Genomic DNA, 55,809 nt, shown 5'->3' with positions numbered 1-55,809 from the left:
GAGCCGGTTGTTCTCGTCTCCCACGACCACCGGGTCGCCGCCGCTCGGCACCCTCACCACCTGCCAGCCTTCGGGGATCTCGGTCACGTGCCCCGTCTCGACGTCCACGACCGCGTTCGGCAGGCCGACGCCGTTCAGCCCGAGGTGACGGCCGTCAGGGGACAGCCGCAGCAAGCCACCGTGCTTCACCATCGTCTTCCTGTCCACCTTCTGCGGGGTCAGCCAGACCCGGCCGTCGGCCAGGTCGCGGACCGCGAACCGCTCGTCCTTCTCGCTGTAGTAGGCGACCCGCCGCCCGTCGGGGGTGATGACCAGGGGGGCCGCGGTGTTCATGTAGTTCTGCTCGGTCTGCTCGGTGTACACGCTCAGCGCCTCCGGCATCCGGTAGTTCCGGCCGTCGCGTGTCACCACCCGCCACTGCAGGCATTCCCTGCCGGTGAAGGCGCGGCCCTGGCCGGGAGACCACTTCTTCCCGCACCAGTCGTAGTAGGCGTGGCGCAGCGGGCCCACTCCTGACGCGGGCAGCGCGTCGCCGTGCACGGTGACGGCCACCTCGCCGCCGCCTCCGGCCTGGGCGATGCCGAACCAGGTCAGCGAGGCGACCAGCAACACCGACAACGCGCCCGCCGTGAGGGCGGCCCTGCGGCGCCTGCGGATGGCGCGTCCATCGGCGACGGCCCGCCCCACGTCCACCGTCGTGAGCGGCGCTCGCTGAGCGGCCAGCGTGTCGAACAGGTGCCTGGTGTCCATCAGCGCTCCTCCATGTGCGAGAGGTCCGTGTGCGAGAGAGGGGAGTACGGCGCGTCGAGCGTCGCGCGCAGGGCGGCCAGGCCCCGGGCGGTCTGGCTCTTGACGGTCCCCGTGGAGCAGCCGAGCGCGACCGCGGTCTGCTCGACGCTCAGGTCGCAGTGGAAGCGCAGCACCAGGGTGACGCGCTGGCGCGGCGGCACCGCGGCGAGCGCCCTGCTCAGGTCCACGGCGGTGTCGCGATCGTGGCCGCCCGGCGGCGGGTCGGGCGGCGCGGCCGTCAGCCGTACGCGGGAGAACCACGCCGTCCGCTGCTCGGCGAGAAAGACGCGGATCAGGATCACCCGGACGTAGGCATCGAGATCGTCGGCGACGCGCGCCTTGCGCCACTTGACGTACAGCCGCGTGATCGCCGTCTGGACCAGGTCGTCGGCCCGGTGCCAGTCCTGGCACAGCAGGTAGGCGATCCGCCGTAACCAGGACGACCGCCCGGTCACGTAGGTGGTGTACTCCTCATCGAGGCTCATCGGTCTCCCAGGGAATCGGTTTCACACCCCGGAAGATGCCTCCGACCCTCTCGCGGGTTGCACGCTAGGAGCCGAGCCGCTTCTCCAGGCCGTCGAGCACGCACAGCAGGCCGAAGTCGAAGTTCATCTCGCGCACGACCCGCTCGTCCCTGCCCTCGTAGTCGTCGGTGCGGGCCACGAAGTCGGGGTAGTCGGACGCGGCCTTCCTCACGACCTCCCGCATGCTCGCGGCGTCGTAGGCGCCCTCCTGCGACAGGCTGCGCCACGCGACCTCGGGAATGGTCGTGCCGATGACGAACGCGGTGATCGCCGATCCGGCGTAGTCCTGCTCCATCCCCCTGAACCCGGCCAGGATGAGCGCTCTGCGCAGGAGATCGCCCGCGCGCAGCGAGTTGGGGCCGATGGCGGGCATCCTGCCGATCAGGCCGGCGGCCCACGGATGGCTCAGGATCGTCCGCCGCATGCCGTGCGCGTAGGCGGAGGCGGTGTCCTTCCAGCCCACCGCGTCGGGGTCGGGCACCGGCATCTCGCCCCAGATCTCGTCGTAGGCGAGTTCGAGCAGCTCGTCCTTGTTGGCGACGTGCCAGTAGAGGCTGGTGGCGCCCGCGCCGAGCCTGGCGCCGAGCTTGCGCATGCTCAGCGCTTCGAGGCCCTCCGCGTCCAGCAGTTCGAGCGCGGCGCGCACGATCTGGTCGCGGGTGAGCCCGTGCCCCTGCGCCTTGCTCTGCCTGGGCTCGCGGACCCACACGGAGGTGAACTGCTTGCTGGTCACGCCTTCAGGATAAAACGACTCGCACACTGTGCGAGTCCCGTCGTACAGTGTGCGAGTGAACTCGAACGCTGTACGAGACCCGCGACGCTGGTGGTCTCTCGTCGTCCTGTGCCTCGCGCTCCTGCCGCTGGTCGTGGACAGCACCGTCCTCAACGTGGCGATCCCCACCCTGATGCAGGAGCTGGGAGCCAGCCCCTCGGAGATCCAGTGGATCCTCGACTCCTACGTGCTCGTCTTCGCGGGCCTGCTGCTCACGGCCGGAAGCCTCTCCGACCGGTACGGCAGGCGCCGCTTCCTCATTATCGGCCTGGCGATCTTCGGCGGCGCCTCGCTGATCGCCGTCCTCGCCGCCGAACCGTGGCAGCTCATCGCGGCCAGAGGGCTCATGGGCGTGGGTGGCGCGATCCTCATGCCCTCGACCCTGTCCATCCTCATCACGACCTTCGACGACGACGAACGGCGCAAGGCCATGGCCGCGTGGAGCGCCGTCGCCATGCTCGGCGTGATCGCGGGGCCGATCGTGGGCGGCCTCATCATCGAGAACTACTGGTGGGGCTCGGTCTTCCTGCTGAACGCGCCCATCGCGGCGATCGGCATCGTCGCCGCCGTCGTCCTGATGCCCGAGACGCGCGGGCCCTCCCGCAGGCTCGACCCGCTCGGCGTGGTGCTGTCGATCGTCGGGCTGTTCTCGCTCGTCTACGTGGTCATCGAGCGGACCTGGAACCCCGTGATGATCGCCGTGGCCGTGGTGTCCCTCGCCGGCTTCGTGCTGTGGGAGCGCAGGACGGCCGCTCCGATGCTGCCGCTCGGCCTGTTCGGGAACCGCAACTTCAGCGGGTCGTCGTTCTCGATCCTGCTGATGTCGTTCGGGTCCGGCGCGGTGATGCTGATGCTCACGCAGTACCTGCAGTTCGTGCTCGAGTACGGCGCGGCGCAGCTCGGAGTGGCGCTGCTGCCGTACGCGATCTCGGCGGCGGTCTTCAACGGCGTCGGCGCGGGACTCGGTCAGAAGGTCAGCAACAGGACGCTCATCGTCGTGGGCATCCTGGTCATGGGGCTGTCGTTCGTGGTGATGGCCATGAGCGGCGGCTACTGGTCGCTGTTCGCCGCCTTCGTGATCATGGGCGCGGGCGGCGGGATCGCGGGGCCCGCGGCCTACGCGACGCTCATGGGGGCGGTGCCGGTCGAGCACGCGGGCGTCGGGTCCGCGCTGAACGACACCATCCAGCAGGTCGGCATGGCCCTCAGCATCGCCGCTCTGGGCAGCGTGCTGGCGGGGGTGTACACCTCGTCGATGCCCGAGTCGGCGCCCGAGGCGGCCAGGGAGTCGATCGCCCAGGCGGTGCGGCTCGCCCCCGACGTGGCGGCGGCGGGAAGGGATGCCTTCAGCACGGCGATGGCCACGGGGGCGTGGATCGGTGCGGCGTCCTGCCTCGCGGCGGCCTGCCTGGCCCTGCTGGTCCTGCGCCCCTCCGCCCCCGTCTCCCCTGTCCCCGCCGAGGTCTGACCCTCGGGCGGGGACCCGTGAAACGTCATCGGGCGGGCGCGTAGCGCGGGTCCTTGACGTTCTCCAGGCTGTCCAGCTTGTGCACCCGCTCGTCGTGCCCGATCTGCCGCAGCAGGTCCGCCACCGACCGGTAGCGGCCGTACTCGTCCGCATACGTCCCGGGGTCGGGCATGAACTCAAGGTCGGGGTTCTCCGCCACGAACCTCATGTACTCGTGCTCGGCGTGGTCCTCGAACTCCGCGTTGAGCCGGTAGCTGGCCTCTGGCCTGAACAGGAACAACGCCCACGAGACGTGGTAGTAGAAGAACGAGATGAACCACGGCGCCACCTTGTGCAGCAGCCAGTTCTGTCTCATCCCGTGGCGCTCGATCAGATCCTGCATGATCAGCAGGTGCCACTGCTCGTTGTCCTGGTCGGAGCGGGCCTCGACGATCCGCTCGAAGACCCTCTTGGCCAGGTCGGACCTGCCCGCGTAGCGGTGCACGGCCCAGTAGCCCACCCGCTCCCACGCCTGGTACGGCACGCGGGCGATGATCTCCAGCATCGCGAACTTGGTGAACGACCCCTGCTTGCCGTACATGAGGTCGACGGGCTTGAACATCATCTTGGCCAGCAGGCTGTAGTCCATGCGGGGGGTGGCCAGGGTCTCCTGCTGCGCCCTGCGGAGCGCCTCGCGGTCGAGCTTGGGGGGTCCCGCGGGGGCCTCGGGGCGGTCGATCGTGATGGTCATCTCGGGTCTCCTCTGTCGTCGATGACCCGATGGTGCTCGATGCGGCCCTGCGGGGGCGTCCGCCGCGGGAGGGCTTTCGCCATGCCTCTCGCGATGTAGGGGGCGATAAGGGCGTACATCGCCAGGCGCACGGGACATCCCCTAGGGGGCCAGGGGCTCCTGGCTGACCTGGGCGATCACCGGCGGCCCCGGCGGCGCAAGGGGTTTCGGCCGCGCGCCCGGCCTTGTCGCCTTCAACGTCCTTATGTCCTGACACATTCTTCCTGCGCAGAGTGTAAGCGGATGTCGCGTCATGCCGACAGGTTGGAGGTGGGATGTGCGGTGAATAACCGCGATACTCGGAGCATGTCGGACCTTCTCGCGCGCCACAAGGCGGTAATCCCCAACTGGGTGGCCCTCTACTACAACGAGCCCATCGAGATCGTCAGCGGCAAGGGCAACCGTGTCGTCGACGCCTCGGGCAAGAGCTACCTCGACTTCTTCGCAGGGATCCTCACCAACATGATCGGGTACGACGTGCCCGAGGTCCGTGAGGCCGTCGAGCGCCAGTTGGCCACCGGCGTCGTGCACACCAGCACCGTCTACCTGCTGCGCGGCCAGATCGAGCTGGCCGAGAAGATCGCCAGGCTCTCCGGCATCCCCGACGCGAAGGTGTTCTTCACCAACTCGGGCACCGAGGCGAACGAGACGGCCCTGCTGCTGGCCACCTACGCGCGCAAGTCCGACCAGGTGCTCGCCATGCGGCAGAGCTACCACGGCCGTTCCTTCGGCGCGATCGGCGTCACCTCCAACCGCGCGTGGAAGAACAACTCCTACTCGCCGGTCAACGCGACGTTCCTGCACGGCGCCGACCGGCACCTGCCCCAGTTCGCGGGCCTGTCCGACGCCGACTACATCAAGGTCTGCGTCGAGGACCTGCGGCACGTGCTGGCGACCGGCGTCTCCAACGACGTGGCCGCGCTCATCGCCGAGCCGATCCAGGGCGTGGGCGGCTTCACCATGGCCCCCGACGGCCTGTTCGCCGCCTACAAGGAGGTGCTCGACGAGGAGGGGATCCTGTTCATCTCCGACGAGGTGCAGACCGGCTGGGGTCGCACCGGCTCGGCGTTCTTCGGGATCCAGAACCACGGCGTGACCCCCGACATGATGACGTTCGCCAAGGGCCTGGGCAACGGGTTCGCGGTCGGCGGCATCGTGGCCCGCGGCGACCTGCTCGACAACCTGCACGCGGTCGGCCTGGCCACCTTCGGCGGCAACCCGATCTCGATGGCCGCCGCCAACGCCACCCTCGACTACGTCCTCGACCACGACCTGCAGGCCAACGCCGCCAGGACGGGCGCGCTCATCATCGACGGGCTGCGCGAGGCCGCGAAGCGGCTGCCGATCGTCACCTCCGTCCGCGGCAAGGGCCTGATGTTCGCCGTGGAGCTGGCCAGTTCCGAGCTGGCGGGCCGGTTCATGGAGGAGTCCAAGAAGCTCGGCCTGCTCGCGGGCAAGGGCGGCCTGTACGGCACGGCGATCCGCATGGCGCCGCCGCTCACCCTGACGATGGACGAGGCGGCAGAGGGCCTCGGCATCATCGTCAACGCTTTGGAGACCATCAACGATGAAGTTCGTTAACCACTGGATCAACGGCTCTCGCGTGGACGGCGACAGCCGTACCGCCGAGATCTTCAATCCCGCCACGGGTGAGGTCAGCGGCAAGGTCGCGATGGCGTCGGTCGCCGACGTGGACGCCGCCGTCGCCGCCGCGGTCGCGGCCTTCCCCGCATGGCGTGACGCCTCGCTGGTCAAGCGGGCGCGGGTGCTGTTCCGCTTCCGTGAGCTGATGGACGCCCACTCCGACGAGCTCGCCGCGCTGATCTCCGCCGAGCACGGCAAGGTCCACTCCGACGCGCTCGGCGAGGTCGCCAGGGGCCTGGAGGTCGTGGAGTTCGCCTGCGGGATCCCGCACCTGCTCAAGGGTGGCTTCTCGGAGGGCGTCTCGACCAGGGTCGACTCCTACTCGATCCGCCAGCCGATCGGCGTGGTGGCCGGCATCACGCCGTTCAACTTCCCCGCCATGGTGCCGATGTGGATGTACCCCATCGCCATCGCCTGCGGCAACGCCTTCATCCTCAAGCCTTCGGAGAAGGACCCGTCGGCCTCGCTGCTCATGGCGCGGCTGTGGCAGGAGGCCGGGCTGCCCGACGGTGTCTTCAACGTCGTCCAGGGCGACAAGGTGGCGGTCGACCGCCTCCTGGAGCACGAGGACGTCAAGGCCGTCTCCTTCGTCGGCTCCACCCCGATCGCGCGCTACGTCTACGAGACCGGCACCTCGCACGGCAAGCGCGTGCAGGCGCTCGGCGGCGCGAAGAACCACATGCTGGTCCTGCCCGACGCCGACCTCGACCTGGTCGCCGACTCGGCCGTCTCGGCGGGCTTCGGCTCGGCGGGCGAGCGCTGCATGGCGATCTCGGTGGTCCTGGCCGTCGACCCGATCGGCGACGAGCTCGTGGACAAGATCGCCGAGCGGGTCTCCAGGCTGACCATCGGCCCCGGCGACGACGAGCGTTCCGAGATGGGCCCGCTGGTCACCGAGGTGCACCGCGACAAGGTGGCCTCCTACCTGGACCTCGGCCTGTCCGAGGGCGCCAAGCTCGTGGTGGACGGCCGCGAGGTCCAGGTGCTCGGCGGCGGCAAGGCGACCGACACCCCCGGCTTCTGGCTCGGCCCCACGGTCCTCGACCACGTGCCCGCGGGCTCGCGCGTGCACACCGAGGAGATCTTCGGCCCCGTCCTGTCGGTGGTACGGGTCTCCTCGTACGAGGAGGGCCTTGAGCTGATCAACGGCGGCGAGTACGGCAACGGCACCGCGATCTTCACCAACGACGGCGGCGCCGCCAGGCGCTTCCAGAACGAGGTGGAGGTCGGCATGGTCGGCATCAACGTGCCGATCCCCGTGCCGATGGCCTTCTACAGCTTCGGCGGATGGAAGGCGTCGCTGTTCGGCGACACCCACGTCCACGGCGCCGAGGGTGTGCACTTCTACACCCGCGGCAAGGTCGTCACCTCCCGCTGGCTCGACCCTTCGCACGGCGGCGTGAACCTCGGGTTCCCGACCAACAAGTAGCGCGCCCGACGCCCCGCGAGCCTTGTGCCCGTGGGGCGTTCGCGTGCCCGCGCCCCTTGACGCGGCAGGCGCGCCCCCGTCCTCGGCCACCGGTAAGCTCCAGGCTGGACAAGGGGGAACTTCGTGAGACATCGCATACCTGTCATGGCGATCGCCGGCGTGGCGTGCATGGCGATGACCGGGTGCGCGGCGAGTGCCGGCGCGGCCAGGACCACCACCTCGGTACGGGTCACCCCCACAGCCGGCCCGGCCTCCACGTCCGCGACACCGTCGCAGCGGTCCACGCCCACCTCTCCGCCGACCCCCAGCGCGAGCCCGGTGCAGAGCGACGGCACCCTGCAGATCCTCACCTACAAGGGCTACGCCGAGTCGGGCGGGGCGGGCACCAACTGGGTGACCGACTTCGAGGGCACGACCGGCTGCCGCATCGCCAGGCTCGACGTCGTGCAGACGGCGCAGGAGATGCAGGCCAAGGTGGGGGAGCGGGCCTACGACGTGATCTCGGCCGGCCCCGAGGTGGCCGCGGGCCTGATCGCCGCGAACCAGGTGCAGCCCATCGACACGGCCAAGGTCACCGGGTACGACGAGCTGACCGAGCACCTGCGCGAGCAGACGAAGACCGGCGGCAAGGTGTACGGCGTGCCGTACCTGTGGGGCGTCAACGAGATCATCTACGACGCCGCCAAGGTCAAGCCGCGCGACGCGCTCGACCTGTACGACAGCCAGCGGTCGGCGTTGCCCGACAGCCCGCTGGGCGTCGCCGACGCCGCGCTCGCCGGGAAGGTGGCCGACCCCTTCGAGTTGACCACCGCGCAGCTCGACGAGGCCGTGAAGCTGCTGAGCCGCAACAAGCACAGGCTCTACTGGAAGGAGCCGATCTCGCTGGTGCGGGCGTTCGCGACGGGCAAGGTCGACATCGCGCAGGCCACGCCGTACTTCAGGCTTCTGCTGCGGAAGGCGGGCAAGGATGTCAAGGCGCTCGACGTGCCCACCACCGGCTGGGTCGACTCGTGGATGCTCAGCACGAACACCGCCAGCCTCGACTGCGCCTACCGCTGGCTGAGCTGGACGGCCACGTCCAAGACCCAGCACGACGCGGCCGCGTGGGTGGGGCTCGCGCCCGCCAATCCCAAGGCCTGCAAGAAGGAGCTGAGGCGGATCTGCGACGCGTACGGCGTCGACGACGAGCAGAAGCTCGAAAAGGTCACCTTTGCGGTACGCCCACCGGGGGATTGCAAACCCCCGAAGGGGGAATGCACTGACTATGCCACCTGGATAGAGCGGTGGCGTGAACTGGTGAGTTGATCGGGGGCGCGTCGACCACCGCTTGACCATGCCGCGGGCGTGCCCGTCCCCCCGCTGGGCAACGCTCGCCAGGGGCGTCCCGGGCGTTTCCCCCGACCCCGGGGCGCCCTCTCTTTTGCCCTCCCTTTACCGTGCTTGATGGCGTGGAATATCCTGTGGGTCGTCACTGTTCTTGACGATTGAAACTTCAACGTAGGGAGCGGAGATCGCCATGCAGTTCGGTATCTTCACGGTCAGCGACGTCACCCCCGACCCGACCACCGGCACGACGCCGACCGAGGCCGAGCGGATCAAGGCGATGGTCGCCATCGCGCTCAAGGCCGAAGAGGTCGGCCTCGACGTCTTCGCGACCGGCGAGCACCACAACCCGCCGTTCGTCGCCTCGTCGCCGACGACCATGCTCGGCTACATCGCGGCCAAGACCGAGCGGCTCGTCCTGTCGACGTCCACGACGCTGATCACCACCAACGACCCGGTGAAGATCGCGGAGGACTTCGCGATGCTGCAGCACCTCGCCGACGGGCGGGTCGACCTCATGATGGGCCGCGGCAACACCGGCCCTGTCTACCCCTGGTTCGGCAAGGACATCCGCGACGGCATCCCGCTGGCCATCGAGAACTACGCGCTGCTGCACCGGCTGTGGCGCGAGCCGGTCGTCGACTGGGAAGGCCGCTTCCGCACCCCGCTGCAGGGCTACACCTCGACGCCCGCGCCCCTCGACGGCGTGCCGCCGTTCGTCTGGCACGGCTCGATCCGCAGCCCCGAGATCGCCGAGCAGGCCGCCTACTACGGCGACGGGTTCTTCGCCAACAACATCTTCTGGCCGAAGGAGCACTACCAGCGGCTGATCGACCTGTACAGGAGGCGTTACGCGCACTACGGCCACGGCCTCCCCGAGCAGGCCATCGTCGGTCTCGGCGGCCAGGTGTTCATGCGGAAGAACTCCCAGGACGCGATCCGCGAGTTCCGTCCGTACTTCGACAACGCCCCCGTGTACGGCCACGGCCCCTCACTGGAGGAGTTCATGACGGAGACCCCGCTCACGGTCGGCAGCCCCGACCAGGTCATCGAGCGGACTCTCAAGTTCAGGGAGTACTTCGGCGACTACCAGCGCCAGCTGTTCCTGATGGACCACGCGGGCCTGCCGCTGAAGACCGTGCTCGAACAGCTCGACATCCTCGGCGAGGAGGTCGTGCCCGTGCTCCGCAAGGAGTTCGCCGTCGGCCGTCCGGCCAACGTGCCCGACGCCCCCACCCACCAGTCGCTGCTGGCCAAGGCCACTGCCGTAGGAGTGTGACCCATGAAGCTCGCCGTCGTCTCGGCCGGTCTCAGCCAGCCGTCCTCGACCCGCCTGCTGGCCGACCGCCTGGCGTCGGCGAGCGGCGCCAGGCTGCCGGAGGTGGAGATCGAGGTCATCGAGCTGCGCGACCTGGCCGTCGACATCGCCAATAACCTGGTGACCGGATTCCCCGGCGCCAAGCTGCGCCGCGCCATCGACGCGGTGACCTCGGCCGACGGCCTGATCGCCGTCACGCCGATCTTCACCGCGTCGTACAGCGGCCTGTTCAAGTCGTTCTTCGACGTGATCGAGAACGACGCCCTCGCGGGCAAGCCGGTGCTGATCGCCGCCACCGGCGGCACGGCCAGGCACTCCCTGGCACTGGAGCACGCGCTGCGCCCGATGTTCGCCTACCTGCGGGCGATCGTCGTCCCGACGGCGGTCTACGCGGCCTCGGAGGACTGGGGCGCCGAGGGACTGCCCGACCGCATCGAGCGCGCGGCCTCCGAGCTGGCCGCGCTGATGGGCAAGGAGCAGCCGGTCGCTCGCGAGGTCGACGAGGTCGTCCCGTTCGAGCAGCAGCTGGCGGCTCTGCGGCCCTAGCGCCGGAGCCCGGGCGGGGAACAGGCGTCGGCCCTCCCCGCCCGGGGCCCGATCAGAGCGACAGGCCCGTGAGGACCATGACCTTCTCGTAGGTGAGGTCCTCCATCGCCGAGTGGACGCCCTCGCGGCCGACGCCGGACTCCTTGACGCCGCCGTAGGGCATCTGGTCGGCGCGGTAGGAAGGCACGTCACCGATGATCACGCCGCCCACCTCCAGCTCCCGGTTGGCCCGGAAGGCCACGTCGAGCGAGCGGGTGAACACCCCGGCCTGCAGGCCGAACTTGGAGGAGTTGACCTCGGCGAACGCCTCGTCGACCGACGCGACCGACTTGAGGATCATGACGGGCCCGAAGACCTCCTCGCAGGAGACCTTCGAGTCCTCGGCGACGTCGGTGAGGACCGTGGGCGCGATGGTGGCGCCGTCGCGGGTGCCGCCGGCCAGCACGCGGGCACCCGAGGTCACGGCCTCGTCCACCCACGCCGCGACGCGCTCGGCCGCGGCCAGCGAGACCAGCGGCCCCACCTGGGTCTTCTCGTCAAGGGGGTCGCCGGTGACCAGGCCGGAGACCGCGGTGAGCAGCTTCTCCTCGAAGGCCTCGCGCACCGACTCCTCGACGATGACCCGCTGGACGGCGATGCAGCTCTGGCCCGCCTGGTAGTTGGAGAACAGCGCCACGCGGGAGGCGGCCCAGTCGAGGTCGGCGTCGGCGAGCACGACGGCGGCGGCGTTGCCGCCCAGCTCCAGCGTCACGTGCTTGCGAGGCACCTGGTCCATGATCGCGTAGCCGACCGGGCCGGAGCCGGTGAAGGACACCACGGGCAGGCGTGGGTCCTGCACCAGGGCGGCGGCCCGCTCGTTCTCGATGGGCAGCACGGAGAACATGCCCGCCGGCAGGTCCGTCTCGGCCAGGATCTCGCCGAGCACCAGCGACGACAGCGGCGTGGCGGGGGCGGGCTTGACGATCACAGGGGCGCCCACCGCGATCGCGGGAGCGACCTTGTGCGCCACGAGGTTCAGCGGGAAGTTGAAGGGCGTGATCGCCAGCACGGGTCCGCGCGGCTGCCGGGTGACGTAGCCGAGGCGGCCCTTGGCCGCGGGCTCGGTGTCGAGCCGCTGCACCCCGCCCGACCAGCGCCTGGCCTCCTCGGCGGCGAAGCGGAAGGTCGAGATCGCGCGGTTGACCTCGCCGCGCGCCCAGAAGATCGGCTTGCCGTTCTCGCCGGTGATCAGCTGAGCGATCTCCTCGGCCCGCTCGGCCAGCCGCTTGGCCACGTGGGCCAGCGCCTCGGCACGCACGTGCACGGGCAGCGCGGCGGCCTCCTTCTGTACGGCGTCCGCCGCGGCGATCGCCTCCTCGACCTGCGCGTCGGTGGGCACCGAGTAGGTGCCGACCACGCGACCGTCGTGGGAGTTGGTAACGGTGAGCTCGGTGTCCCCCTTGGCGGGGCTTCCAGCGAGCCAGAAGGTGCGCACGTCCATACCCCGACGCTATGCCAGAACCCGGGGCGGGTAAGTTCTCCACGTTGCACAACAGCGCGGGGGCGTCAGGCCGTTACGAACAAAGGCTCTTTCCTGACTGTGTAACGGAAGTAGTGCTATTTCGGGATGTTTAGGTTGTCGAGTGGTTTGAGCGATCTCCGTACTGGCTAAGTCCTCTTGGTGCGGTTCCTCCGAGCGTGAAAGGCCAAGCCCCATGACCTCCACTGCGCCGCTGGGGCTTCAGGGTGCCTACCTGCTGGGCGAGAGGACATCTCACGATCAGCTCCGCGGCCGTCTCCTTGAGGTCGCCGCGACCCTGCTGACCACCGAGGGCGCGGACGGTCTGTCGATGCGCAGGATCGCCACCGAGGCGGGCTGCTCGACGACGGTCATCTACACGATGTTCGGCAGCAGGGAGGGCCTGGCCGAGGCGCTCTACCTGGAGGGCTTCGAGCGGTTCCGCCGCTTCCTCGAAGGCGTGCCCGCGCGGAAGGACCCCTTCGAGTACCTCACCGCGCTCGGCCCCGCCTACCGCGAGGCGTGCATGGCCGAGCCGGGCTTCTACACGCTGATGTTCGAGAAGGCGATCCCCGGGTTCGAGCCGAGCGAGCGCGCGAGAACCCTGGCCCGCGCCGCCCTCAACATCCTCGACAGGGTGATCTCCGACTGCATCTCGGCCGGATACCTCGTCCCCACCCAACCCCGCAAGATCGCCGACGCGCTGTGGGCCGCCGCGCAGGGCGCGATCAGCCTCGAACGCGCGGGTCACCTGCGCGACGGCCGCACCTACGAGGCCGTCACGACCGCGACGATCTGCGGCTACCTGGCCCCGAAGAGTTGAGCGCGATCCACAGTTCGGCGCGCACCCCCGGGTCGTCGAGGTCACGGCCGAGCAGCTCCGACACGCGCTTCATCCGGTAGCGCAGCGTGTGCCTGTGCACGCCGAGCCGCTGCGCCGCCGCGTCCCAGTGGCCGTTGGCCGTCAGATACGCGCGCAACGACTCGATGAGGTCGGCCCGCGAGCCGTACTCGTGGAGCGGGGCGAGCATCGCGGAGGCGAACGCGCTCGCCGCCGCGGGGTCGAGCAGCGCCAGCAGGCCCTGCCCCGCCAGTTCGGCGAAGCTGACCGTCCCCGCGCCCGCCTTGCGCGCCGACTCCAGCGCGCGGGCCGCCTGGTCGATGCCGCTTCCCAGCTCGCCGTACAGCACCGGCGAGCTCGCCCCGACGGGGCCGTCGAGCAGCGCGGGGACCTCCCCGACCAGCGCGATCCCTCCGCTGGTGAACGTGTGCGGCTCCAGCGGCTCCAGCGTCTCGACGTCGGCCGCCAGGACGGTGAAGGGCTCGTCGGGCAGCCGCCCGCCCAGCGGGGCCAGCGCCGCGCGCGCCTGCTCGATCTCGCCCGCCAGCAGCAGGGCCAGAACGGCCGAGCGGACGCCGCGCTCGGCCGCCACCAGCGTCCTGCCCTGCTCCAGCGCGAGGGTGAGCAGGGAGCCTGCGGCGTTGATGACGGTGTGCGCCACGGGGGAGAAGGGGTGCGGGGCGCCGACCGCGAAGAAGCCGCGGATGCGTCTGGACACGCCCCCGATCGGCTGCACGATCACGTGCTCGCCGGGAGACGACAGCGCCACGCTGGACAGCGGCCGCTCGGCGGGATGGCCGTCCCTTGACGCGCGGCGCAGCCGGTCGAGGACGGGAACGACGGTGTCGAGGCGGGCGTCGGGCGTCGCGTGCTCGACCTCGCCCGACTCGCCGAGCAGCGCGGCCCAGCCCTCGACCTCCCTGGCCAGCCTGTCGATCAGCGCGTGTGTGCCCTCGGGGCGCAGCGCCGCCCGCGTCAGCCTGCCCTGCGCGGCGAACGCCCGGCTGAGCTCCTCGTACCGCTCGGCCGCCAGCAGCTCGCTGACCGTCTTGCCGATCGCGATGAACGGCGTCTCGCGCGGCACCTCCAACAGCGGGAGCCCCGCCGCGGCCGCCGCCTCGACCAGCTCCTCGGGCACCTTCTCGTGGGTCAGCCCCACGGCGAAGCCGAGCCCCGCCACCCCACGTTCGACCAGCCTGCCGACGTAGGGGCGGAAGTCGGCCGTCAGGCGCATCCCCGTGGTGAGGACCAGTTCGCCGCCCTCCAGGAACGGCGTCGGATCTTCCAACTCGCTGACCGCGACCCACCGCACAGGGCGGTCGAGCGAACCGGCCAGCGGAAGCAGCCGCATGCGGCGCACCACTGTCTGCAGAGAAGGCGCCATCGAGTGTTTGTCCATTCCGGCAAAGCGAGCTAGGCCCATTGTGCCATCACGACACATCGAGACATGGCGCCGCCCGCCGTACCGTCGCAGCATGAGCAACAAGCAGGGAGGCCCCGCGCTTCCGCAGGAGCGCCGCCTCGTCACCGAGATCCCAGGACCGAAGTCGCGGGAGCTGCTCGCACGCAAGCAGGCGGCGGTACCGCCAGGCATCGGCACGACGCTGCCGGTCTTCGTGACCCAGGCCGGTGGCGGTGTCGTCGTCGACATCGACGGCAACTCCCTGATCGACTTCGGCTCCGGCATCGCCGTGACCAGCGTGGGCAACGCCGCTCCTCGCGTGGTCGAGCGGGTCACCAAGCAGGTCGCCGACTTCACGCACACCTGCTTCATGGTCACGCCCTACGAGTCGTACGTCGAGGTGTGCGAGAAGCTCAACAGCCTCACGCCCGGCGACCACGAGAAGCGCACGTTCCTCGTGAACAGCGGCGCCGAGGCCGTCGAGAACGCGGTCAAGGTCGCGCGCCTGGCCACCGGCAGGCAGGCCGTCGTCGTGTTCGACCACGGCTACCACGGGCGCACGCTGCTGACGATGACGCTCACCGCCAAGAACATGCCCTACAAGCAGGGCTTCGGTCCGTTCGCGCCCGAGGTCTACCGGGTGCCGCTCGCCTACCCGTTCCGCTGGCCGACCGGCCCCGAGAACTGCGCGGAGGAGGCCGCCGCCCAGGCCATCGACGCGATCACCAAGCAGATCGGCGCCACCAACGTGGCCGCGGTCGTGATCGAGCCGATCGCCGGTGAGGGTGGCTTCATCGAGCCCGCCAAGGGCTTCCTGCCGCGCATCGCCGAGTTCTGCCGGGAGAACGGCATCGTCTTCATCGCCGATGAGGTGCAGACCGGCTTCGCGCGCACGGGCCGGCTGTTCGCCTGCGAGGACGAGGGTGTCGTGCCCGACATCATCGCCACCGCCAAGGGCATCGCGGGCGGCCTGCCGCTGGCCGCGGTCACCGGCCGCGCCGACCTGCTCGACAAGGTGCACGCGGGCGGCCTCGGCGGCACCTACGGCGGCAACCCGCTCGCGTGCGAGGCCGCGCTCGGCGTCCTGGAGACGATCGAGTCGGAGGATCTGGTCGGCAAGGCGCGCCGCATCGGCGAGATCATGCTGCCGAGGCTGAAGGCCATGCAGGAGCGCTTCGACATCATCGGCGACGTCCGCGGGCGTGGCGCGATGATCGCGATCGAGCTGGTCAAGCCCGGTACCAAGGAGCCCAACCCCGAGGCCGTGGCCGAGATCGTCCGCAGGTGTCACGCCGAGGGCCTGCTCGTGCTGACGGCGGGGACCTACGGCAACGTGCTGCGCTTCCTGCCGCCGCTCGTCATGCCTCAGCACCTGCTCGAAGAGGGTCTCGGCATCCTCGAAAAGGCGCTGTCCGCATAACTACGTGAAAATCGGGCATCCGGCTTGCGCTGGATGCCCGTTTTTGCGTGTCGCCATCGCCGAGTTTTCACCGTCGCTTGGCACCGCGCTAAACGATCACCGGGCTATAACGGTTCGGGTATGACCCCCAGCGGCTAGCGCGAGGAGTGTGATGGACTGGCCCGGCCTGGTGAGCTTCGACGCCGACGGTATGAGCGCGGCGCAACGTGAGGGCGACGCGTGCGTCGTCTGTCACAAGCGCTGGCCGCGCCCCAGGGTGCACGTCGGCCGTCTTTCCGACGACTCACGCGTGATGGCGTGCGTCGACTGCGCGGAGGCGCTGTTCCCGATCTTTCCCGCCGGTGTGGTGGCCTTCCCCGGTCTCTAGGCCGCCCGCGTCCTCGACTGCTCCCGCATCCCCCACGGCGAGCCGTACTCGTTGAGCAGTTCGAGGAACGGCACCGCGTCGAACGCCTCGGGGCCCAGCACGCCCTCGCCCTTCCACGCGCCGCGCGCCAGGAGCTCCAGCGCGACCACGGGGTGGATGGCGGTCTGCCACACCACGGCCTGCGCGCCGTACTCCTTCATCGACCAGGCGTTGTCGACCACGTGGTACAGGTACACCTCGCGCGGCAGGCCGTCCTTGCCGGTGCCCTTCACCCACGTGCCCGCGCAGGTCTTGCCGCGCATCCTGTCGCCGAGCGTCGCAGGGTCGGGCAGCCTGGCGGCGACCACGTCACGCGGCGCCACCTCCTCCTTGCCCACCCTGACCTTGTCGGTGCCGTCGAGGCCCAGCTTGCGGAGGGTCTTCAGCACGCCGATGAACTCCTCGCCCAGGCCGTACTTGAACGTCACCCTCTTGGCGTCGATCCACCTCGGGACCAGCAGCACTTCCTCGTGCTCGACGTTCACGCACTCCACGGGGCCGATGCCCTCGGGGAAGTCGAACACCTCCGGCTCGCTGAACGGTTCGGTCGTGCGCCACCCGCCGTCCTCCCACACCACGGGAGGGTTCAGACACTCCTCGATCGTGGTCCAGATGGAGAAGGTCGGCGCGAAGTCGTAGCCCTCGACGACCAGGTTGGAGCCGTCCCTGATGCCCACCTCGTCGATCGTCTCGAACAGGTGGTCGGCGGCGTACCTGGCGAACACGTCCGCCAGCCCCGGCTCCACACCCATCCCGACCAGCGCGAGCCTGCCGTTCGCGCGCCAGTCGCGGTCGCGGGCGAACTGCTCGTCGCCGAGCTTCACGCCCGTCAGCTCGTACGGCCTGCGCGGGTGCGGCCTGGACAGGGACATGGCCATGTCCAGGTAGTGGGCGCCCGCCTCGAGCGCGGCGTCGAACAGGGACATGGTGAAGCGAGGATCCACGGCGTTGAACAGCACGTCGCAGCGGTGCTCGCGCAGGGCGGCCGTGACCTGGGCCCGGTCGGAGGCGTCCAGCTCGACGGCGCTGAACCTGGGGTCGTTCACCTTGGCGACGGCCTCGGCCGCCCGGTTCTGTTTGGAGTCGGCCACCACGATGTGTTCGAAGAAATCTCGGCGGGCGGCGATGGACACGACGGCGGAGCCGACGCCGCCGGCTCCCACAAGCAGGATTCTCATGCTGCGAACCATACCCACTGACTGGTCATTCAGCCAAATATTTTGCGAAATGCCTGCTAGGAGGCGGTGTTTGAGCAGGCGTCCGGCTAGAGGTGCTTCTCGAAGCAGACGCTCTCCGCGCACTCCGCGTAGGGGCCGAAACGGGGGATCGGACGATAGCCGGAGGAGGCGTAGAGGCCGGCAGGAGGTCCCGGTCGCGTGTTGCGCCCGTATTTCAGCGTTGTGACAGCGCGCCGGCCGGATCGGCACGTGTCCGAGTACGCGGCCGGCCGTCCGTCCTGGTCACTCCCTTGCCGTCCGGTCAGGCCCTTTCGGCGGTGGCGAACAGGGCCTTGGCGGAGTCGCCGAAGTAGGGGCCGTACATGGTGCCGCGGTCGTCGCTGTACTTGAAGCTGCTCACCGATGTCAGCGTGCCGCGCCCGGTCACCGCGTCGAAGGAGGACAGCCAGGGGCCGCCGCTCGAACCGGCGGTCATGTCGCAGCGCAGGCCCTGGTCGCGGGTCTGGCCGTGGGGGTCGTCGCCGACCCTGCCCGCGCAATAGATGAGCCGCTCGCCGTCGAACGGAGGGTCGGCGGGGAAGCCGAAGCCGTAGGTCTGCCCGCCGCGGCCGGGGTTGAAGGCGATGTCCTGGACGCCGACCGTGTCGGCGACGTGCCTGCCGCCCGAGGTGTTGAGCGCGACCATGCCGACGTCGTAGCTGTCGTCGCCGGAACGCGACCACGGGCCGGCAACGAACATGCGGCGAGCGGTGAAGGTGCCGTACGGCCTGCCGCCCCCGGCCTCGTAGCCCGGCACGAACGTCCAGTTGGCCGCCCAGGCGCCCTTGCCGTCCTTGACGCAGTGACCCGCGGTGACCACGACGTCCTTGTTGGCGCTCTTGACCGTGCTGGCCGAGCAGACGAAGTCGACGCCGTCCATCGTCAGGAACACCCGCCCCGTCGTGCGGGTGACCGCTCCGCCCGTCATCCAGTGGGAGCCGCTGGTCGTGGCCGCGGGTCTGGCCGTCTGTCTGCGCGGCGTGCCGACCCTGCCCGTGGCGCCCGCCAGTTCGGGCGCGGTGACCAGGCCCATCCGGCTGCTGAGACCGCTGAGCAGGCCGCCGTCCTTGGCCGGCCCGCCCTTGGTCACGGTGTCGAGCAGCGTGATGGGCAGGGCCTGCGACATCCGCCGCGGTGTCCAGTAGTCGAGCACGCGGCGCTGCTCGTGAGAGCTGCGTGCGGCCACGTGCTCGACGACGTCCGCCGGCCGCGCAGGAGCGGCGACGTCCTGCTTCGGAGCGTGGTGAACGGGCGTGGCGCCGATGAGTGCCGCGCCCATCATGCCTGCGACGAGAGGTGCGGACGCAAGCAGGGGGAGGCTCGAGGTCATGAGCCCCGAGTCTGCACTACTAGGTGTGTTCTTGTGACTACTTTCGGTAAATCAGCTCAGAGCGCGTTCGTATTCTGCGCCGCGTTGTAGACGGCCTGCGCCTCGGTGCCGAAATACGGGCCGAACATCCAGTTGGGCGCGAAGTTGTACTTGAAACTGTTCACCGAGTTCTGCGTGCCGAGCCCCGTCTTCTCGTCGAAGCTCACGAACCATGGCCCGCCGCTCGAACCGCCGGTCATGTTGCAGGTCAGCCCGTGGTCCTTCGACATCAGGAAGTCGTCGAAGGCCTTGCCGCTGCAGTAGATCAGCTTCGACCCGTCGTACGGCGCGGCGGCCGGGTAGCCGAAGGAGTGCATCTGCTGGCGCCTGCCCTGGTTGAAGGCCACGCCCTGCCCGCCCACGGCGTCCGTCAGGGTCCTGCCCTGCAGCGGCGCCACCACCACGGCGGCGACGTCGTAGTTGATGTCCTCGCGGGAGTCCCACTGCGGCGTGGTCAGCAACTTGGTGGCCACCCACGTGCCGTGCGGCCGCGCGCCCTTGTCGTAGCCGGGCACGAACACCCAGTTGGTGTGGAAGGCGCCGCCCATCTTCACGCAGTGACCCGCGGTCATCACCACGCTCTTGTTCGCGCTGGTCACCGCGTTGCCCGAGCAGGAGGCGCTGCGGCCCTGGTAGGTGAAGAACACCCGTCCCGCGGTCTTGGTGATCGCACCGCCGCCGGTCCAGGCGGTGCCGGAGCTCGCCTTGGCGGCCTGGGGGTCGGTGGGGGTCGAGCTCGTGGGCGGGGCCTCCCACGGGACGCCCGTGGTCGGCTCGCCCGGCGCGCCGAGCTTGGCGCCGGACTTGGGGGCGGGCGGGTTGAGCGGCTGGGCGTCCTCCATCTTCTCCGGAGTCCAGTACTGCGTGACCGCCTTCTGCTCGGTCTTGGTCTCGGCGGCCTCCTCGGTAACCGGCTTCGGTTCCGCTCCCGCCTGTGCCGCCGCCGCCGGCAGTGTCGCCGTGCCGGCGGCGATGGTGAGGATGGAAAGCAGAGCGAGTCTGCGGTGCATGCGTACCTCCATTGACCGGAACTGAGGTTGGAAGTTAGCGGCACCAATATCCAGATTTCTCAAGATTTGCGTAGACGGATATAGCGTTATTCGGACATTTATTTACATGAATTCACCTGGTTAACAGGAGTTGCGGCGCATGCGGAACAATGGGCCCGTGGACTCAGACCTCTCCCGCTCCGTGACCGTGCTCGGATCGACAGGATCCATCGGCACCCAGGCCCTCGACGTCATCGACCGCAACCCCGGGCGGTTCCGCGTCACCGCGCTCGCCGCGGGAGGAGGGCGGCTCGACCTGCTCGCCAGTCAGGCCGTCGCCACGGGCGCCAAGGTCGTCGCGGTCGCCGACGCGGCGGCCGTACCCGCTCTCAGGCGGGAACTGCCGGGGGTCGCCGTTCTCGGCGGGCCCGAAGGGGTCGCCGAGGTGGCGGCCATGGAGTCCGACATCGTGCTCAACGGGATCACCGGCGCGCTGGGCCTGACGTCCACGCTGGCCGCCCTGGAGGCGGGGCGCACGCTCGCCCTGGCCAACAAGGAGTCGCTGATCATCGGAGGGCCGCTGGTGAAGCGGCTGGCCAAGCCAGGGCAGATCATCCCCGTCGACTCCGAGCACTCGGCGCTGCAGCAGAGCCTGTGGGCCGCGGCGCCGCCGGGCAGCGGCTACGACCCCGAGATGGTCAGCAGGCTCGTCGTCACGGCCAGCGGAGGTCCGTTCCGCGGGCGCAGGCGCTCGGAGCTCGCCGACGTCACGCCCGAGATGGCGATGGCGCATCCCACCTGGTCGATGGGGCCCGTCATCACCATCAACTCGGCCACCCTGGTCAACAAGGGCCTGGAGGTGATCGAGGCGCACCTGCTCTTCGACATCGGCTTCGACAGGATCGAGGTCGTCGTCCACCCGCAGTCGATCATCCACTCCATGGTGGAGTTCGTCGACGGCTCCACGATCGCCCAGGCCAGCCCGCCCGACATGCGGCTGCCGATCGCGCTCGCGCTGGGCCACCCAGGACGCGTCGCGGGGGCCGCCTCCGCCGTCGACTGGACGAGGGCGCACACCTGGACCTTCGAGCCGCTCGACGACGAGGCCTTCCCCTCGGTCGCGCTCGCCAGGCACGTCGGCACCGAAGGCGGCACCGCCCCCGCCGTCTACAACGCCGCCAACGAGGTGTGCGTCGAGGCTTTCCAGCAAGGCAGACTTCCCTTCCTGGGGATCGTCGACACTGTGGCGAAGGTCGTCGAACAGCACGTCACAACTCCGGCCGAATCGATCGAAGAGGTTCTCGCCGCTGACGCATGGGCGCGTCATGCCGCCAAAGGGATGTTCTCAACCACGTAACCGGACGGTCCCTATCGCTGCCTAGACTGGGGGACGTGACTTCCGTAGCACTGGGCATCCCTTCGGTCCGTCCCAAGCCGCTGGCCGAGCGGCGCCACTCCCGCCAGATCATGGTCGGCACCGTGCCGGTAGGAGGCGACGCGCCGGTCTCGGTCCAGTCGATGACCACCACGGTCACGGCCGACATCAACGCGACGCTGCAGCAGATCGCCGAGCTGACAGCCTCCGGCTGCCAGATCGTCCGCGTCGCCGTGCCGTCGCAGGACGACGCCGACGCTCTGCCGATCATCGCCAAGAAGTCGCAGATCCCCGTCATCGCCGACATCCACTTCCAGCCGAAGTACGTCTTCGCCGCCATCGAGGCGGGCTGCGCGGCCGTCCGCGTCAACCCCGGCAACATCAAGAAGTTCGACGACAAGGTGGGCGAGATCGCGCGGGCCGCCAAGGACCACGGCGTGCCGATCCGCATCGGCGTCAACGCGGGCTCCCTCGACCCCCGGCTGCTGCAGAAGTACGGCAAGGCCACGCCCGAGGCGCTGGTGGAGTCGGCGCTGTGGGAGTGCTCGCTGTTCGAGGAGCACGACTTCCGCGACATCAAGATCTCGGTCAAGCACAACGACCCCGTCGTGATGATCAACGCCTACCGGCAGCTCGCCATGCAGTGCGACTACCCGCTGCACCTCGGCGTCACCGAGGCGGGCCCCGCCTTCCAGGGCACGATCAAGTCCGCCGTGGCGTTCGGCGCTCTGCTGGCCGAGGGCATCGGCGACACCATCCGCGTCTCGCTGTCCGCTCCTCCCGTCGAGGAGGTCAAGGTCGGCGCCCAGATCCTGGAGTCGCTCGGGCTGCGCGAGCGAGGCCTGGAGATCGTCTCCTGCCCGTCGTGCGGGCGCGCCCAGGTCGACGTCTACACCCTCGCCGAGCAGGTCCAGGCCGGGCTCGAGGGCATGAAGGTGCCGCTGCGCGTCGCGGTCATGGGCTGCGTCGTCAACGGGCCTGGCGAGGCGCGCGAGGCGGACCTCGGGGTCGCCTCCGGCAACGGCAAGGGGCAGATCTTCGTGAAGGGCGAGGTCATCAAGACCGTCCCCGAGTCCCAGATCGTCGAGACGCTGATCGAGGAGGCGCTGCGCATCGCCGACAAGATGGGCGTGGACGTCGATCTCGACGACGAGGACGCCGGCGTCCAGGTCACCGTCGGCTGATCTCCCTAGCGAGAAGCGAGAGGCCACGAGACCTTGACCGGCGACCGCCCGCATGCCCCGCGGGCGGTCCGGTCGCACGGCTCGGCAGGACCGCGACCGCCCGCGTCGGCCCGTGGGGTTCTCAGGGGACCCGCGAACGCCAGTCCGTGACGCCGGCACGGCCCGGCGGGCTCCCGGCATCCCCTGCGCCACGGTCCTCGACCGTTGAAGTCGGGGGCGTGCTCCCATCCGCCGGGCGGGCCGGCCGGGCGCGTGGTTCGGGTCGGCCGAAAGGGTTTTGACGATCGCCCGCCTGTACCGATAGAGATAGACCGTGCCCATCTCGGACAGAGTCCGCCGCCTCTAGCGGCGGCGCCCTCCCTTTCCTGAGCCGCCGCATCAGCATGTCAGTTCGCCGGTGCGGCCATCACCGCTGCCCGGCTCCATGATCGACCTGCGGAGCGCGCGGTGCGCAAAACTCTTCTCATCGTTCTTCTGTCCTTCCTCACCATCCCCTTGACGATCACCGGCGCGTCGGTCGCGCTGCCGGGGATCAGGGCCGAGCTGGGCGCGAGCCTGGCCGCGACCCAATGGGTGGTCAACGGCTACAACGCCTGCTTCGCCGCCTTCCTGGTGTTCGCGGGCTCGCTGACGGACGTCCTCGGCCGGCGGCGCGTCTTCGCCTGCGGCGTCGCGCTGTTCTGCGCGAGCAGCCTGGCCGGCGCCCTTGCCGGTGACATCCTCGTCCTCAACGTCGTGCGCGCCCTCGGCGGCATCGGCGCCGCCGCGGCGACGACGGGCGGCTCGTCGATACTGGCCGCCGCCTTCGACGGCCAGGCGAGGAGCCGCGCCTTCGGCCTGCTCGGCGCGGTGCTCGGCGCCGGGCTCGCCTTCGGCCCCACCGCAGGCGGCCTGCTGGTGGACTGGCTCGGCTGGCGGGCGGTGTTCGCCGTGCCCGCGGTGATCTCCGCCGTCGTCCTGTCGCTGGTCGGCGCGCTGCCCAGGCTCAGGGGCGGCGAGGGCCGTACCGTCGACTGGCGAGGAGCGGTGCTCTTCACCACGTCGCTGCTGCTGTTGATCTTCGCGCTGGACGAGGGGCCCGCCCTGGGGTTCGGCAGCCCGCTCGTCCTCGGTGCCCTCGTGGCGGCTGTGGCGTTCGGCTTCGTGTTCGTCGTCGTGGAACGGCGCTCCGCCGACCCGATGGTCGAGCTCGACCTGCTGGCCGACCGGCGTTTCGTGGCGTTCGCCGTGGCCGCGGGCGCGCTCATGGGCATCCTGGTGCCGCTGGTGGTCTACCTGCCGTCGTACCTGATCTCCGTCGTCGGCATGGGACCAGGGCAGGCGGGACTGTGGCTGCTCATGCTCACCGTGCCCGCCGTGGTGCTGCCCCCGGCCGGCGCGGCGCTTGCGAGGGTGCGACCCGTGGCGACCGCAGCGGGTTCGGTGGCGATCAGCGGCGTGGGGGCGCTGCTGATGGTCACCGTGGGACCGGGCAGCGCCCCGCTGGGGATGCTGGCACCGTTCGCCCTGGTAGGGGTCGGCGTCGGGCTGTCGAACGGCGTGCTGGACGGCCTGGCGATCGCCGGCGTGCCGCAGGAACGGGTCGGCGCGGCGGCCGGCCTGTTCAACACCGCGCGGCTGGTGACGGAGACCGTCGTGCTCGCGGGCGTCGGCGCGATGCTGGCGGCGCTCAGCGGAGGACGGCTGGACGGCCCGAGCTTCACCGTCGCGCTCCACGCGGCATGCGTCGCGCTCGCCTGCCTCGCCGCCGTGGCGACGCTGTCCGTGATCACCCTGGCCGGCACGAGGAGAGCGGACGGCGGGAACGGCCCCGTGCCCGGCAGGGATCCGGACCGTACGGAGAGCAAGGAGAGCGTTACAGATTGGTAATCAATTCCGGATACGCTGCGTGTGCCCGCTGTCGCTCACGGCATCATCGGCTCGTCCTATGGAGCAGAGGGAGTGCAGCCGGGTGAAGCGGGTTGTCGGGATTGGTGTGGTATTGGCGCTGCTGACCGCCGGAGTCGGTGGCGCCGCGGACGCCCAGACGAGGGTAATCGGCGGCGAGGTGGTCTGGGGGCCGTGCGGGAAGCAGCCCTCGGTCGCCGACCAGGTGCTCGGCGGCCTGGGGCTCATCGAACAGGTGGCCGACACACCCGAGCAGCCGGGCGTCGAGTGCGGCGAGGTCAGGGTGCCGCTCGACTACCACGATCCGTACGGCCAGCACATCACGGTGGCGCTCAACAGGATCAAGGGCACGGTCTCCCGCGACGCCAACCACCTCGGCGTGCTGCTGGTCAACCCGGGAGGGCCCGGCGCGTCGGGGCAGGAGATGGCCAAGTACGTCGCCGCGGCGCTGCCTCCGCAGCTGGCCTCCCGCTACGACGTCATCGGCTTCGACCCGCGGGGGGTCGGCAAGAGCGAGCCTGCGCTGCGCTGCGTGGACCCGGCCCGCTTCTACGCCGCGCCCCGCCCCGACCAGGTGCCGAGCGGACCGGCCGCCGAGCAGGTGCTGATCGGCAGGGCCCAGGAGTACGCCGCCCGCTGCGGCAACCTGTGGGCCTGGATGCTGCCGCACCTGACCACCGAGAACGCCGCCCGCGACCTCGACCGCATCAGGGCCGCGCTGGGCGAGCAGCGCATCAGCTACCTCGGCTACTCCTACGGCACCTACCTCGGCGCCGTGTACGCCACGCTGTTCCCCGGCAGGGTCAAGCGCATGGTCTTCGACAGCTCGGTCGACCCCACCGGCATCTGGTACCAGGCCAACCTCGCCCAGAACAGGTCCTTCGAGCGCCGCCATCGCGACTTCCTCGCCTGGACGGCCAAGAACAACGCCGTCTACGGGCTCGGCCGCACACCGAAGCAGACCGCCTTCGCCTACGCCTCCATGCGCCAGCGGCTGGGCGCCAGGCCGGCGGGTGGCCTGGTCGGGCCGAGCGAGCTGGACGACCTGTTCACCGTCGGCGGCTACTCCAACGCGATCTGGCCCCAACTGGCCGGGGTCTGGTCGCGTTACGTCCAGCGGGGAGACGTGCAGGGCCTGGTCGACGCCTGGCGCCAGCACGCCGCGAACGACGCCGAGCAGGAGAACAGCTACGCGGTCTACCTCGGCGTGCAGTGTCGCGACGCCGCATGGCCGCGCGACTGGTCCACGTGGCACGCCGACATGACCAGTTCGCACCGCGTCGCCCCCTTCCTGACCTGGCCGAACGCTTGGTACAACGCGCCGTGCGCGTTCTGGTCCGAGCCGGGGGGCACCCCGGTCACCGTCAAGGCGGATCCGTCGCTGCCGCCGATCCTGATGCTCCAGTCGCGGCGTGACGCCGCCACGCCGTACGAGGGAGCGTTGAACCTGCGGCAGCGCTTCCCCAGCGCCCGCATGGTCGTCGAGCCCGGAGGCAACCACGGGACGTCGCTGGTCGGCAACCCTTGCGTCGACCGGCACCTGGTCCGCTACCTGAATGACGGGACGGTGCCGCCGGCCGACACCCTCTGCGAGGGCACGCCGCCGCCGGTCGCCGCTCCGCGGATGGCCGCGCCGGAGGGCCCGCGCGACCCTCGCCGAATGCCGGAGCTGCTCGGCGCCCGATAGATGGCGTGGTTCCTGTCAAAAGGGGGCAGGTCGCGTAGGCTGGCCGGTGTGATGCTGCGTACATCGGCGTCGCGCGTGCTCGACGACAGCGACAGGGACGAAGTGCTCGCACTTCTTGACACCGATCCTGTCGCCAACGTCTTCGTCGCCTCCAGGGTCAGGAGCGTCGGGTTGCACCCGACGCGCCTGGGCGGGCAGATGTGGGGATTCGGGCCGCGTGGCGCGCTCACCTCGCTCTGCTACGCGGGAGCCAACCTGGTGCCGGTCAACGCCGGTCCCGAGGCCGTGCATGCCTTCGCCGACCGCGCGCGCAAGCAGGGGCGCAGGTGCTCGTCGATCGTCGGGCCCGCGACCGCTGTCGAGCTGCTGTGGGAGCGGCTCGAGCCGTACTGGGGGCGGGCAAGGGCGATCCGCTGGTCGCAGCCGGTGATGGCGACCTCGCAGAAGTCGCCGGTGCCCGCCGACCCGCTGGTACGGCGGGTACGCCCGGACGAGTTCGACATCCTGCTGCCCGCCTGCGTCGCGATGTTCACCGAGGAGGTGGGCGTCTCGCCGAACGGCGGAGACGGCGGCGCGCTCTACCGCACGCGGGTCGCCGAGCTGATCCGCATCGGCCGTTCCTACGCCCGCATCGAGGACGGCAAGGTCGTCTTCAAGGCCGAGATCGGCGCGGTCACCCCGCAGGCGTGCCAGGTCCAGGGCGTGTGGGTCGATCCCGCGCTGCGCGGTCACGGCCACGCGGTGGCGGGGATGGCGGCGGTGGTGGAGGCGGCGCTGTCCTGCTTCGCGCCGGTGGTCTCGCTGTACGTCAACGACTTCAACCACCCCGCGCGGGCCGTCTACCGGAAGGTCGGTTTCCGCGAGGTCGACACCTTCATGTCCGTCCTGTTCTAGGAGAAGCGTCCGCCTCTAGTAGAAAGGACGTCATGATCCTTGTCACTGGAGCCACGGGAAACGCGGGCGGCGCGGTCGTCAGGGCGCTCGCCGAGGCGGGAACGCCGGTCCGCGCGCTGGTCAGACGCGAGGCAGACCTGCCGGCCGAACTGGCGATGGGCGACCTCAACGACCCCGCTTCGGTGGCGGCGGCGCTCGGCGGCGTGCGCGGGGTGTTCCTGCTCAGCGGTTACGACCGCATGGAAGAGACGCTGGAGGAGATCCGCAAGGCGGGCGTCCCACGCGTGGTGCTGCTGTCGGCCAGCGCGGCGGAGACCGGCAACCGTGACAACGCCGTCTCCCGCTACCACATCGAGTCTGAGGAACTGGTCCGCGCCTCGGGCGTGGCGTGGACGATCCTGCGGCCGCGCACCTTCTTCGCCAACACCCTGCGCTGGCTCGACCAGCTCAAGGCGGGAGACGTGGTCAGGGACGCCTTCCCCGACGTACGCGTGGCGGCCGTCGACCCGCTCGACATCGGCGCCGTCGCCGCCACGGCCCTCGTCGCCGACGGGCACGAGGGCCAGGTGTACCCGATCACGGGGCCCGAGTCGCTGCTCCCGGCCGACCGGCTGCGCATGCTCGGGCAGGCGCTCGGACGCGACCTGACCTTCGTTGGCCTGTCCGACGAGGAGGCGCGCGCTCAGATGAGCGCGGCGATGCCGGAGATGTACGTCGACGCGTTCTTCGACTTCTTCGCCGCGGGCAACCTGGACGAGTCGGCCGTTCTGCCGACGGTCGAGCAGGTGACGGGCCGCCCGCCGCGCCCGTTCGCCGAGTGGGCCGCCGCCAACGCCCACCTGTTCCGCTAGCCGGCGCCTCCCGCGTCGGAGCGCCGGAGGCGAGGACGGCGGGAGCTAGGAAGCGGTGACCTCGAGGTCGCCCGAGTCGCTGGACATGTCGATCACGCGAGAGGCCGAGGTGTCGGCCTTCGCGCCGATCTTCTTGCTCCCCGAGTCCGTCTCGGTCGTGATGTTGTACGGCCCCTGCGGCACACGCACCTCGGTCTGGCCGGAGTCCGTCCTCGTCTTGACCCTGTCGGGCTGCCCGGCGAACACGAGCGTCAGGTCGCCCGAGTCGCTCTCGGCCGTCACCCGCTTGGCCGTCAGGTCCCTGGCCTCGATCCTGCCCGAGTCGCTCTCCGCCTCGACCTCGCCGGACAGCGCGCGCAGCGTCACCTCGCCGGAGTCGGATCCGGCCCTGATCCTCAGCCCCCGCGGCACCTCGACCTCGTAGCCGACGTCGCAGCTGGCCAGCCCCACCGAGGGCGGGCAGGTGAAGGTCAGCACCAGCGTGTCGCCCTGCACCACGTGAGTGGGCTTGGGCTTGTTCTTCCGCCATGTCAGGGTCTCCGTCACGTGGATGCCCTGACGGTCGGACTCGGTGACCACGATGGCACCCGAGTCCCCCTCGATCTTGACGCCCGCCACCTTGTCGGTGACCTCGTAGGAGGCCGTGTCGCGCTCCTCGGCGCCCGCGACGCCACAGCCCGTCAGCAGCACTCCGAGCCCCAGCAGGCCCGCCATCACGATCGTCTTCTTCGTCTTCACGGTGCTTACACTCCTACACGCCCGGGGGAGCGCCTTCAGGGACGTCCCTGAAACCACCCCTGAGAGCGAAGGCATGATCCCGGAGGGGTGTTCCCGTCCTGACCCCCAGCCGACCCCCAGCGGACCGCCAGCCGATCGTGCGCGCCCTGCCGCACTGTGGTGCCCATCCACGAACGAGGAGAGACACCGTGATCGCAAACCGTGAGATCCGCCTGGCCGCCCGCCCCGTCGGCGAGCCGGCGCTCTCGAACTTCTCCCTGGCGGCCACCGAGGTCCCCGACCTGGCCGAGGGACAGATCCTGGTCCGCAACACCTGGATGTCGGTGGACCCGTACATGCGCGGGCGGATGGACGACGTCGAGTCCTACATCCCGCCCTTCGAGCTCGACGCCCCCATGGACGGCTCAGCGGTGGGCGAGGTGGTCGCCTCCCGCTCCGCCGGCATCGCCGTGGGCGCGACGGTCGCGCACTTCGCGGGCTGGAGGGAGTACGCGGTGGTGGAGGCCGCGGCCGCGACCGTGGTCGACACCGCTCTGGCGCCCGCCGAAGCCTACCTGGGCGCGCTCGGCACCACAGGCCTGACCGCGTATGCGGCGCTGACCGAGGTGGCACCCGTACGGCAGGGCGACGTCGTCTTCGTCTCGGCAGCGGCCGGAGCCGTCGGCAGCGTCGCGGGCCAGCTCGCCCGCAAGCTGGGCGCCGCCAAGGTGATCGGCTCGGCCGGCGGGCCGTTGAAGGCCAAGAGAGTGGTGGAGGAGTTCGGCTTCGACGCCGCCATCGACTACAGGGAGGGCTCGCTGGCGGCGCGGCTGGCAGAGGCCGCGCCCGACGGCGTCGACGTGTACGTCGACAACGTCGGCGGCGACCACCTGGTGGCCGCCATCGACGCCCTGCGCCACGGCGGCAGGATCGCCATGGTGGGCGCGATCAGCGCCGCCAACGCCACCGCGCCCATCCCAGGGCCGGCCAACCTGTTCTCGCTCGCGCACAAGGACGCGACGTTGCGCGGCATGCTGGTCAACTCCTACTTCCACCTGTTCCCCGAGTGGATCGGCAAGGCGGCGGGATGGCTGGCCGACGGCTCCCTGCACACCAAGCTGACCGTGGTCGACGGCATCGAGCACGCCCCCGCCGCCTTCCTCGACCTCATGCGCGGCGGCAACGTGGGCAAGATGCTGGTCCGGCTCTGAGCGGGCCGACGCGTGATCGCCCCGGCCCCGTCGTTCGTCGTACGGCACGCCGCCCGCTCGTCCCTCGGCGCGCCGCCCGCTGGGCGCCGGTACGGCGGGCGATCACCTGCCGGGCCTCCTGAAGGGGAGGTAGGGGCCCGGATGGCGCATCGTCAGAACGGTGCCCCTGGTGATGAACTCCTTGAAGAGCGCCGAGGCCCTGCCGGTGAGGACGGCGTCGCCGAGCGGACTGTCATCGGCCCGCGTGAACTGGGTGACGCCGTCTCGGCGGCCCAGGCTGATGTTCGTCCAGACGTAACGAATCCTGGCGGTCGCCGGATCCCGGCCCGCGACCAGGTCCGCGATCCCGTTCCCCGCGGACAGGCCCATCGGGATCCCGGTCTGGCACGACATCCGCGCCAGGCCGCCCGTGGCCGCGGCGGCCGCCGCGTCCCCCACGCCGAACACCTCGGGGTGCGACACCGACCGCAGCGTGTCGTCGACGATCATCCGCCCGCGCGCGTCGGTGGCCAGTCCCGCCTGCGCGGCCAGCCCGGGCACCGCGAAGCCCGCCGCCCACACCACGGCGTCGGCGGGAAGGCCCCTGCCGTCGTCGAGGACCAGCCCCTCGCCGGTGACCTCGCCGATCACGACCTGCTCGCGCACCTTGACGCCGAGCCGGTGGAAGGACCTGAACAGATGCAGACGGGCCCGTCCCGACAGGTTCGCGGCCACCCTGTCTCCCGTGACCAGCTCCACCTTCAGATTCCTGTGGGTCTCGGCCAGCTCGGCGGCCGCTTCGATCCCCGTCAGCCCGCCGCCCACCACGACGACCGTCGGTCCGCCCTCCGCCGCCGCCCGCAGCCTGTCACCGCCGTGCGCGAGCGCCGGGCTCGCCTCCCGCGGCAGCCCCACACCGCCGGACGCCACCGCCGGGTTCCCCGCTCGCGGTCGCGCGTCTCCGGCGACCGCCGGGCCACCCGTTTGCGGTCGCGCGTCTCCGGCGACCGCCGGGCCACCCGTTTGCGGTCGCGCGTCTCCGGCGGGCGCCGGGCTTCCCGTCAGTGCCGCCCGCAGGCGCAACGCCTCATCGGCGGTGGCGACGTTGAAGGCGTGCTCGCGGACGCCCGGGACGCCGTCCAGGTCCGCGCCGCTGCCGAGCGCGTAGACGAGCGTGTCGTAGCTCAGCTCGTACGGCGCCGCGTCGAGCCGTACGCGCCTGGTCGGCAGGTCGATGCCGGTCGCCCTGGCGATGACGAGCTCGACGCCCGTTCCCTCCAGCAGGGTGGCGAGGGGGAGGTTGGCCAAGGCCTGCCCGGCGGCGAGCTGGTGCAGGCGCACCCGTTCGACGAACCTGTCGGCCGCGTTGACCAGGGTCATTCGGGCGTCGGTGCCGCGCAACCGCCCGGCGGCTCGTTTGGCCGCGGCCAGGCCCGCGTAGCCGGCTCCCAGCACCACGATGCGGTGTGTCATGGTTCCTCCTTCTGAGTCACCATCTGAACCGGGCAGCGGCCCGATCCCTGACACCCGCCGCCCGTGACCCTGATCACACCTGCGCGGGGGCCACCTGCGCGGGGCGCCCACCTGCGCGGATGCGGGGCCCACCGATGACGCCCGCGCGAGGCGGTCCCATGGGGCGGGACGTCACCTCCTCCCGTCGGCGAGGCGGCGGCTCACGGTCAGGCGAACCCGGAGCGCGAGGGTGGCAGGTGTGCGGGTGCGGCGGCGCGTGGTCGGGTGCGCGGGGTGACGCAGGTGGATCGGTGGGTGAGGGCGGCGGGTCGTGGTCGTCACAGGCCAGCGGGCGGAGGCGGCGGGTCGTGGTCGTCACAGGTCGGTGGGTCGGTGGGTCGGTGGGTCGGTGGGTCGGTGGGTGGCGGTGGTGGGTCGTGGTCATGACAGGCCGGTGGATTCGAGGTGGTGGCGGAGGTGGCGAGCCGTGTGCGTGCTGGAGGTGGCGATCAGTTGCCGCGGGGTGCCTTCGAAGACGACGCGGCCGCCGTCGTGCCCCGCCTCGGGCCCGAGATCGATGATCCAGTCGGCGGCGCGGATGACGTCGAGGTCGTGTTCGATGACGACCACCGTGGCCCCGGAGTTCACCAGCCGGTCGAGGAGGCCGACGAGCCGCTCGATGTCCGCGATGTGCAGCCCGGTCGTGGGCTCGTCCAGGATGATCGTACGGCCCGGCGCGGCCAGCTCGGCGGCGAGCTTGAGCCGCTGCCGCTCGCCACCGGACAGGGAGCTGAGCGGCTGCCCCAGGGTGAGGTACCCGAGACCCACGTCGTCCAGGCGGTCGAGGGGTTCGAGGACGGGCTTCTGGGTGAAGAAGGCCCGCGCGTCGTCGACGCTCATCTCGAAGACGTCGGCGATCGAGCGGCCGTCGACCGTGTGCCGCCGGGCCTCGGGGGTGAAGCGCCTGCCCTCGCAGGTCTCGCAACGGGTGGTGACGCCCTCCATGAACGCCAGATCGGTGTAGATCAGGCCGGTCCCCTCACAGGCGGGGCAGCCGCCGGTCGAGTTCGGGGTGAACAGGCCGACGGGCTGACCGGTCGCCTTCGCGAAGATCCGGCGGACGGAGTCCAGCACGCCGGTGAAGGTCGCCGCGTTGGACCTGCGCGAGCCGCGGATCGGCCGCTGGTCGATGACGACCGCGCCGGGCTCGACGGCGGGCAGGTGCCCCAGGATGAGGCTGCTCTTGCCCGACCCCGCCACGCCGGTCACCACGGTCATGACGTGGCGTGGGACGCGCACGGTGACGTCGCGAAGATTGTGGGTGGAGGCGTGCTCGATGAGCATCCACTCGGTGATGGGGCGCGGATCTCCCCGCTCGGTCCTGTCCGCCCTGAGCCCGGCCCCCGTAGGGGTGTCGGCCCGGCGGAGGGCTGCGTAGGTGCCCTCGAAGACGACGTGGCCGCCCGACGTTCCCGCGCCGGGTCCCATGTCGATGCAGTGGTCGGCGATGGCCATGACCGCGGGCGCGTGCTCGACCACGATCACCGTGTTGCCACGGTCGCGGAGGGCGAGCAGCATCTCGCCGAGGGTGTGCACGTCGCGCGGGTGCAGGCCGACCGTGGGTTCGTCGAAGACGTAGAGCATGTCGGTGAGGGCGCTGCCGAGGTGACGCACCATCTTGACACGCTGCGACTCGCCGCCTGAGAGCGTCGAGGTCGCGCGGTCGAGACTCAGGTAGCCCAGTCCGAGCGTGACCATGCGCCGCAGGTGCTCGCGGAGCACGCCGGCCAGCGGCGCGACCTCGGGGCGGTCGAAGGAGTCGATCGTCGCGAGAAGGTCGTCGACCTGCATCGCGTTGCAGTCGGCGATGGAGCGCCCGTCGATGAGGCTGGCGCGTGCTGGGTCCGCCAGCCGCGAGCCCGCGCAGTCGGGACAGCGCCGCCTGGCGACGATGCGCTCGAACGCCTCCCGCTGGGCGCCCTTGAACGACTCAGGCTCGCGCTGTAGGTAGACGCGGGTGAACCGGGGGAGCAGACCCTCGTAGGCGGAGCCGGCGGCGTCCATGCCCGCGGGCGGCTTCAGGGTGCCGGCGGGAGCGTGCAGGAGGATGTCGCGCTCTTCGGCGGTGTAGTCGCGGATCTTCTTGTCGGCGTCGAAGAAGCCCGAGCGCGCGTAGGCCCTCCACATCCACTGTCCCGGTGCGAAGGGCGGGAACGTGATCGCGCCCTCGGCGAGCGAACGGTCCTCGTCGACGAGTTCGGTCACGACGACCGTGGCGGCCACGCCCAGTCCCTGGCAGTTCGGGCACATGCCCGCCGGGTCGTTGAAGCTGTAGGCGTTGGAGTACCCGGCAGAGGGCTTGCCGAGTCTGGAGAACAGCAGTCGCAGGCGCGCTCCGATGTCGGTCGCGGTGCCGACGGTGGAGCGCGGGCCGCCCGAGAGACGCTTCTGGTCGACGATGATCACCGCGGACAGGTTCTCCAGGTGATCGACGTCCGGCTGCCCGTAGCTGGGCAGCCGGCCCTGCGCGAAGGCCGAGAACGTCTCGTTGAGCTGCCGCCCCGACTCCGCCGCGAGCGTGTCGAAGACCAGGGACGACTTGCCCGAGCCCGAAACCCCGGTGACGACGCTCAACTTGCGCTTGGGGATGTCGACGTCGACGTTCTGAAGGGAGTTCTCACGCGCGCCGCGGATGCGGATCACCTGGTCGAGGCCGGTCATCGGCCCAGGCCCTTGAATGCCAGGATCGCCAGGGGCGCGAAGACCAGGGTGAGCAACAGCGGACCGGCAGCCGCGGTGAGGAGCGCGTGCTCCGCGGCCCAGGTCAGCCCTCCCTGGTGGACGCCGGCAAAGAGCTCCCTGACGGCGGTGGCGGTCGCCGAGAGCGGGTTCCATTCGGCGATCGCGCCGAGCCAGCCCGGCATCGTGGACGGCTTGACGAACACGGTCGACAGGAACCCGATCGGCCAGGCCAGGAGCTGGGCGGCGCTCACGGCCTCGGGGGAGCCGGCCGTCAGGCCCGCCCAGACGCCGAACCACAGGAGCCCGAAGCGCAGCCAGAGCAGCAGGCCGTACGCCGCGAGAGCGGGCAGGAGCCCGTTCTCCCACCGCCAGCCGAGGGCCAGGCCCGCGAGGGTGACCACGACGAGCTCCACGACCGAGGTCAGCAGGTCGGCGAGGACGCGGCCGAGCAGCACCGATCCAGGCGAGATGGGCAGCGAGCGGAACCGGTCGGTGACCGTCCTCGCCGCGTCGGTCGTGACCGCGGTCATGGTCGTCTCGACGCCGAACAGCATCGTGAACGCGAGGACGCCGGGGATGACGTAGAGGATGTAGTCGCCCGAGCTTCCCGCGATCGCGCCGCCGAGCAGGCCGCCCATCATGAGAATGACGAGCACGGGGAACAGCAACTGGATCGCGAACGTCACGGGCCTGGCCCGCCAGTGCCGTACGGTGCGCCCGGTGAGGATGGCCGCCTCCCGCCACAGCCGCGTCCGCCCGGTCGCTCGTGTGGGTTCCGCAAGGGAGATGGTGGTCATGAGGCGGGGGCTCCTGCCGGTCGGGTGGCGTGCAGATGGAGGTAGACGTCCTCGAGGGTCGGCCGGCGCAGCTCCCAGCGCGGCTCGCCCACGAGGCTCTTGAGGTCTTCCTGCGTTCCCTGCGCGATGACCGCGCCCTCCCGGAGGATCACCACGTCGTCGGCCAGCTCGTCGGCCTCCTCGAGGTACTGGGTGGTCAGCAGGACGGTGGTGCCCGCGTCGGCGAGGACGCGTACCGAGGCCCAGAGGTCGTGCCGCGCCTGCGGGTCGAGCCCCGTGGTCGGCTCGTCGATGAACAGGACCGCCGGCGTGGTGATGAGGGACGTCGCCAGGTCGAGCCGCCGGCGCATCCCACCGGAGAACGTGCCCACGGCTCGCCTTCCCACCTCGGTCAGCCCCGCCGTCTCGAGCAGCTCGCTCGCGCGGACGCGGGCGCGGTGGCGGTTCAGGCCCGCCAGCCTGCCGAACAGCTCGAGGTTCTCCCTTGCGCTCAGGAGCTCGTCGAGCGCCGCGTACTGGCCCACGAGCCCGATCGACGCGCGCACCTGCGTCGCCTGGCCGACCACGTCCCACCCGGCGACGCGGACCGTGCCCTCGTCCGCCCTGGTCAGCGTGGTCAGGATCCTGACCATCGTGGTCTTGCCCGCGCCGTTGCCGCCGAGCAGCGCGCAGACCCTGCCTGCCTGCACCGTGAGGTCCACGCCGTCCAGCGCGGGGCGCGCGTTGCCCGCGAAGCGCTTGCGGACCCCTCGGGCGACGATCGGCGCCTGTTGCGCCGGTCCGGTGTCCATGTCCATTGCACCCTCCCATCTGCTCAACCGTGTGGCGGACAATGTATAGTACAACGTAAACTAAGGGAGTTGAGGATGGCGAAGCGGGCGGAGCGGCCGGGAGACCCGGTCAAGCTGGTCGGGCTGCTGTGGAAGCCCACCGAGATGGTGAGCCGATCGGGGCTCACGCTGAGGCGGATCACGGACGCGGCGGTCGCCCTGGCCGACAGGGAGGGGCTCGACGCGCTCACCCTGCGCAGGGTGGCCGGTGACCTCGGCGTCAGCGCGATGGCGCTCTACCCGTACATCGCCGGGCGGTCCGAGCTCATCGAGGTCATGCTCGACGCCGTCGCCGCCGAGGTCCACAGCTCGCCGCCGGCGGGGCCATGGCGTGCCAGGGCCGAGCGGATCGCCCAGGCCAACTGGGACCACCACATGGCCCACCCGTGGACGGTGGAGGTCGCGCCCGGCCGCCCTGTTCCGGGACCGGGCGTGTCGGGCAAGTACGAGGTGGAGCTCGCCGCGCTCGACGGCGTGGGCCTGAGCGACCTCGACATGGACAGGGTGCTCACGGCGATCCTCGGACTGGTCTCCAGCGCCGCGCGCGGGACGCTCTCGCTCCGGCGGATCAGGGAGGAGAGCTCGCTGACCGACCTCCAGTGGTGGGAGACCGTCGGGCCGTCCCTGGGTGCCGCGATGGCGGGCACCTCCTACCCCGTCGCGCAACGGGTCTCGACGAGTCTCGGCGAGGCGACGGGGCTGGCGACCGACCCGGAGGGCGCGTTCCGCTTCGGCCTCGAGATGCTTCTCGACGGCCTGTCCCGCCGTATCGACTCCGGTGCCTAGATCCCTCGACATGACGCCGGGCCGCCTCCACCCGCCCTGCTCCCGCCCTCGCCCCCCGCCCGCCCTGCTCCCGCCCTCGCCTCCACCCGCTCCTGCCCTCGCCTCCACCTCCGCCCTCGCCTTTACCTCCGCCCTCGCCTTTACCTCCGCCCTCGCCTCCACCTCCACCTGCGCCTTGGCCCGCCTTCGTCCCCTCCCTCGCCTCCGCCTCCGCCGGGAGCCGGGGGCGAGCCAGGCGACCAGGTCGAGGCGGCGGGATGCTCGCGGGGCCGGACCGGGCCGGATCGGGCGGGTGGTCGCAAGACCGTGGCGGGAGGGGGCGGTCACGGTGACCGGGCGGGGCCGGGTGGGCGGTCATGGCGACCGGGCGGGGCAGGTGGCCATAGGGCTCGGGTAGCGGAAGGCGGTCAGGCCCCTGGATGACGTGCTTCTAGGAGAATCAATGCGATCTCGCCTGCAAAGGAGTCGCCGATGACCATTCGTCGTGTCGTGCCCAACATCAGCTCCGAGGCCGTCCAGGAGAGCAGGGACTTCTACACCCTCCTGGGTTTCGAGGAGGTGATGAACCACGGCTGGATCATCACCCTCGCCTCGCCCACCCAGCCCACGGCGCAGATCAGTGTCATGACCGCCGATCGGACCGCCCCCGTCAACCCCGACCTGAGCGTCGAGGTGGACGACGTGGACGCGGCCTACGAGGCGGTGCTCAAGAGCGGCGCGGAGATCGTGCACCCGCTGCGGGACGAGGACTGGGGCGTGCGCAGGTTCTTCGTCCGCGACCCCAACGGGCGCGTGATCAACGTCCTGGGACACCGCTAGAGCCCGCAGACGCCCGGTTCCCGATCATGCGCGGGTACGGCGCGGGGGCTACGCTCGCCGGGTGAACTCAACCTGGGATCCCACGATGACCGGCGTGCTACGGCTGCCCTCGGGCAGGCTCGTTCGCGGCAGGGGACTGCGCCGTCCCCTCCCGGAAGGGCCGGAGCCCGGCTTCGCGCTCTACCTGCTGGGTCACGAACCGCCCCCTACCGCATGGGAGGCACGCTGGCTGCGCTGGCCGGACTTCTGGCTGCCCTCCGACCGCGTCTCCGCCGGTGACGCGCTGCGCGAGGCATGGGCGCGTGCCGAGACCGAGCGGGTCGAGGTCGCCTGCGGCGGCGGGCAAGGACGAACGGGTACCGCGCTGGCCTGCCTCGCCGTCCTCGACGGGGTGCCCAACCGGGAGGCGGTCGCCTACGTCAGGGAGCACTATTCGGCCCGCGCCGTGGAGACACCCTGGCAGCGCCGCTTCGTCGCCCGCTTCCAGTAGGGCCGCCTCAAACAGGGCCGCCTCAAGCAGGGCCACTTCAAGCAGGGCCACTTCAAGCAGGGCCACTTCAAGCAGGGCCACCTCCAGCAGGGCCGCCTCAAGCAGAGCCATCTCCAGCAGGATCGCCACCGCGTCGGCGGCCGCCCCGACCGGCCACCGACGACGTCGGGATCGCCCGACGACGGGCTCCCGCGCCCGAGGCCGCTACCTCGGATGCCCGGGGCCCCGGCGGCCGGGCTCCGGCGATGCCCGGGGCCGCTCCACGACGACCGGGCCTCCCACGGGTGCGTCCGACGACCCACGGATGCGTCCGACGACCCACGGATGCGTCCGACGACCCACGGGTGCGCCCGAGGATGGCCCGGGGTCGCTTGGCAGGTGGCGGGTTCTTCAGAGGCGGACGAGGCGGTCAAAGAGGCGGGTGAGTTCGGCGTCGGGGTCCGTGGTCAGGCCCGCGTGGACGGCGGAGGTCTGCACGACCGTGCTGCGCGGGGCGGTCAGCCAGCGGAACCGGCTGCCCAGGGACTCCCGCACCATCGCCCCCGCGGAGTCGCCGCACGCCAGCTCGTAGCCCGCCAGCGCCTGCCGTACCTCGGAGGGGTCGGCGCCGGGGTCGAGGGCGCGCAGGCGGATCTCGTCGAGTTCGACGCGCGCGCGCAGGTAGGTGCGGGACTGGCAGTAGAGCAGGATCCCGACGTTGATCTGCTCGCCGCGCTCCACCTGCGGGATGACGCGGATGACGGCGTACTCGTAGACGTCGCGTTCCATCACTTGTCTCCCTGCTTCCAGAAGGCGCCGACCGAGCTGGGGCCGCCCTTCTGCTCGGCCTTCGCGGAGGCCTGCAACCAGTCGCGCGGGCCGTGGGCGCGGGCCAGCAGGTGTTCGACGTAGGCGTCCCGTACGGCCTGTGCCGAGTCGAACCCCGGTTCCTCCTCCAGCCACTCGTCGGGGACGAGCGCGGTGACCTCGGTGAGGAGCTCCCTGGTGATCCGCGCGGCCATGCGCTCGCCCGTCTTGGGGACGTCGGCGGCGAAGGGGGCCAGGACGTGGCTGCCGGCGTCGAAGGCGCGCTGCGGGTCGGCGTTCTTCCAGCTGTAGTGGAACCACAGCGCGGCGCCGTGGTCGATGAGCCAGGTGTCGTGGTGCCAGACCAGGAGGTTGGGGTTGCGCCACGTCCTGTCGACGTTGTGGATGAGGCCGTCGAACCACACGACCTCGGCTGCGAAGCCGGGGTCGGGCTGCCACGACAGGGGGTCGAAGCCGAGCGCTCCTGGCAGGAAGTCGATCGCGATGTTGCGTCCCTCGCTGGCCTGGAGCAGTTCCTGGATCTCGAAGTCGGGTTCCCGCAGCGCGATCTGCCTGTCGAGGTCGATGAGCTTGAGCTCGGGCGTGCGCAGGCCGAGCCGCCTTGCCAGCTCGGCGCAGATGATCTCGGCGACGAGGACCTTGGGCCCCTGTCCGGCGCCGCGGAACTTCACGACGTAGGTGCCGAGGTCGTCGGCCTCGACCACTCCCGGTAGCGATCCGCCCTCCCGCAACGGGGTCACATAGCGGGTCGCCGTGATTTCTTCCAGCATGGGACGAGGCTATCGGCCCGTCGATCGTGGTTCGGTGGCGTCCGGCATCACAGGCCGCGCGGCTCGCCGGGCGGAGGGTGCCTCCGGCCCGGCGAGTCCAGGCGCGTCACATCCTGGCGATGACCTCCTCGGCGAACCGCTCCATCGTGTCGACCTTGGGTTCGTCAGGCGACAGCCACCAAGGGGCGGCCATCGTGCCCGTGATGCCCTTGTCGGCGAAGCGGCGGTAGGTGTCGGCGTCGGGGAGCACGGCCAGCGGGGCGATGATCTCGAGCGCGTCCTCCGGCCTGCCGTACTCCTTCAGGTAGCGGCGCAGGTCGGCGAGGACGGCCTCGATCTGCTCCTCGGTGTAGATCCGGTTGCCGATCCAGCCGTCTCCGGCCCGCGCCGCCCTGCGCAGCGCCGCCTCGCTGTCGCCGCCCACGTAGATCGGGATCGGTACGGCAGGCACCGGCGACATCGACAGGGAGGGCAGGCCCGGCAGGTCCACCTGCGCGCCCGACCAGAGTTCGCGCAGGCGGGGGAGCATCTCGTCGAGCCTGCGCCCGCGCGTGTGGAAGTCCTGTCCCGTGGCGACGAACTCCTCCTTGCACCAGCCGACGCCCACCCCGAAGCTGACCCTGTCGCCCGACAGCACGGCGGCGGTCGACACCTGCTTGGCCACGGTGATCAGGTCTCGCGCGGGCGCGATGTAGACGTTGGGGGAGAAGCGCAGCCGCGTCGTCACCGCCGCCATCGCGCCGATCGTCACCCAGACGTCGGGCCAGTGCGTCTCGGCCGTCCACCGCATCCTGCCGTAGGGGTACGGCGTGCTGAAGTCGGCGAAGAACAGGTGGTCGGACAGCGTGAACGTGTCGAACCCGCAGCGCTCGGCCGCGACGGCGAGCTCGACGAACTCCGAGGTGTCGCAGAAGGAGGCGCCGAGCCAGAACCTCATCGGCTGTGCCTCATGATTCATCGCTCCTCATGTTGAGAACTCTCAGCCATCTCATGGCTGCAATCGGTAATATGTTCGAAGGTCGTGAAAGGCAGGTGATCGTATTGGCTTTTCGCAGGTCGGCGGCAAAATCTGTAGGACTGCCGTCGGTCATCCAGTTGCGGCTCAACCCGTCGCACGAGGATGCGGCACGGCTGGCGGCAGCGATGGCGCTGTGCAACGAGGCTGCCGCCTTTGTCTCCCGGCCGGCCTGGTCGCACAGAACCTTCGAGGCCGTCGCGTTGCATCGTCTGGCCTAGTACGAGGCGCGGGCGGCCTTCCCGGGGCTGGGTGCTCAGGCGGCGGTGAAGGCCATCGCCCGAGTTGTCGCCGCCTGTGCCAACCGGCGCGCGTCCAAGAAGCGAGCGCACGTCTTCCGGCCGCACGGGGAGGTGCCGTTCGATGCCCGCATGATCTCCTTCCGCAGGGATGTTCGCATCGCGTCCATGTGGACCCCGCAGGGAAGAGTTCGTGTCGGTTATCAGGGGAGGGTTGCCGATCTGAGGGCGCTCGACAGCCTGCGGGTTGGCGAGGTCGACCTGACGTGCAGGGGAGATGTATGGCTGCTCAAGGTCTCTGGGCGCACCTTGCACTCCTGGGCGTTCGCCCAGCAGATCGCGTTCACGCGATACAAGGCCGCACGACTCGGGATGGCGTTTGTGCTGGTGGATCCGTCCTACACAAGCCAGTCCTGCCCCGAGTGCGGCTTCGTCTCGAAGGCGAACCGGCCAGTGCGCGGCCGCTTTCTTCGCACCAGGTGTGGCCTCGCTGGGCATGCCGATCACATCGCAGCTCGCAACATCGCCCAGCGCGCTGTCGCGAGTTGGGGCGCAGTCAATCGCCCGCACGCTACCGGCCTCCCTTCCGCCAGATGGGACCGTGAGAGCAAGCCTTCGAAATCATCAGAAGGTAGTTGACTGGAACTCCGGGATGACCTTGGTGGCGAACAGTTCGAGGTTGCGCTTGACGGTGTCGAGCGGGAGGACTCCCTGCTGGCCCTGCATGTACAGGCCGAACCACTCCAGGTCGGGCATGCGGTCGAGCATGCGCTGGATGCCGCGCTTGACGTCGTCGGGTGAGCCGAACAGCGCCATCTCGACGTCGTTCATCCGCTGCACGTCGCCCTTCTCGGGCGAGATGGGCTGGTGCTTGTCGTCCTCCTTCTTGCGCAGCACCTCCAGGTAGCCGAACGGCCCGAAGAAGGCGGCGAAGTCCTTGGGGATCTTCTTGCCATAGGTGTTGATCGCCTCGTCCGTCGTGTCGGCGATTCCGACGATCTTGAGGATGCCGGTGTGCTCACCCAGCTTGTAGTGGCGGCCCTGCTTGGCCGACTCCTCCTGGTAGAGCTTGGCCTTCGCAGCGTGGTCGTCGGGATTGGGGGTGAACATCCACGGCATGATGTCCTCCTGCGCGGCCCTGATGACCGAGCGGTCGGAGATCGTGAACGGCTGCCAGAGCTCGGGATGCGGGTTCTGGTACGGCCTGGGGCAGACGCTGACCGCCTGGACTCTGCCGTCGTCGTCGAGCTCGTCGGGCGCGCCGAACGTCCGCGTCCACTCGGTGGCGGGCCACCCCTCGATTCCCTCGAAGGGATACGGCACCTGATAGTCCAAAATGTCGGATTTGTAGCGAAGGGTCTCCTGCGTCCAGGCCATCTTCATGATCTTGAGGACTTCGCCGAAGACGTCGAAGTTGCGGTTGTCGCTCGACGAGCCGTCCGACCTGGCCGCCGCCGCGTGCCAGCGCTGGCCGAGCACGTTCATCCACCGGTTCTGGTAGCCGCGCGCCACCCCCAGCCGCAGCCGCCCCTTGGAGAACTGGTCGAGCAGCGCCACGTCCTCCGCCGCCCTGATCGGGTCCCACGCGGGCAGCACGAGGCCCAGCGGCGCGAGCAGGATCCGCTCGGTCCGTGCCGCCAGGTCGGTGAGGAACATCAACGGGTTGACCGAGAACTCCATCCCCTCCGAATGGAAGTGGTGCTCGGTCATCATCAGCGCGTCGAAGCCGATCCTGTCGGCGTGCACCGCGATCTCCCGCACCTCGTGCAGCAGCCTCTGGTACGACTCGGTGTCCCGTCCGATCGGCCGCTTGGCCCGTGCGTTCTCCTCGGCCGCGTACCCCGAGCCGGGAATCTGGGGGTTGAGAAAGATGGCGAACTTCACCGGGAGATCTCCTTCAGCCATTGGTTGACCACGAGCAAGAACTCGGCGGGCCGCTCCTCGTGCAGGCGGTGTCCGCTGCCCTGCCAGCAGACCGTGCGCGAGGCGGGATGCTTGAACAGGTCCGTCTCCCACGCCGCCTGCGCGGGGTCGGTCCAGAAGGTGAGCACGGGGCACTCGCGCCGCGACAGGTACGGCTCGGCCGCGCCCCGCGAGCCGATCGCCTCCTCCCCCGACCACAGCCCGTCGTAGGCCTCGGCCAGCACGTGCGGCGGCGTCGCCAGCAGTCGCCGCCGGTGCCACTCGCGCAGCCAGCCGGGCGAGGCGGGGGTGTAACACCATGCGTCGATCTGTACGGCGGGCGTCTCCCGCATCGCGACCGCCATGGCCACGACCTCGTCGGGACGCCCGTAGCCCGGATCCACCGCGACGACGGCGGCCACGCGCGAGGGATGCTCGACGGCGAGCCGCGAGACGATCACCCCGCCCATGGAGTGGCCGACGGCCACGAACCGCTCGATTCCGAGCCGGTCGAGCAGTTCCACGAGGTCCTCGGCCATGCGGACGGGGTTGTTGCCCTTCTTCTCGGCCGAGGAGTAGCCGTGCCCGCGCAGGTCCACCGCGATCACCCGGTGCTTGCGCGCGAGAGAGGGGATGTGTTGTGCCCACTGGTGGGAGTCCGCGCCCCAGCCGTGGACGAGCAGCAGCGTCGTGTCGCCTGAGCCGTCGTCGGTGTAGAACAGCCGCACGCCCGCGACCGCAGCGAATCCCATGAGCGGCAAGCTACTCTAAGAAACGGTCCCGAGCAATCGCTTGGTTAAGGAGCGGTCATGCGGCTTGGCGTCACGATGTTCAGCACCGACCTGGCGATGCCCGTCGCCGACCTGGCCAGGGCGGCGGAGGAGCGCGGCTTCTCCTCCCTCTACCTGCCGGAGCACACCCACATCCCCGTCTCGCGGCGCACCCCGCCGCCGACGGGCACGCCGCAACTCGCCGAGGAGTACCGGCGCACCCTCGACCCCCTGGTGGCCCTCGCCTCGGCGGCCGGCGTGACCTCGACGATCACGCTCGGCACCGGCATCCTGCTGGCCGCCCAGCGCGAGCCCATCGTCACCGCGAAGGCCATCGCCACGCTGGACCACCTGTCGGGCGGGCGCGTGGTCGTGGGAGTCGGCTTCGGCTGGAACGTGGAGGAGATCGAGAACCACGGCGTGCCGTACAAGGACAGGCGGGAGGCGGCCAGGCGCAACATGCTGGCGATGAAGGCGCTGTGGAGCCAGGAGGTGGCGGCCTTCGACGGCGTCGAGCCGTCGTGGTCGTGGCCCAAGCCGGTGTCGGGGCCGCCGATCTACGTCGGCGGGGCCGCGGGTCCCCGGCTGTTCGCGCACGTCGCCGAGTACGCCGACGGATGGATGCCGATCGGCGGCAAGGGGATCAAAGCCGCGCTGCCCGCGCTGAGGGAGGCGTCGGCGACGGCGAAGGTCATCCCGTTCGGCACGCTGCCCACCGGCGGCAAGCTGGAGTACTACGCCACGCTCGGCATCGAGGAGACCGTGCTGTCGCTGCCGAGCGGGACGGCCGACGAGGTCCTGCCGGTTCTTGATCGGTATGCCGCCTTCCTATAGTTGTCGGCATGCCGTCGAGCCCCCTCCAACCAGGCGATCCGCACGCTCTGCAGGGATACCGGATCATGGCCCGTCTCGGGGAGGGCGGCCAGGGCGTGGTCTACGAGGCGGTGTCGTCCGGGGGCGAGCGCGTCGCGGTCAAATGGCTGCACGCCCGCAGCCACAGCACCGAGCGGCGGCTGCTGTCGGAGATCGAGAGCATCCGCAGGGTCGCGCCCTTCTGCACCGCGCGCGTGCTCGACGCGGGAGTGGCGGACGGCAGGCCGTACGTCGTCAGCGAGCTGGTCGAGGGCGTCTCGCTGCACGCGCTGGTCATGCGGGAGGGGCCGCGCTCGAGCGGGTCGCTCGACCGGCTGGCGGTGGGCACGATGACCGCGCTGGCGGCCATCCACCGGGCCGGCGTGGTGCACCGCGACTTCAAGCCGCAGAACGTGCTTCTCGACCGCGAGGGGCCGCGGGTCATCGACTTCGGGATCGCGCGGCTGCTCGACTCCACCAGCACGGTCGGCGCGCGGCCCGTCGGCACGCCCGCCTACCTCGCGCCCGAGCAGATCGGCGGCGAACCGGCGGGGACACCCGTGGACCTGTTCGCGTGGGGGCTGACCATGTCGTTCGCCTCCAGCGGTAGGGCGGCGTTCGCGGCCGACTCCTACCCCGCGGTGCTCGGCAGGATCCTGTACGGCACGCCGGACCTCGGCGAGCTGTCGGGGCCGTTGCGCGAGCTGGTGGTGGCCTGCCTGGCCCGGTCGCCCGAGGAGCGTCCCACGGCTGAGGAGGCGCTGGCCGTCCTGCTCGAGGGCCCCGCCCGCCCCGAGGATGGCGAGCGCCGGCAGCGGGCCGCCGTCTCCGGAGAGGACCGCACACGGGAGAGGGCCGCACCTGGCCGGGACCGCGCGCCAGGATCGGGGCCGGGGGCGGAGACCGAGGTGGAGGCCGGGGCGGAGGCGTCCGTGCGGGGTCATGGGCGTGCGGGGACGCTCGTGTCCGGCGAGCATCCGGCCGGGCCCCGCCGCCTCTCCCGCCTGTGGTGGATCGCGGCGGCGGCCGCGCTGTCGGCGGCGGCAGCCCTGGTGGTGGCGAGCCCGTGGCGGAGCGAGCCGCCCGCCCTCGCCGGCGAATGGTCGGGCGCGGCGCATCACCCTAGCTCTAAGGTCACCTTCCCGATACGGCTGAGCCTGCCGGACGACGCGGGCAAGGGGACGATGCGCTGGGGCGAGGGCCTGCACTGTCAGGGCGTGCTGACCAGAATCGACACGGCCACCTACGACCTGTCGCAGGTCAGAGGCGAGGGATGCCATCCGGGCAGGGTGGTGCTCGCCGCCGAGGGCGCGAGCGGCTACACGTTTCAGGTGATCAGAGCGGGTGAGGACACCCCTCGCTACTCAGGAAGTATCCAGAAATAGGACATCACAACGGCGTCACGGTCCGTTGACGCGCCGCGATCCCTCGACTTCAGTAGAGAGGTAACCGGTGGGCGGCGAGGGGAGGCGCCCGTGCCGAAACCGCTCAAGACGGGGGACCCTCAGCGACTGGGCGACTACGAACTGTCCGGGCGACTGGGGGAGGGCGGTCAGGGGATCGTCTACCTCGGCAGGTTAGGCGAAGAGTCCTTCGCGATCAAGCTGTTGCACGGACCGGTGGGGGACGAACCGGCGGCCTTCATGCGCGAGGTCGAGCTGGCCAAGCACGTGGCCCGCTTCTGCACGGCGCAGGTGATCGACGCGGGGTTCGACGACGGCAGGCCGTACATCGTCAGCGAGTACATCGAAGGACCCTCGCTGGCCAGGGAGGTGGCGCTGGAGGGACCGCGCAGCGGCGGCGCGCTCGAACGGCTCGCGGTCGGCACCGCCACCGCGCTGGCCGCCATCCACCGCGCTGGGATCGTGCACCGTGACTTCAAGCCGCAGAACGTGCTGTTAGGCGCCGACGGGCCGCGCGTGATCGACTTCGGCCTCGCCAAGGCGCTGGACGCGGCGGCGACGGTCAGCGGCAGAGGGGTGGGCACGCCCGCCTACATGGCGCCCGAGCAGATCACCGCCTCGGCGATCACCGGAGCGGTGGACGTGTTCTCGTGGGGCGCGACGACGTGCTTCGCCGCCAACGCCTCCGCGCCGTTCGGCCAGGACTCGGTCGCGCCGGTGCTCCACCGCATCCTGACCGCGCCTCCCGCGCTGGGGCGCCTCGACGGGCGGCTCGGTGACCTGGTCGCGCATTGCCTGGACAAGGACCCCCGCAACAGGCCCACCAGCAGGGAGCTGTTACTCGCGCTGCTGGGCGCGGGGGAAGGCGTGCCGGCGGAGGTGCTGCGCTCACCTCCGCCGCACATCCTGCGCGTGGACCCCCACCCGCTGGCCGAGCCGGAGGCGACGGGAGCCGCCGACGGCTACCTGCTGCCCGGCATCCCCGCGCAACGCGGTGCCGGATCAGTCTCGGGTGCCAGGATGAGGGAACCGGCCCGCGCATCGGGACGGGGCGCGGCGTCCGCCGGGCACCCCGCGCTCTCCTGGAAGGAAGAGGAGCCCCCGGCCGGCTCGAGCGAAGGGCACCCGTCGTGGCCCGGTCCCGCGGGCTGGGCGTCGGAGGCGACGCACCCCGGCCGGTGGGTGGGTCCCGCGGCCAACAGGGTCTCCCTGGCCGTCTCGTGCGCGCTCCTGATCAGCGCCGCGGTCCTGGTCGCGGTGCTGGTGCCGGCGCTGCAGAGCGTCAGCACCCCCACCGAGGCCACGCCCGAGCCGGTGGCCGTGGCCTCCACGCCCGCCCCCTCCTCCTTCCGGCAGAGCTCGTCGGCCAGGACGAAGGACACGCAGGCGACGACCAGGCGCCCGCCCCCCGCCACGGCCCCCGCCCAGCCGATGCTGCTCGCGGTGCCGGGAGTCGTGGGCATGGACCGTTCCGCGGCGGTCGCGGCCATCGAGGGAGCGGGCCTCGTCGTGGGGTCGGTGACCGAGGCCGGCTCGGCACGGCCGGCGGGCGAGGTGCTCGGGAGCACGCCCGAGCGGGGTGCCAGGCTGGCCCGGGGCTCCAGGGTCGACCTGCGGGTGTCGGCGGGCGGCGTCGAGGTGCCCGCGTTGGCGGGCCTGTCGCGCGAGGCCGCCGCCTCCGCGCTGAAGGCCGCGGGGCTGAAGACAGGGAAGATCGGCACGAGTTGCTCCGATCTGCCCGACGGTCAGGTGATCGGCAGCAGGCCGGGGGCGGGCACGCGCGTGACCCCGGGCAAGGCCGTGTCGCTGACGGTGGCCAGGCACGGTGCGGCGGTGCCGTCGGTGGTGGGGATGTCCAGGCGCGAGGCGCGGGCGGCGCTGAGAGGCGCGGGCTTCGCCGTACGGCAGCGCGCGCAGATCGTGGGTGACGCGGGCGCCGTGGACTCGGTGCTCGGGCAGAGCGTGGCGCCCGGCACGTGCGCGGCGCCGGGACGGGCGATCGTGATCACAGTGGGCGTGGCGGGGCAGTCCCTCCCCGACCCGGCGGAGCCGACCACGCCGCCCGACGTGGACCCGCCCGCGGGCACCGACCCCGAGCCGACCCCCACGCCGACCTCCGGTGAGGGCTCGCCCACCGGGTGATTCGCGAGAAATCCGTCGCGGCGGGATACGCGCCGGTCTCGGGGTCAGATGGCCAGCGCGGCCGCGGTCAGTGTGGGCAGGACGCTGTCCTCGGGCAGGTCCATCGTCTGGACGACGCCCCACTGGAGCGCGCCGAGCACCGCCCATCCGCGCACTCGCGTCTCCCGCGAGGGGTCGGGCCCGGCGAGTTTGGCGAAGATCTCGTCACGAAAGGTCCTGATGGCCTCGCCGGGCGAGCCGGGAGGCGCGTCGTCGGCGCCGCCCAGGTCCTCCATGACCAGCCTGATCACCGCGCGGTGCCGTACGGTGAACGCCACCAGGGCCGTCACGAACGCGCGCCGGTCGGCGAAGTCCGCCCCCAGCAGGGCGAGCATGTCGTCGGCGCAGGGCGCGATCAGCTCGGCGGCCAGCGTGTCCTTGGGGTGGAAGTGGTAGGCGACCGCCGTCTTCGTGAGCCCGACCGCGGCGGCGATGTCGGCCAGCGAGGTCGCGGCGTAGCCCCGCTCGGCGAACAGCGCGCGGGCCGCGGCGAGGATCCTGGTGCGGGTGTCGCGCCCCTGCTCGAGTGTGGTCATCGTCCCGCTTCCGCCCGCCGCCGCGAATGATCGCACCATCGTAGGGCGCGGCACGGCCGTACAGGACGGCGGGCTAGAAGACGATGACGGAGCGGGCGACGGCGCCCTGGCGGACGTGGGTGACGGCCTGGTCGATGTCGGCCAGGGGGAGGCGTTCGGTGACCAGCCCGTCGAGGTCGAGCCGGCCGCGGAGGTACTGCGCGGCGAGCATGGGCAGGTCGCGCAGGGGCGCCGCGTCGCCGCCCTGGGTGCCCATGAGACGGCGAGAGGCGAACAGCAGCCCAGGCTCGATGGTCAGGGGGGTCCCCGCGGCGGGGCTGCCGACCATGACGGTGGTGCCGCCCGGCTGGGTGGCGGCGAAGGCCTGGCCGAGGACGCTCGCGACCCCGGTGGCGTCGAAGGCGTAGTCGACGCCCCCGCGGACGATCTCGCCGACCTGCTGGGGGAGGTCACCGGCGAGCAGGGTGTGGGTGGCGCCGAAGTGGGCGGCGAGTTTGAGCTTCTGCTCGACGACGTCGGCGGCGATGATCGTGGTCGCGCCCGCGAGCACCGCGCCCTGGACGACGTTGAGGCCGACGCCGCCGCAGCCGACGACCAGGACGCTGGAGCCAGGGGCGACGCGCGCGACGTTCAGGACGGCGCCGACACCGGTGATGACACCGCAGGCGAGCAGGCACATCGCGTCGAAGGGGGCATCGGGCGCGATCTTCACGCACATCGCTTCGCGGACGACGGCGTACTCGGCGAAGGAGCCGATGCCGATGAACCTGCGCGTCTCCTGGCCGTCCATGGTGACCCTGGGCGCGCCGCCCATGATCGCGGTCAGCCTGGCGGGGCCCGAGCACAGGTGGAAGCGGCCCGCTCCGCAGTGCCGGCACTTCCCGCACGCGCCGCTCATCGCGATGATCACATGGTCGCCGGGTTCGACCGCCGTCACGCCCTCGCCGACGCTCTCGACGATCCCCGCGCTCTCGTGGCCCAGGATGAACGGCGGCTGCCGGACGACCGGGCTCTTGCCGTCGATCGCCTTGAGGTCGGACCCGCACACGCCGGACGCCTTGATCTGGACGCGCACCTCGCCGGGACCCGGATCGGCGATCTCCACCTCGCGGATCTCCATCGGCTGGTGGAAACCGGTGAGGACGGCGGCGCGCATCAGCATGCGGCACACGCTAGCAAGCAAATGCTTGGTTTAGAAGCGTTGACACCCATTCCGCTCGAACCTACTCTGACGCAAAACCAAGCGAGCGCTAGGCCGAAAAGGCGGAGGCTGGGTTGCGGCGAGAACTCGTGGTGCTGGCAGCGGTGGTGACGCTCGCGGGGTGCGCGGCGCAACAGGGGACGGCGGCTCCGGGCGGCGGTGGACAGACCCCGGGAGTGACGGACACGACGGTCAAGGTCGGCGGGGTGCTCACCAAGACCAGCGCGAGCGGCTACTCGACCAAGGACGCGGAGATCGGCGCCAAGGCCAGGTTCGAGCGGGCGAACGCGGCGGGCGGCGTGCACGGCAGGAAGATCGAGTTCCTCGGCGCCGAGGACGACACCCAGGACGCCGCCAAGGGCGACGCGGCGGCCAAGAAGCTCGTCCAGAAGGACAAGGTGTTCGCGCTCGTCCCCGTCCACGCCCCCAACTTCGGCGGCGCGGTCTTCCTCGAACAGCAGGGCGTGCCGTGGTTCGGCTGGGCGACCGGCCCGCAGTGGTGCGGCACCAAGACGGGCTTCGGCTACAACGGCTGCCTGGCTCCCAAGGCGGGCGCGGGCTCGCAGACCTGGTGGGGCAACCAGATGGCCGACCTGCTCGGCGGCGCCGCCGGCAAGACCGTCTACGTGCAGACGTCCGACTCGAGCGGCAGCAAGTACGGTGGCAAGACCATCTCCCAGTCCTTCCAGGCCGCCGGGTTCGAGCTCGTCGGGCTCAACTCGGCGCTGCCCGCCGCCGCTCCGCCCGCCGACTGGCTGCCCTACGTCGACAAGATCATGACCTCGAACGGGGGCGCGCCACCCGACATCGTGGTGTCGATCATCGCGGGCACCAAGTTCAACGTGGGCCTCTACGCCGCGCTGAAGAAGGCCGGGTACAAGGGCGTGCTCAGCGACGCCACCAGCTACGACGCCGCCATCCTCAAGGACGCCGCCACCGCGCAGGCGCTCGAGGGCGTGATCGCCGCGCCCATGTTCGAACCCTTCGAGTCGAGCGCCCCCGAGATCGCCCAGCTCAAACAGGACGTGGAGAAGGTCGCCCCCGGCGCCACGCTCACCCAGCACCTGGCGATCGGCTACTGGTCGGCCGACATCTTCCTGAAGATGCTGGAGCAGACGGGCAAGGACCTCACCCGCGAGAAGTTCCTCGCCACCGGCAACGGGGCGTTCACCTACGAGAACGCGGGCTTCGGGAAGATCCAGTACCCCAAGGACCACGACGAGCCCAACGGCTGCGGCGCGCTGGTCACGCTCCAGAACGGCGCCTACCAGGTCGCCAGGAGCATGAAGTGCTTCGACAACGTGCCGCTCAAGTAGATGCTCGCCTACGTCCTGAGCGGACTGGTCACCGGCGCCGTCTTCGCGGTGATGGCGTCGGGCCTGACCCTTTCCTACGCGGCCACGGGTGTGTTCAACTTCGCGCACGGGGCGGTCGGCTTCCTGACCGCGCTGGTCTTCTTCGAGCTCAACGTCGGCCTCGGCTGGCCCGGGTGGGCCGCTGCCCTGCTCGCCGTCCTCGGCTTCGCCCCGCTGCTCGGGTACGGCCTGCACAAGGCGATGTTCAGGGGCCTGGCCCACGCGGGCGAGACCGCGCAGATCGTGGCGACGATCGGGCTGACGATCGCGCTTCCGGCGCTCGGACTGCTGGTCGCCGACCTGGTGGCCGAGCCGCTCGGCCTGCCGCCCGCCGACGCCACCGCCCTTCCGCACGGTGTCGGGCCCTATCCCGCCGCCGAGGTCTCGCTCGCCGGGATGGCCTTCGACTCCGACCAGGTCATCACGTTCTGCGTCGCCGCGCTGGTGGCGGCGGGGCTGTGGCTGTTCATGCGGCACACGCCGTACGGGCTGCGGATGCGGGCCTCCGTCGACCGGCGCGGGCTGGCCACGCTGCGCGGGATCGACGCCGACGCCACCTCGGCGCTGGCGTGGACGCTCAGCTCGGGCCTGGCGGGCCTGGCGGGAGTGCTGGCCGTCCCCGTGGTGGGGCTGGACTCCGGGGCGTTCACCGTGCTGCTGTTCGCCTCGGCGACCGCCTCGGTGTTCGGGCGGCTGCGCTCGATCCCGTGGACGTTCGCCGCGGGGCTCGGCCTCGGCGTGGTGCAGAACCTGGTCGCCGGTTACGCGGACTTCGCCGCCGAGATCACCGGGCTGCGCACCGCCGTACCCGTGATCCTCCTGTTCGTCGGGCTCGTGCTGCTGAACAGGTCGCGGGAGCGGGTGGCGGGCAGCGCGGCCCAGGACACCCCGCCGCCCGACTACCTGGCCGACCTGCCCGGCTGGCGGCGAAGGCTGCCATGGCTGGTCTCGCTGGCGGCGCTGCTGGCCTGGACGTTCACCAGGCCCGCCGACGACTTCTACGTGGGCGTGGTGGCGCAGGGGCTCGTGCTGGCGCTGATCTTCTGCTCGTTCGTGGTGGTCACGGGCATCGGCGGGATGGTGAATCTCGCGCAGGCGGCCTTCGCCGCGATGGCCGCGCTGACGTGCGGGTGGGCCCTTTCCTCCGGCTGGCCGTTCCCCGTCGCGATCCTGCTGGGGGTGCTGGCGGCCGCGGCCGTCGGGGTGCTGGTGGCGCTTCCGGCGCTACGGCTCGGCGGACGGATCCTCACGCTGGCGACGCTCGCCCTGGCTCTCCTGGCCGACCAGGTGCTCTTCCAGGTCGACGCCTTCAGCAACGGGACCATCGGCTGGCCGCTGCCCGCCCTCTCGTTCGGCTTCGCCGACACCACCGATCCACGCGTGCGGGTCGTGCTCCTGCTCGTCCTCATCGGGCTGGCCGGGGTCGTGGTCCGCAACCTGGAGCGGTCGGTGTCCGGCAGGGCGATCCTGGCCGTCAGGTCGGCGCCCGCCGCCGCGGCGACCGTCGGAGTGTCGGGGCCACGCACGAAGATCATGCTGTTCGCGCTGGCGTCGGCGATCGCCGGGCTGGGCGGGGTGCTGTACGCGACGTCGAAGGGGTCGATCACGGCGACGGACCTTCCGGCGTTCGCCGGGTTCGTGTGGCTGGCCGTGGTGGTGCTGCAGGGCGTGCGCAGGATCGGCGGGGCGGTGCTCGGCGGTCTCATCGCGGCGATCTTCCCCGAGCTGCTGGCGGGGTGGGAGATCTCGGCGCACGTGGGCGCGATCCTGTTCGGCACCGGCGGGATGATCCTCGCCAAGCATCCCGACGGGGTTCTCGCCCAGCTCGCCGAGGCCCGCCACCGCCGTCGCGCCGCCCGGGCGGTCGTGCCCCCCTATGCGGACCGCGATCGCCGGACCGCCGCCCCCTCTCCGCCGCCCGGCTCCGAGCAGGCCGGGGTCGGCGGCGAACAGCGGGAACCCGCCCCGCTCCCCGGCGGGGTCCCCGGAGACCCGGCCGTCCTGCGGGCCGTCGCCTCGCTCTCCGGAGATTCCCCCGAAGAGCCGGCCGGAGCCCGGTGGGAGGGGCCGCCAGGAGGACGGGCCGTCGCCGCGCTCTCCGGAGACTCCCCTGAAGACCTGGCCGGGGTCCGGTGGGAGGGGTCGCCGGGGCCCGCGCCGGTGCTCAGCCTCGAAGGGGTCGTGGCCGGCTACGGCGACGTGACCGTCCTGCGCGGCGTCGACGTGGCGATCAGGGCGGGCGAGGTGCTGGCCCTCCTCGGCGCGAACGGCGCGGGCAAGTCCACCACCTGCGCCGTCGCGGCCGGGGACGTGCCGGTCACCACGGGCAGGGTGCTGCTCGACGGCCACGACGTCACCGGCAGCCCCGCCCACAGGCGCGCCCGCGAGGGAGTGTTCCTGGCCCCCGAGGGGCGCGGCGTGTTCCCTGGACTGACCGTCGAGGAGAACCTGCGGACCTGGCTGGACGCGCCCGACCAGGTCTACGAGCGGATGCCGCACCTGGCCGCCCGCCGTACCGTGCTCGCGGGAGCGCTGTCGGGCGGGGAGCAGCAGTTGCTCACGCTCGCGTCTGCCCTCGTCAGGCCGCCCCGGGTGCTGATCGCCGACGAGCCGTCGCTCGGCCTGGCCCCGCTGGTCGTCGAGCAGGTCTTCGCCCTGTTCGCCGAACTGCGCGGGCGCGGGGTGGCGCTGCTGCTGGTGGAGGAGAAGGCCACCGAGGCGCTGGCGGTGGCCGACAGAGTGGCCTTCATGCGGCTCGGCCGCGTCACCTGGACCGGCCCCCGCTCCGAGGTGGACGCCGACCGGCTCACCGCCGCCTACCTGGGGGTGTCGTGATGGTGACCGTGGTGGACGCGAGCGGTCTGTGGGGGAGTGTGCCCGGAGGTGTCGTGATGATCGGGATGGACGTCGACCGCCCGACCGCCGCCGGCCTGAGGGTCGCGTCATGACCGCGTCCGCGCTGGCCGTCGAGGGCGTCTGCGTGGCCTTCGGCGGGGTTCGCGCGCTGTCCGAGGTCTCGTTCGCCGTGCCGGAGGGGCAGGTCTGCGGCGTGATCGGCCCGAACGGCGCGGGCAAGACCACGCTGTTCGACGTGGTCTCGGGCCTGCGCCGCCCGCAGTCCGGGCGCGTGCTGGTCTCGGGCACCGACGTGACCGGCGTCTCCGCGGTACGGCGGGCGCGGGCGGGGCTGCGCAGGACCTTCCAGCGCACGCAGGTCTTCGGCCGCCTCACCGTGGCCGACAACGTCCTGGCCGCCATGGAGTGGCGCGGCGGGGGCGGCGGCGTGCTCGCCGACCTCGCGGGCCTGCCGGGCAGGCGACGGCTGGAGGCGGCGCGGCGCGAGCGGGTCGAGGAGGTCCTCGACCTGTGCGGGCTGCCGGCGCTGCGCGACGCCTACGCGGCCGCGCTGCCCGTGGGCCAGCGACGGCTGGTCGAGCTGGCTCGCGCGCTCGCCGACCGTCCGGCCGTCCTGCTGCTCGACGAGCCGACCTCGGGCCTCGACGCCGACCAGACGGCACGGCTGCGCGAGGTCATCGCCGCGCTCGACACCACGGTGCTGCTGGTCGAGCACGACATGGGCTTCGTCATGGACACCTGCGACCACCTTGTCGTCCTCGACCTCGGCAAGGTCATCGCGACGGGTCCGCCGTCCTCGATCAGGGCCGACCCCGTGGTGCGCGCCGCCTATCTCGGCTGACCCCACGATCCGTCCACTCGTCTCGGCCGAGCCGGTGAGCGGTCCGCTTGTCCCGGCTGTGCCGTGCGCGGTCCGCCTGTCCCGGCGGCCCCGAAGTCCGCTCTGCTCGTCTCGGCCGAGCCGGTGAGCGATCCGCCTGTCCCGGCCGGCCGCGAGGCGGCTTCGGGGCGGGATCGGCCGGGCGGCGAGGCGCGCGCGGGTCACTCGATGACGAGGTCGACGGAAATGTTGCCGCGGGTGGCGTTGGAGTAGGGGCAGACCTGGTGGGTGGCCTCGACGAGCCGCTGTCCCGCCTCGCCGTGGAGCTCGTCGGGCAGCTCCACCCTGAGCGTCACCTCCAGGCCGAACCTGCCCTCGCCGATGCTCCCGAGGCCGACCTCCGCGGTGACAGACGCGTCGGAGACGTCCAGCTTCATCCTGCGCGCCACGTTCTGCATGGCGCTGGCGAAGCAGGCCGCGTAACCGGTGGCGAACAGCTGCTCGGGGTTGGTGCCCTCGCCGGAGCCGCCCAGCTCGACGGGGTGGGCAAGGGTGACGGACAGCTTGCCGTCGTTGGTGGCGGCCCGGCCCTCACGGCCGGAGGCGGTGGCGATGGCGGTGTAGAGAGTCTTCATGCTCATGACAATAATCGACATCATGTCGACTATTCCCGGCGTAGTGTTGATTTTATGAAGAGGCGTACGGGGATGACCAAGGGCGACCGCAGGGAACAGGCCATCGTCGAGACGGCGAAGGAACTGCTCAAGACCGTTCCCCCCGGGCAGATCACGATCGACAGGCTGGCGGCGGGCGCGGGGATCTCGCGGTCGAGCTTCTACTTCTACTTCGACTCCAAGACCGCGGTGCTGGAGGCGCTGCTGACGGAGATCGCGCGGGAGATGGAGGCGGCGGCCAGGGGCTGGCTGGACGGGGCGGGCGACGACCCCGCGGCGTTGCGGGAGGCGCTGGGGGTGAGTGCCCGGCTGTGGGGCGAGCACGGGGCGCTGCTGCGGTCCGCGCTGCTGGCGGAGGATCCGGAGTTCGCGGAGTTCAGGGCGCGGGTGGTCGAGGGGTACATCGGGCAGGCGGCGGCCAGGATCGAGCGGGAGAGGGCCGCGGGGCGGGCCTGCGCGGGACCGCCCGAGGACGGGCTGGCGCGGGCGCTGGTGCGGATGAAGTTCGCGGTGCTCGCGGAGGACCAGTCGGCGCAGGCCATCGAGACCTGCGCCGTGGTGATGACCCGGGCGATCTACGGCTGAGCCGCCGTGGTGAGCTGCCGGGCGGCAGCGTGATCACCCGGGCGATCTACGGCTGAGTTGCCGTGGTGCCGTGCGGTCGTCGGCCGGGCGGCAGTGTGATCACCCGGGTGATCACCCGGGCGATCTACGGCTGGGCAGGGGTGCGAACGGCGGCGAGCTGGGTGGCCTGGGCGACGAGGCGGCCCTTGGCGTCCCACGCGTGGGCGGTCTCGTCCATCCGCTCGGCCGTCACGTCGGACGCGGTCAGCCGTACCCTGAGTGGCCCCGGGGCGGGCAGCCGCCTGATGTAGGCCGACAGCTGGATCGTGGGCACCCAGCCGGGCGCGCCGAGGTCGAAGGAGACCGGCGGCACCGGGTCCATGGCGACCAGCAGCGACAGCGGGTCCCAGTCGGAGCCGTCGGCCAGGCGTTGCCAGCC

Annotated in this window: 51 protein-coding genes (2 of these 51 only partly in view); 28 read left to right on the top strand and 23 right to left on the bottom strand. The window is 71.0% G+C overall.

The window, feature by feature from the left end:
* From ACFSKW_RS49645 to ACFSKW_RS49635, 3 genes are all read right to left on the bottom strand, one after another.
* Positions 1-750 carry the 5' portion of a hypothetical protein gene (locus tag ACFSKW_RS49645; RefSeq protein ID WP_379581937.1) on the bottom strand. The gene continues 438 nt to the left of window position 1, outside the view, so only the first 750 of its 1,188 coding nucleotides appear in the window; the start codon lies at positions 748-750; the stop codon falls past the left edge of the window.
* Positions 750-1,274, bottom strand: coding sequence for a SigE family RNA polymerase sigma factor (locus tag ACFSKW_RS49640; protein ID WP_379581935.1), 525 nt, complete (start codon positions 1,272-1,274; stop codon positions 750-752). The genes ACFSKW_RS49645 and ACFSKW_RS49640 overlap by 1 nt, the downstream gene beginning before the upstream one ends.
* 64 nt (positions 1,275-1,338) lie before the next feature.
* Positions 1,339-2,046, bottom strand: coding sequence for a TetR/AcrR family transcriptional regulator C-terminal domain-containing protein (locus ACFSKW_RS49635; protein WP_379581933.1), 708 nt, complete (start codon positions 2,044-2,046; stop codon positions 1,339-1,341).
* Positions 2,047-2,101: 55 nt separating this feature from the next.
* Here ACFSKW_RS49635 and ACFSKW_RS49630 point away from each other — a divergent pair, with 55 nt between their 5' ends.
* The gene (locus tag ACFSKW_RS49630) at positions 2,102-3,553 is read left to right on the top strand and encodes an MFS transporter (RefSeq protein WP_379581931.1); all 1,452 of its coding nucleotides are present in this window, start codon (positions 2,102-2,104) and stop codon (positions 3,551-3,553) included.
* A 25-nt stretch (positions 3,554-3,578) separates the two neighbouring features.
* On the opposite strand, the gene ACFSKW_RS49625 is transcribed toward ACFSKW_RS49630, so the two are convergent.
* Positions 3,579-4,283: an alternative oxidase gene (locus tag ACFSKW_RS49625; RefSeq protein WP_379581929.1), complete on the bottom strand. Its 705-nt coding sequence runs from the start codon at positions 4,281-4,283 to the stop codon at positions 3,579-3,581.
* Between the two features lie 345 nt (positions 4,284-4,628).
* Here ACFSKW_RS49625 and ACFSKW_RS49620 point away from each other — a divergent pair, with 345 nt between their 5' ends.
* The 5 genes from ACFSKW_RS49620 (at position 4,629) to ACFSKW_RS49600 (ending at position 10,582) form a co-directional block, all read left to right on the top strand.
* Positions 4,629-5,903, top strand: a complete 1,275-nt coding sequence (locus tag ACFSKW_RS49620) for an aspartate aminotransferase family protein (protein WP_379581927.1) — start codon at positions 4,629-4,631, stop codon at positions 5,901-5,903.
* The gene (locus ACFSKW_RS49615) at positions 5,890-7,395 is read left to right on the top strand and encodes a CoA-acylating methylmalonate-semialdehyde dehydrogenase (protein WP_379581924.1); all 1,506 of its coding nucleotides are present in this window, start codon (positions 5,890-5,892) and stop codon (positions 7,393-7,395) included. The genes ACFSKW_RS49620 and ACFSKW_RS49615 overlap by 14 nt, the downstream gene beginning before the upstream one ends.
* A 123-nt stretch (positions 7,396-7,518) precedes the next feature.
* A complete protein-coding gene (locus ACFSKW_RS49610) occupies positions 7,519-8,700 on the top strand; it encodes an extracellular solute-binding protein (protein WP_379581922.1) in 1,182 nt (393 codons plus the stop codon).
* A 211-nt stretch (positions 8,701-8,911) separates the two neighbouring features.
* Positions 8,912-9,997: an LLM class flavin-dependent oxidoreductase gene (locus ACFSKW_RS49605; RefSeq protein WP_379581920.1), complete on the top strand. Its 1,086-nt coding sequence runs from the start codon at positions 8,912-8,914 to the stop codon at positions 9,995-9,997.
* A gap of 3 nt (positions 9,998-10,000) precedes the next feature.
* Positions 10,001-10,582, top strand: a complete 582-nt coding sequence (locus tag ACFSKW_RS49600) for an FMN reductase (protein WP_379581918.1) — start codon at positions 10,001-10,003, stop codon at positions 10,580-10,582.
* 52 nt (positions 10,583-10,634) lie between these two features.
* Here ACFSKW_RS49600 and ACFSKW_RS49595 read toward each other — a convergent pair whose 3' ends face one another.
* The gene (locus ACFSKW_RS49595) at positions 10,635-12,062 is read right to left on the bottom strand and encodes an aldehyde dehydrogenase family protein (protein WP_379581916.1); all 1,428 of its coding nucleotides are present in this window, start codon (positions 12,060-12,062) and stop codon (positions 10,635-10,637) included.
* 214 nt (positions 12,063-12,276) lie between these two features.
* Here ACFSKW_RS49595 and ACFSKW_RS49590 point away from each other — a divergent pair, with 214 nt between their 5' ends.
* Positions 12,277-12,903, top strand: coding sequence for a TetR/AcrR family transcriptional regulator (locus tag ACFSKW_RS49590; RefSeq protein ID WP_379581914.1), 627 nt, complete (start codon positions 12,277-12,279; stop codon positions 12,901-12,903).
* Here the strand turns inward: ACFSKW_RS49590 and ACFSKW_RS49585 are convergent.
* Positions 12,860-14,272 (bottom strand): PucR family transcriptional regulator, encoded by a 1,413-nt coding sequence (locus tag ACFSKW_RS49585; RefSeq protein WP_379581912.1) that lies wholly within the window; start codon positions 14,270-14,272, stop codon positions 12,860-12,862. The two genes, ACFSKW_RS49590 and ACFSKW_RS49585, sit on opposite strands and share 44 nt — an antisense overlap.
* A 124-nt stretch (positions 14,273-14,396) precedes the next feature.
* Between ACFSKW_RS49585 and gabT the strand changes: the two genes are divergently transcribed.
* Both gabT and ACFSKW_RS49575 read left to right on the top strand, forming a co-directional pair.
* On the top strand, positions 14,397-15,743 hold the full coding sequence (gene gabT, locus ACFSKW_RS49580; RefSeq protein WP_379581909.1) for a 4-aminobutyrate--2-oxoglutarate transaminase: 1,347 nt from the start codon (positions 14,397-14,399) through the stop codon (positions 15,741-15,743).
* Between the two features lie 151 nt (positions 15,744-15,894).
* Positions 15,895-16,110: a hypothetical protein gene (locus ACFSKW_RS49575; RefSeq protein ID WP_379581907.1), complete on the top strand. Its 216-nt coding sequence runs from the start codon at positions 15,895-15,897 to the stop codon at positions 16,108-16,110.
* Here ACFSKW_RS49575 and ACFSKW_RS49570 read toward each other — a convergent pair.
* From ACFSKW_RS49570 to ACFSKW_RS49560, 3 genes are all read right to left on the bottom strand, one after another.
* The gene (locus ACFSKW_RS49570) at positions 16,107-17,327 is read right to left on the bottom strand and encodes a saccharopine dehydrogenase family protein (protein ID WP_379581905.1); all 1,221 of its coding nucleotides are present in this window, start codon (positions 17,325-17,327) and stop codon (positions 16,107-16,109) included. The genes ACFSKW_RS49575 and ACFSKW_RS49570 overlap by 4 nt on opposite strands.
* Before the next feature lie 301 nt (positions 17,328-17,628).
* On the bottom strand, positions 17,629-18,696 hold the full coding sequence (locus ACFSKW_RS49565; protein ID WP_379581903.1) for a trypsin-like serine peptidase: 1,068 nt from the start codon (positions 18,694-18,696) through the stop codon (positions 17,629-17,631).
* A 56-nt stretch (positions 18,697-18,752) separates the two neighbouring features.
* The gene (locus ACFSKW_RS49560) at positions 18,753-19,745 is read right to left on the bottom strand and encodes a peptidase (RefSeq protein WP_379581901.1); all 993 of its coding nucleotides are present in this window, start codon (positions 19,743-19,745) and stop codon (positions 18,753-18,755) included.
* A 139-nt stretch (positions 19,746-19,884) separates the two neighbouring features.
* On the opposite strand from ACFSKW_RS49560, the gene dxr reads away from it, so the two are divergent.
* The 6 genes from dxr to ACFSKW_RS49530 all read left to right on the top strand — a co-directional run bounded on the left by dxr (position 19,885) and on the right by ACFSKW_RS49530 (position 27,602).
* The gene (dxr, locus tag ACFSKW_RS49555; RefSeq protein WP_379581900.1) at positions 19,885-21,081 is read left to right on the top strand and encodes a 1-deoxy-D-xylulose-5-phosphate reductoisomerase; all 1,197 of its coding nucleotides are present in this window, start codon (positions 19,885-19,887) and stop codon (positions 21,079-21,081) included.
* 35 nt (positions 21,082-21,116) lie between these two features.
* A complete protein-coding gene (gene ispG, locus ACFSKW_RS49550; RefSeq protein WP_379581898.1) occupies positions 21,117-22,283 on the top strand; it encodes a flavodoxin-dependent (E)-4-hydroxy-3-methylbut-2-enyl-diphosphate synthase in 1,167 nt (388 codons plus the stop codon).
* 447 nt (positions 22,284-22,730) lie between these two features.
* The gene (locus tag ACFSKW_RS49545) at positions 22,731-24,152 is read left to right on the top strand and encodes an MFS transporter (RefSeq protein ID WP_379581896.1); all 1,422 of its coding nucleotides are present in this window, start codon (positions 22,731-22,733) and stop codon (positions 24,150-24,152) included.
* Positions 24,153-24,258: 106 nt separating this feature from the next.
* Positions 24,259-25,857, top strand: a complete 1,599-nt coding sequence (locus ACFSKW_RS49540; protein WP_379581990.1) for an alpha/beta hydrolase — start codon at positions 24,259-24,261, stop codon at positions 25,855-25,857.
* A gap of 51 nt (positions 25,858-25,908) precedes the next feature.
* A complete protein-coding gene (locus ACFSKW_RS49535; RefSeq protein ID WP_379581988.1) occupies positions 25,909-26,751 on the top strand; it encodes a GNAT family N-acetyltransferase in 843 nt (280 codons plus the stop codon).
* 32 nt (positions 26,752-26,783) lie between these two features.
* Complete coding sequence (locus ACFSKW_RS49530) at positions 26,784-27,602, top strand: NAD(P)H-binding protein (RefSeq protein ID WP_379581894.1); 819 nt, start codon at positions 26,784-26,786, stop codon at positions 27,600-27,602.
* Positions 27,603-27,647: 45 nt separating this feature from the next.
* Here the strand turns inward: ACFSKW_RS49530 and ACFSKW_RS49525 are convergent, their stop codons facing one another.
* Positions 27,648-28,340 carry a DUF4097 family beta strand repeat-containing protein gene (locus ACFSKW_RS49525; protein ID WP_379581892.1) on the bottom strand — a complete coding sequence of 231 codons (693 nt, stop codon included), beginning with the start codon at positions 28,338-28,340 and terminating at the stop codon, positions 27,648-27,650.
* A 188-nt stretch (positions 28,341-28,528) separates the two neighbouring features.
* Between ACFSKW_RS49525 and ACFSKW_RS49520 the strand changes: the two genes are divergently transcribed.
* Positions 28,529-29,530 carry an NADP-dependent oxidoreductase gene (locus ACFSKW_RS49520; protein ID WP_379581890.1) on the top strand — a complete coding sequence of 334 codons (1,002 nt, stop codon included), beginning with the start codon at positions 28,529-28,531 and terminating at the stop codon, positions 29,528-29,530.
* Positions 29,531-29,632: 102 nt separating this feature from the next.
* Here the strand turns inward: ACFSKW_RS49520 and ACFSKW_RS49515 are convergent, their stop codons facing one another.
* The 4 genes from ACFSKW_RS49515 to ACFSKW_RS49500 form a co-directional block, all read right to left on the bottom strand.
* Positions 29,633-30,982: an NAD(P)/FAD-dependent oxidoreductase gene (locus ACFSKW_RS49515; protein WP_379581888.1), complete on the bottom strand. Its 1,350-nt coding sequence runs from the start codon at positions 30,980-30,982 to the stop codon at positions 29,633-29,635.
* Between the two features lie 420 nt (positions 30,983-31,402).
* On the bottom strand, positions 31,403-33,682 hold the full coding sequence (locus ACFSKW_RS49510; RefSeq protein ID WP_379581886.1) for an ATP-binding cassette domain-containing protein: 2,280 nt from the start codon (positions 33,680-33,682) through the stop codon (positions 31,403-31,405).
* Positions 33,679-34,500, bottom strand: coding sequence for an ABC transporter permease (locus ACFSKW_RS49505; protein ID WP_379581884.1), 822 nt, complete (start codon positions 34,498-34,500; stop codon positions 33,679-33,681). Before ACFSKW_RS49505 ends, ACFSKW_RS49510 begins: the two co-directional genes overlap by 4 nt.
* Entirely contained in the window at positions 34,497-35,291 is a 795-nt protein-coding gene (locus ACFSKW_RS49500) for an ABC transporter ATP-binding protein (RefSeq protein ID WP_379581882.1), read from the bottom strand. The genes ACFSKW_RS49505 and ACFSKW_RS49500 overlap by 4 nt, the downstream gene beginning before the upstream one ends.
* A gap of 75 nt (positions 35,292-35,366) precedes the next feature.
* On the opposite strand from ACFSKW_RS49500, the gene ACFSKW_RS49495 reads away from it, so the two are divergent.
* From ACFSKW_RS49495 to ACFSKW_RS49485, 3 genes are all read left to right on the top strand, one after another.
* Positions 35,367-36,116 carry a TetR/AcrR family transcriptional regulator gene (locus tag ACFSKW_RS49495; protein WP_379581880.1) on the top strand — a complete coding sequence of 250 codons (750 nt, stop codon included), beginning with the start codon at positions 35,367-35,369 and terminating at the stop codon, positions 36,114-36,116.
* 471 nt (positions 36,117-36,587) lie between these two features.
* A complete protein-coding gene (locus ACFSKW_RS49490) occupies positions 36,588-36,935 on the top strand; it encodes a VOC family protein (protein ID WP_379581878.1) in 348 nt (115 codons plus the stop codon).
* Positions 36,936-37,020: 85 nt separating this feature from the next.
* Positions 37,021-37,425: a protein-tyrosine phosphatase family protein gene (locus ACFSKW_RS49485; protein ID WP_379581986.1), complete on the top strand. Its 405-nt coding sequence runs from the start codon at positions 37,021-37,023 to the stop codon at positions 37,423-37,425.
* A 390-nt stretch (positions 37,426-37,815) separates the two neighbouring features.
* On the opposite strand, the gene ACFSKW_RS49480 is transcribed toward ACFSKW_RS49485, so the two are convergent.
* The 3 genes from ACFSKW_RS49480 to ACFSKW_RS49470 all read right to left on the bottom strand — a co-directional run bounded on the left by ACFSKW_RS49480 (position 37,816) and on the right by ACFSKW_RS49470 (position 39,960).
* Positions 37,816-38,193, bottom strand: coding sequence for a DUF3037 domain-containing protein (locus tag ACFSKW_RS49480; protein ID WP_379581876.1), 378 nt, complete (start codon positions 38,191-38,193; stop codon positions 37,816-37,818).
* Positions 38,193-39,002 carry a HipA family kinase gene (locus ACFSKW_RS49475; protein ID WP_379581874.1) on the bottom strand — a complete coding sequence of 270 codons (810 nt, stop codon included), beginning with the start codon at positions 39,000-39,002 and terminating at the stop codon, positions 38,193-38,195. Before ACFSKW_RS49475 ends, ACFSKW_RS49480 begins: the two co-directional genes overlap by 1 nt.
* Before the next feature lie 106 nt (positions 39,003-39,108).
* Entirely contained in the window at positions 39,109-39,960 is an 852-nt protein-coding gene (locus tag ACFSKW_RS49470) for a TIGR03619 family F420-dependent LLM class oxidoreductase (protein ID WP_379581873.1), read from the bottom strand.
* A gap of 50 nt (positions 39,961-40,010) precedes the next feature.
* On the opposite strand from ACFSKW_RS49470, the gene ACFSKW_RS49465 reads away from it, so the two are divergent.
* Positions 40,011-40,238: a hypothetical protein gene (locus ACFSKW_RS49465; RefSeq protein WP_379581871.1), complete on the top strand. Its 228-nt coding sequence runs from the start codon at positions 40,011-40,013 to the stop codon at positions 40,236-40,238.
* Positions 40,239-40,283: 45 nt separating this feature from the next.
* Complete coding sequence (locus ACFSKW_RS49460; RefSeq protein WP_379581870.1) at positions 40,284-40,895, top strand: zinc ribbon domain-containing protein; 612 nt, start codon at positions 40,284-40,286, stop codon at positions 40,893-40,895.
* On the opposite strand, the gene ACFSKW_RS49455 is transcribed toward ACFSKW_RS49460, so the two are convergent.
* Both ACFSKW_RS49455 and ACFSKW_RS49450 read right to left on the bottom strand, forming a co-directional pair.
* Positions 40,881-42,140, bottom strand: a complete 1,260-nt coding sequence (locus ACFSKW_RS49455) for an LLM class flavin-dependent oxidoreductase (RefSeq protein ID WP_379581868.1) — start codon at positions 42,138-42,140, stop codon at positions 40,881-40,883. The two genes, ACFSKW_RS49460 and ACFSKW_RS49455, sit on opposite strands and share 15 nt — an antisense overlap.
* A complete protein-coding gene (locus ACFSKW_RS49450) occupies positions 42,137-42,910 on the bottom strand; it encodes an alpha/beta fold hydrolase (protein ID WP_379581866.1) in 774 nt (257 codons plus the stop codon). The genes ACFSKW_RS49455 and ACFSKW_RS49450 overlap by 4 nt, the downstream gene beginning before the upstream one ends.
* 57 nt (positions 42,911-42,967) lie before the next feature.
* Here ACFSKW_RS49450 and ACFSKW_RS49445 point away from each other — a divergent pair, with 57 nt between their 5' ends.
* The 3 genes from ACFSKW_RS49445 (at position 42,968) to ACFSKW_RS49435 (ending at position 47,325) form a co-directional block, all read left to right on the top strand.
* Positions 42,968-43,762, top strand: a complete 795-nt coding sequence (locus ACFSKW_RS49445) for a TIGR03619 family F420-dependent LLM class oxidoreductase (protein WP_379581864.1) — start codon at positions 42,968-42,970, stop codon at positions 43,760-43,762.
* 8 nt (positions 43,763-43,770) lie between these two features.
* On the top strand, positions 43,771-45,165 hold the full coding sequence (locus ACFSKW_RS49440; RefSeq protein ID WP_379581862.1) for a serine/threonine-protein kinase: 1,395 nt from the start codon (positions 43,771-43,773) through the stop codon (positions 45,163-45,165).
* Positions 45,166-45,255: 90 nt separating this feature from the next.
* Complete coding sequence (locus tag ACFSKW_RS49435; protein ID WP_379581860.1) at positions 45,256-47,325, top strand: PASTA domain-containing protein; 2,070 nt, start codon at positions 45,256-45,258, stop codon at positions 47,323-47,325.
* A 44-nt stretch (positions 47,326-47,369) separates the two neighbouring features.
* Here the strand turns inward: ACFSKW_RS49435 and ACFSKW_RS49430 are convergent, their stop codons facing one another.
* Together ACFSKW_RS49430 and ACFSKW_RS49425 are read right to left on the bottom strand one after the other, a co-directional pair.
* Positions 47,370-47,900: a TetR/AcrR family transcriptional regulator gene (locus ACFSKW_RS49430; RefSeq protein WP_379581858.1), complete on the bottom strand. Its 531-nt coding sequence runs from the start codon at positions 47,898-47,900 to the stop codon at positions 47,370-47,372.
* Between the two features lie 73 nt (positions 47,901-47,973).
* Positions 47,974-49,062: an alcohol dehydrogenase catalytic domain-containing protein gene (locus ACFSKW_RS49425; RefSeq protein ID WP_379581856.1), complete on the bottom strand. Its 1,089-nt coding sequence runs from the start codon at positions 49,060-49,062 to the stop codon at positions 47,974-47,976.
* Between the two features lie 113 nt (positions 49,063-49,175).
* Between ACFSKW_RS49425 and ACFSKW_RS49420 the strand changes: the two genes are divergently transcribed.
* The 3 genes from ACFSKW_RS49420 (at position 49,176) to ACFSKW_RS49410 (ending at position 54,153) form a co-directional block, all read left to right on the top strand.
* Entirely contained in the window at positions 49,176-50,417 is a 1,242-nt protein-coding gene (locus ACFSKW_RS49420; RefSeq protein WP_379581854.1) for an ABC transporter substrate-binding protein, read from the top strand.
* Positions 50,418-53,291 carry an ABC transporter permease subunit gene (locus tag ACFSKW_RS49415; protein WP_379581852.1) on the top strand — a complete coding sequence of 958 codons (2,874 nt, stop codon included), beginning with the start codon at positions 50,418-50,420 and terminating at the stop codon, positions 53,289-53,291. It begins immediately after the preceding gene.
* Between the two features lie 109 nt (positions 53,292-53,400).
* Complete coding sequence (locus tag ACFSKW_RS49410) at positions 53,401-54,153, top strand: ABC transporter ATP-binding protein (protein ID WP_379581850.1); 753 nt, start codon at positions 53,401-53,403, stop codon at positions 54,151-54,153.
* A 200-nt stretch (positions 54,154-54,353) separates the two neighbouring features.
* Here ACFSKW_RS49410 and ACFSKW_RS49405 read toward each other — a convergent pair whose 3' ends face one another.
* The gene (locus ACFSKW_RS49405; protein ID WP_379581848.1) at positions 54,354-54,767 is read right to left on the bottom strand and encodes an organic hydroperoxide resistance protein; all 414 of its coding nucleotides are present in this window, start codon (positions 54,765-54,767) and stop codon (positions 54,354-54,356) included.
* A gap of 54 nt (positions 54,768-54,821) precedes the next feature.
* On the opposite strand from ACFSKW_RS49405, the gene ACFSKW_RS49400 reads away from it, so the two are divergent.
* Positions 54,822-55,391, top strand: coding sequence for a TetR/AcrR family transcriptional regulator (locus ACFSKW_RS49400; protein ID WP_379581846.1), 570 nt, complete (start codon positions 54,822-54,824; stop codon positions 55,389-55,391).
* A gap of 124 nt (positions 55,392-55,515) precedes the next feature.
* Here ACFSKW_RS49400 and ACFSKW_RS49395 read toward each other — a convergent pair whose 3' ends face one another.
* Positions 55,516-55,809, bottom strand: partial view of a thioesterase family protein gene (locus ACFSKW_RS49395; RefSeq protein ID WP_379581844.1) — the 3' end only. 519 nt of this gene lie beyond the right edge of the window; 294 of the gene's 813 nt are visible here — the last part of the coding sequence; its start codon lies off the right edge, out of view; its stop codon occupies positions 55,516-55,518.

This window comes from Nonomuraea mangrovi, assembly GCF_042681425.1.
Taxonomy (GTDB): domain Bacteria; phylum Actinomycetota; class Actinomycetes; order Streptosporangiales; family Streptosporangiaceae; genus Nonomuraea; species Nonomuraea mangrovi.
This window is presented reverse-complemented; position numbering and strand designations above follow the sequence as displayed.

Bases quoted from the DNA above. Each gene is read 5' to 3' on its own strand.
- ACFSKW_RS49585 (WP_379581912.1), bottom strand. From the start codon at position 14,272: ATGCGGCTGCTTCCGCTGGCCGGTTCGCTCGACCGCCCTGTGCGGTGG.
- ACFSKW_RS49600 (WP_379581918.1), top strand. From the start codon at position 10,001: ATGAAGCTCGCCGTCGTCTCGGCCGGTCTCAGCCAGCCGTCCTCGACC.
- ACFSKW_RS49505 (WP_379581884.1), bottom strand. From the start codon at position 34,500: ATGACCACCATCTCCCTTGCGGAACCCACACGAGCGACCGGGCGGACG.
- ACFSKW_RS49570 (WP_379581905.1), bottom strand. From the start codon at position 17,327: ATGAGAATCCTGCTTGTGGGAGCCGGCGGCGTCGGCTCCGCCGTCGTG.
- ACFSKW_RS49475 (WP_379581874.1), bottom strand. From the start codon at position 39,002: ATGCTGGAAGAAATCACGGCGACCCGCTATGTGACCCCGTTGCGGGAG.
- ACFSKW_RS49535 (WP_379581988.1), top strand. From the start codon at position 25,909: ATGCTGCGTACATCGGCGTCGCGCGTGCTCGACGACAGCGACAGGGAC.
- ACFSKW_RS49500 (WP_379581882.1), bottom strand. From the start codon at position 35,291: ATGGACACCGGACCGGCGCAACAGGCGCCGATCGTCGCCCGAGGGGTC.
- ACFSKW_RS49425 (WP_379581856.1), bottom strand. From the start codon at position 49,062: ATGCTGATGCGCGCCGCCGTCCTCACCGGTTTCCACCAGCCGATGGAG.
- ACFSKW_RS49615 (WP_379581924.1), top strand. From the start codon at position 5,890: ATGAAGTTCGTTAACCACTGGATCAACGGCTCTCGCGTGGACGGCGAC.
- gabT (WP_379581909.1), top strand. From the start codon at position 14,397: ATGAGCAACAAGCAGGGAGGCCCCGCGCTTCCGCAGGAGCGCCGCCTC.
- ACFSKW_RS49530 (WP_379581894.1), top strand. From the start codon at position 26,784: ATGATCCTTGTCACTGGAGCCACGGGAAACGCGGGCGGCGCGGTCGTC.
- ACFSKW_RS49565 (WP_379581903.1), bottom strand. From the start codon at position 18,696: ATGACCTCGAGCCTCCCCCTGCTTGCGTCCGCACCTCTCGTCGCAGGC.
- ACFSKW_RS49515 (WP_379581888.1), bottom strand. From the start codon at position 30,982: ATGACACACCGCATCGTGGTGCTGGGAGCCGGCTACGCGGGCCTGGCC.
- ACFSKW_RS49605 (WP_379581920.1), top strand. From the start codon at position 8,912: ATGCAGTTCGGTATCTTCACGGTCAGCGACGTCACCCCCGACCCGACC.
- ACFSKW_RS49430 (WP_379581858.1), bottom strand. From the start codon at position 47,900: ATGACCACACTCGAGCAGGGGCGCGACACCCGCACCAGGATCCTCGCC.
- ACFSKW_RS49440 (WP_379581862.1), top strand. From the start codon at position 43,771: ATGCCGTCGAGCCCCCTCCAACCAGGCGATCCGCACGCTCTGCAGGGA.
- ACFSKW_RS49410 (WP_379581850.1), top strand. From the start codon at position 53,401: ATGACCGCGTCCGCGCTGGCCGTCGAGGGCGTCTGCGTGGCCTTCGGC.
- ACFSKW_RS49470 (WP_379581873.1), bottom strand. From the start codon at position 39,960: ATGAATCATGAGGCACAGCCGATGAGGTTCTGGCTCGGCGCCTCCTTC.
- dxr (WP_379581900.1), top strand. From the start codon at position 19,885: ATGCGGAACAATGGGCCCGTGGACTCAGACCTCTCCCGCTCCGTGACC.
- ACFSKW_RS49450 (WP_379581866.1), bottom strand. From the start codon at position 42,910: ATGGGATTCGCTGCGGTCGCGGGCGTGCGGCTGTTCTACACCGACGAC.
- ACFSKW_RS49465 (WP_379581871.1), top strand. From the start codon at position 40,011: ATGTTCGAAGGTCGTGAAAGGCAGGTGATCGTATTGGCTTTTCGCAGG.
- ACFSKW_RS49485 (WP_379581986.1), top strand. From the start codon at position 37,021: ATGACCGGCGTGCTACGGCTGCCCTCGGGCAGGCTCGTTCGCGGCAGG.
- ACFSKW_RS49625 (WP_379581929.1), bottom strand. From the start codon at position 4,283: ATGACCATCACGATCGACCGCCCCGAGGCCCCCGCGGGACCCCCCAAG.
- ACFSKW_RS49480 (WP_379581876.1), bottom strand. From the start codon at position 38,193: ATGGAACGCGACGTCTACGAGTACGCCGTCATCCGCGTCATCCCGCAG.
- ACFSKW_RS49620 (WP_379581927.1), top strand. From the start codon at position 4,629: ATGTCGGACCTTCTCGCGCGCCACAAGGCGGTAATCCCCAACTGGGTG.
- ACFSKW_RS49575 (WP_379581907.1), top strand. From the start codon at position 15,895: ATGGACTGGCCCGGCCTGGTGAGCTTCGACGCCGACGGTATGAGCGCG.
- ACFSKW_RS49595 (WP_379581916.1), bottom strand. From the start codon at position 12,062: ATGGACGTGCGCACCTTCTGGCTCGCTGGAAGCCCCGCCAAGGGGGAC.
- ACFSKW_RS49590 (WP_379581914.1), top strand. From the start codon at position 12,277: ATGACCTCCACTGCGCCGCTGGGGCTTCAGGGTGCCTACCTGCTGGGC.
- ACFSKW_RS49640 (WP_379581935.1), bottom strand. From the start codon at position 1,274: ATGAGCCTCGATGAGGAGTACACCACCTACGTGACCGGGCGGTCGTCC.
- ACFSKW_RS49490 (WP_379581878.1), top strand. From the start codon at position 36,588: ATGACCATTCGTCGTGTCGTGCCCAACATCAGCTCCGAGGCCGTCCAG.
- ACFSKW_RS49405 (WP_379581848.1), bottom strand. From the start codon at position 54,767: ATGAAGACTCTCTACACCGCCATCGCCACCGCCTCCGGCCGTGAGGGC.
- ACFSKW_RS49415 (WP_379581852.1), top strand. From the start codon at position 50,418: ATGCTCGCCTACGTCCTGAGCGGACTGGTCACCGGCGCCGTCTTCGCG.
- ACFSKW_RS49445 (WP_379581864.1), top strand. From the start codon at position 42,968: ATGCGGCTTGGCGTCACGATGTTCAGCACCGACCTGGCGATGCCCGTC.
- ACFSKW_RS49495 (WP_379581880.1), top strand. From the start codon at position 35,367: ATGGCGAAGCGGGCGGAGCGGCCGGGAGACCCGGTCAAGCTGGTCGGG.
- ACFSKW_RS49400 (WP_379581846.1), top strand. From the start codon at position 54,822: ATGAAGAGGCGTACGGGGATGACCAAGGGCGACCGCAGGGAACAGGCC.
- ACFSKW_RS49510 (WP_379581886.1), bottom strand. From the start codon at position 33,682: ATGACCGGCCTCGACCAGGTGATCCGCATCCGCGGCGCGCGTGAGAAC.
- ACFSKW_RS49560 (WP_379581901.1), bottom strand. From the start codon at position 19,745: ATGCACCGCAGACTCGCTCTGCTTTCCATCCTCACCATCGCCGCCGGC.